55 protein-coding genes (2 of these 55 cut by a window edge) are annotated in these 55577 nt (G+C 67.2%); 29 read left to right on the forward strand and 26 right to left on the reverse strand.

Annotated features, from left to right (window positions below):
* Both aceE and nboR read left to right on the forward strand, forming a co-directional pair.
* Window positions 1–1611 carry the 3' portion of a pyruvate dehydrogenase (acetyl-transferring), homodimeric type gene (gene aceE, locus BLT71_RS17910; protein ID WP_091723016.1) on the forward strand. 1155 nt of this gene lie to the left of the window's left edge, so 1611 of the gene's 2766 nt are visible here — the last part of the coding sequence; its start codon lies beyond the left edge, outside the window; the stop codon is at window positions 1609–1611.
* Window positions 1612–1696: 85 nt separating this feature from the next.
* The gene (gene nboR / locus BLT71_RS17915) at window positions 1697–2332 is read left to right on the forward strand and encodes a nicotine blue oxidoreductase (RefSeq protein ID WP_091723018.1); all 636 of its coding nucleotides are present in this window, start codon (window positions 1697–1699) and stop codon (window positions 2330–2332) included.
* Here nboR and BLT71_RS17920 read toward each other — a convergent pair.
* From BLT71_RS17920 to BLT71_RS17950, 7 genes are all read right to left on the reverse strand, one after another.
* Window positions 2321–2962, reverse strand: a complete 642-nt coding sequence (locus BLT71_RS17920) for a uracil-DNA glycosylase (RefSeq protein ID WP_091723021.1) — start codon at window positions 2960–2962, stop codon at window positions 2321–2323. The genes nboR and BLT71_RS17920 overlap by 12 nt on opposite strands.
* A 26-nt stretch (window positions 2963–2988) precedes the next feature.
* Window positions 2989–3969: an aldo/keto reductase gene (locus tag BLT71_RS17925; protein ID WP_056078168.1), complete on the reverse strand. Its 981-nt coding sequence runs from the start codon at window positions 3967–3969 to the stop codon at window positions 2989–2991.
* Between the two features lie 54 nt (window positions 3970–4023).
* Window positions 4024–6864: a molybdopterin-dependent oxidoreductase gene (locus tag BLT71_RS17930; RefSeq protein ID WP_091723024.1), complete on the reverse strand. Its 2841-nt coding sequence runs from the start codon at window positions 6862–6864 to the stop codon at window positions 4024–4026.
* Between the two features lie 2 nt (window positions 6865–6866).
* Window positions 6867–7802 carry an FAD binding domain-containing protein gene (locus BLT71_RS17935; protein ID WP_091723026.1) on the reverse strand — a complete coding sequence of 312 codons (936 nt, stop codon included), beginning with the start codon at window positions 7800–7802 and terminating at the stop codon, window positions 6867–6869.
* A complete protein-coding gene (locus BLT71_RS17940) occupies window positions 7793–9061 on the reverse strand; it encodes an XdhC family protein (RefSeq protein WP_091723029.1) in 1269 nt (422 codons plus the stop codon). The genes BLT71_RS17935 and BLT71_RS17940 overlap by 10 nt, the downstream gene beginning before the upstream one ends.
* A 97-nt stretch (window positions 9062–9158) precedes the next feature.
* Window positions 9159–10733 (reverse strand): NCS2 family permease, encoded by a 1575-nt coding sequence (locus tag BLT71_RS17945; RefSeq protein ID WP_091723032.1) that lies wholly within the window; start codon window positions 10731–10733, stop codon window positions 9159–9161.
* Window positions 10734–10739: 6 nt separating this feature from the next.
* The gene (locus tag BLT71_RS17950; protein ID WP_045732180.1) at window positions 10740–11234 is read right to left on the reverse strand and encodes a nucleoside deaminase; all 495 of its coding nucleotides are present in this window, start codon (window positions 11232–11234) and stop codon (window positions 10740–10742) included.
* Window positions 11235–11653: 419 nt separating this feature from the next.
* On the opposite strand from BLT71_RS17950, the gene BLT71_RS17955 reads away from it, so the two are divergent.
* Entirely contained in the window at window positions 11654–13039 is a 1386-nt protein-coding gene (locus BLT71_RS17955) for an 8-oxoguanine deaminase (protein ID WP_091723034.1), read from the forward strand.
* 31 nt (window positions 13040–13070) lie between these two features.
* A complete protein-coding gene (gene ligD / locus BLT71_RS17960; RefSeq protein WP_091723037.1) occupies window positions 13071–14315 on the forward strand; it encodes a non-homologous end-joining DNA ligase in 1245 nt (414 codons plus the stop codon).
* On the opposite strand, the gene BLT71_RS17965 is transcribed toward ligD, so the two are convergent.
* The gene (locus BLT71_RS17965; protein ID WP_091723039.1) at window positions 14312–14497 is read right to left on the reverse strand and encodes a hypothetical protein; all 186 of its coding nucleotides are present in this window, start codon (window positions 14495–14497) and stop codon (window positions 14312–14314) included. The genes ligD and BLT71_RS17965 overlap by 4 nt on opposite strands.
* A gap of 356 nt (window positions 14498–14853) precedes the next feature.
* Between BLT71_RS17965 and pucL the strand changes: the two genes are divergently transcribed.
* Window positions 14854–15762 (forward strand): factor-independent urate hydroxylase, encoded by a 909-nt coding sequence (pucL, locus tag BLT71_RS17970; RefSeq protein WP_091723042.1) that lies wholly within the window; start codon window positions 14854–14856, stop codon window positions 15760–15762.
* A gap of 134 nt (window positions 15763–15896) precedes the next feature.
* Window positions 15897–17402, forward strand: a complete 1506-nt coding sequence (locus BLT71_RS17975; protein WP_091723045.1) for a nucleobase:cation symporter-2 family protein — start codon at window positions 15897–15899, stop codon at window positions 17400–17402.
* Between the two features lie 188 nt (window positions 17403–17590).
* Here the strand turns inward: BLT71_RS17975 and BLT71_RS17980 are convergent, their stop codons facing one another.
* A complete protein-coding gene (locus BLT71_RS17980) occupies window positions 17591–18346 on the reverse strand; it encodes an IclR family transcriptional regulator (protein ID WP_015938365.1) in 756 nt (251 codons plus the stop codon).
* A 243-nt stretch (window positions 18347–18589) separates the two neighbouring features.
* Between BLT71_RS17980 and BLT71_RS17985 the strand changes: the two genes are divergently transcribed.
* The 5 genes from BLT71_RS17985 to BLT71_RS18005 all read left to right on the forward strand — a co-directional run bounded on the left by BLT71_RS17985 (window position 18590) and on the right by BLT71_RS18005 (window position 25043).
* Window positions 18590–20035, forward strand: a complete 1446-nt coding sequence (locus BLT71_RS17985; RefSeq protein ID WP_091723048.1) for an NAD-dependent malic enzyme — start codon at window positions 18590–18592, stop codon at window positions 20033–20035.
* A 50-nt stretch (window positions 20036–20085) separates the two neighbouring features.
* Window positions 20086–21684 (forward strand): malate synthase A, encoded by a 1599-nt coding sequence (aceB, locus tag BLT71_RS17990; protein ID WP_091723051.1) that lies wholly within the window; start codon window positions 20086–20088, stop codon window positions 21682–21684.
* 3 nt (window positions 21685–21687) lie between these two features.
* The gene (locus tag BLT71_RS17995; protein WP_091723053.1) at window positions 21688–22986 is read left to right on the forward strand and encodes a DUF6986 family protein; all 1299 of its coding nucleotides are present in this window, start codon (window positions 21688–21690) and stop codon (window positions 22984–22986) included.
* Window positions 22979–23791 (forward strand): bifunctional allantoicase/(S)-ureidoglycine aminohydrolase, encoded by an 813-nt coding sequence (locus BLT71_RS18000; RefSeq protein WP_091723056.1) that lies wholly within the window; start codon window positions 22979–22981, stop codon window positions 23789–23791. Before BLT71_RS17995 ends, BLT71_RS18000 begins: the two co-directional genes overlap by 8 nt.
* Window positions 23792–23888: 97 nt before the next feature.
* A complete protein-coding gene (locus BLT71_RS18005; RefSeq protein ID WP_091724150.1) occupies window positions 23889–25043 on the forward strand; it encodes a serine hydrolase domain-containing protein in 1155 nt (384 codons plus the stop codon).
* A 19-nt stretch (window positions 25044–25062) separates the two neighbouring features.
* On the opposite strand, the gene BLT71_RS18010 is transcribed toward BLT71_RS18005, so the two are convergent.
* The 4 genes from BLT71_RS18010 to BLT71_RS18025 form a co-directional block, all read right to left on the reverse strand.
* A complete protein-coding gene (locus tag BLT71_RS18010; protein WP_091723059.1) occupies window positions 25063–26244 on the reverse strand; it encodes a zinc-dependent alcohol dehydrogenase in 1182 nt (393 codons plus the stop codon).
* A gap of 129 nt (window positions 26245–26373) precedes the next feature.
* A complete protein-coding gene (locus BLT71_RS18015) occupies window positions 26374–27081 on the reverse strand; it encodes an HAD family hydrolase (RefSeq protein ID WP_091723061.1) in 708 nt (235 codons plus the stop codon).
* The gene (locus BLT71_RS18020; RefSeq protein WP_056078112.1) at window positions 27081–27371 is read right to left on the reverse strand and encodes a hypothetical protein; all 291 of its coding nucleotides are present in this window, start codon (window positions 27369–27371) and stop codon (window positions 27081–27083) included. Before BLT71_RS18020 ends, BLT71_RS18015 begins: the two co-directional genes overlap by 1 nt.
* Before the next feature lie 118 nt (window positions 27372–27489).
* Window positions 27490–29298: a glycoside hydrolase family 15 protein gene (locus BLT71_RS18025; RefSeq protein WP_091723064.1), complete on the reverse strand. Its 1809-nt coding sequence runs from the start codon at window positions 29296–29298 to the stop codon at window positions 27490–27492.
* Between the two features lie 70 nt (window positions 29299–29368).
* On the opposite strand from BLT71_RS18025, the gene BLT71_RS18030 reads away from it, so the two are divergent.
* Together BLT71_RS18030 and BLT71_RS18035 are read left to right on the forward strand one after the other, a co-directional pair.
* A complete protein-coding gene (locus BLT71_RS18030; protein ID WP_091723067.1) occupies window positions 29369–30097 on the forward strand; it encodes a DUF72 domain-containing protein in 729 nt (242 codons plus the stop codon).
* Between the two features lie 67 nt (window positions 30098–30164).
* On the forward strand, window positions 30165–31283 hold the full coding sequence (locus tag BLT71_RS18035; RefSeq protein ID WP_091723069.1) for an App1 family protein: 1119 nt from the start codon (window positions 30165–30167) through the stop codon (window positions 31281–31283).
* A gap of 26 nt (window positions 31284–31309) precedes the next feature.
* Here the strand turns inward: BLT71_RS18035 and BLT71_RS18040 are convergent, their stop codons facing one another.
* From BLT71_RS18040 to BLT71_RS18050, 3 genes are all read right to left on the reverse strand, one after another.
* Window positions 31310–32812 carry a glycoside hydrolase family 1 protein gene (locus BLT71_RS18040; RefSeq protein WP_091723072.1) on the reverse strand — a complete coding sequence of 501 codons (1503 nt, stop codon included), beginning with the start codon at window positions 32810–32812 and terminating at the stop codon, window positions 31310–31312.
* A gap of 109 nt (window positions 32813–32921) precedes the next feature.
* Window positions 32922–33299 carry a hypothetical protein gene (locus BLT71_RS18045; protein ID WP_091723075.1) on the reverse strand — a complete coding sequence of 126 codons (378 nt, stop codon included), beginning with the start codon at window positions 33297–33299 and terminating at the stop codon, window positions 32922–32924.
* A gap of 68 nt (window positions 33300–33367) precedes the next feature.
* Window positions 33368–33742 carry a J domain-containing protein gene (locus BLT71_RS18050; protein ID WP_231994353.1) on the reverse strand — a complete coding sequence of 125 codons (375 nt, stop codon included), beginning with the start codon at window positions 33740–33742 and terminating at the stop codon, window positions 33368–33370.
* A gap of 143 nt (window positions 33743–33885) precedes the next feature.
* Here BLT71_RS18050 and BLT71_RS18055 point away from each other — a divergent pair, with 143 nt between their 5' ends.
* A complete protein-coding gene (locus BLT71_RS18055; protein ID WP_091723077.1) occupies window positions 33886–34203 on the forward strand; it encodes a MerR family transcriptional regulator in 318 nt (105 codons plus the stop codon).
* 6 nt (window positions 34204–34209) lie between these two features.
* Here the strand turns inward: BLT71_RS18055 and BLT71_RS18060 are convergent, their stop codons facing one another.
* The 4 genes from BLT71_RS18060 to BLT71_RS18075 all read right to left on the reverse strand — a co-directional run bounded on the left by BLT71_RS18060 (window position 34210) and on the right by BLT71_RS18075 (window position 38637).
* Window positions 34210–35070, reverse strand: a complete 861-nt coding sequence (locus BLT71_RS18060; protein WP_091723080.1) for a phosphatase PAP2 family protein — start codon at window positions 35068–35070, stop codon at window positions 34210–34212.
* 48 nt (window positions 35071–35118) lie between these two features.
* Window positions 35119–37038: a S8 family serine peptidase gene (locus BLT71_RS18065; RefSeq protein WP_231994355.1), complete on the reverse strand. Its 1920-nt coding sequence runs from the start codon at window positions 37036–37038 to the stop codon at window positions 35119–35121.
* A gap of 84 nt (window positions 37039–37122) precedes the next feature.
* Window positions 37123–38016, reverse strand: coding sequence for an NAD-dependent epimerase/dehydratase family protein (locus tag BLT71_RS18070; RefSeq protein ID WP_091723083.1), 894 nt, complete (start codon window positions 38014–38016; stop codon window positions 37123–37125).
* Window positions 38017–38043: 27 nt separating this feature from the next.
* Window positions 38044–38637, reverse strand: a complete 594-nt coding sequence (locus BLT71_RS18075; RefSeq protein ID WP_091723085.1) for an adenylate kinase — start codon at window positions 38635–38637, stop codon at window positions 38044–38046.
* A gap of 281 nt (window positions 38638–38918) precedes the next feature.
* Here BLT71_RS18075 and BLT71_RS18080 point away from each other — a divergent pair, with 281 nt between their 5' ends.
* The 7 genes from BLT71_RS18080 (at window position 38919) to BLT71_RS18110 (ending at window position 45564) form a co-directional block, all read left to right on the forward strand.
* Window positions 38919–39662, forward strand: coding sequence for a GAF and ANTAR domain-containing protein (locus BLT71_RS18080; protein ID WP_091723088.1), 744 nt, complete (start codon window positions 38919–38921; stop codon window positions 39660–39662).
* A gap of 46 nt (window positions 39663–39708) precedes the next feature.
* On the forward strand, window positions 39709–40152 hold the full coding sequence (locus BLT71_RS18085; RefSeq protein ID WP_091723090.1) for a response regulator transcription factor: 444 nt from the start codon (window positions 39709–39711) through the stop codon (window positions 40150–40152).
* Between the two features lie 22 nt (window positions 40153–40174).
* On the forward strand, window positions 40175–41173 hold the full coding sequence (locus BLT71_RS18090; RefSeq protein WP_091723092.1) for a phosphodiester glycosidase family protein: 999 nt from the start codon (window positions 40175–40177) through the stop codon (window positions 41171–41173).
* Between the two features lie 6 nt (window positions 41174–41179).
* Entirely contained in the window at window positions 41180–42304 is a 1125-nt protein-coding gene (locus tag BLT71_RS18095; protein WP_091723095.1) for a bifunctional glycosyltransferase family 2/GtrA family protein, read from the forward strand.
* A 76-nt stretch (window positions 42305–42380) separates the two neighbouring features.
* Window positions 42381–43064 carry a DUF4956 domain-containing protein gene (locus tag BLT71_RS18100; RefSeq protein WP_091723098.1) on the forward strand — a complete coding sequence of 228 codons (684 nt, stop codon included), beginning with the start codon at window positions 42381–42383 and terminating at the stop codon, window positions 43062–43064.
* Window positions 43061–43843, forward strand: coding sequence for a polyphosphate polymerase domain-containing protein (locus BLT71_RS18105; RefSeq protein ID WP_091723100.1), 783 nt, complete (start codon window positions 43061–43063; stop codon window positions 43841–43843). The genes BLT71_RS18100 and BLT71_RS18105 overlap by 4 nt, the downstream gene beginning before the upstream one ends.
* Window positions 43844–43962: 119 nt before the next feature.
* Window positions 43963–45564, forward strand: coding sequence for a carbohydrate-binding domain-containing protein (locus BLT71_RS18110; RefSeq protein ID WP_091723102.1), 1602 nt, complete (start codon window positions 43963–43965; stop codon window positions 45562–45564).
* Window positions 45565–45657: 93 nt separating this feature from the next.
* Here the strand turns inward: BLT71_RS18110 and BLT71_RS18115 are convergent, their stop codons facing one another.
* Together BLT71_RS18115 and BLT71_RS18120 are read right to left on the reverse strand one after the other, a co-directional pair.
* Entirely contained in the window at window positions 45658–46500 is an 843-nt protein-coding gene (locus BLT71_RS18115) for an alpha/beta fold hydrolase (protein ID WP_091723104.1), read from the reverse strand.
* A 119-nt stretch (window positions 46501–46619) separates the two neighbouring features.
* Complete coding sequence (locus BLT71_RS18120) at window positions 46620–46817, reverse strand: hypothetical protein (RefSeq protein WP_091723105.1); 198 nt, start codon at window positions 46815–46817, stop codon at window positions 46620–46622.
* A gap of 96 nt (window positions 46818–46913) precedes the next feature.
* Here BLT71_RS18120 and BLT71_RS18125 point away from each other — a divergent pair, with 96 nt between their 5' ends.
* Together BLT71_RS18125 and BLT71_RS18130 are read left to right on the forward strand one after the other, a co-directional pair.
* Window positions 46914–47291, forward strand: a complete 378-nt coding sequence (locus BLT71_RS18125; protein WP_091724155.1) for an ArsR/SmtB family transcription factor — start codon at window positions 46914–46916, stop codon at window positions 47289–47291.
* Window positions 47292–47455: 164 nt separating this feature from the next.
* Window positions 47456–48367, forward strand: coding sequence for a cation diffusion facilitator family transporter (locus BLT71_RS18130; RefSeq protein ID WP_172830069.1), 912 nt, complete (start codon window positions 47456–47458; stop codon window positions 48365–48367).
* A gap of 20 nt (window positions 48368–48387) precedes the next feature.
* Here BLT71_RS18130 and BLT71_RS18135 read toward each other — a convergent pair whose 3' ends face one another.
* From BLT71_RS18135 to BLT71_RS18145, 3 genes are all read right to left on the reverse strand, one after another.
* The gene (locus BLT71_RS18135; protein ID WP_091723108.1) at window positions 48388–49572 is read right to left on the reverse strand and encodes a fatty acid desaturase family protein; all 1185 of its coding nucleotides are present in this window, start codon (window positions 49570–49572) and stop codon (window positions 48388–48390) included.
* 11 nt (window positions 49573–49583) lie between these two features.
* Complete coding sequence (locus BLT71_RS18140) at window positions 49584–50681, reverse strand: ferredoxin reductase (RefSeq protein ID WP_091723109.1); 1098 nt, start codon at window positions 50679–50681, stop codon at window positions 49584–49586.
* Between the two features lie 143 nt (window positions 50682–50824).
* Window positions 50825–51850: an LLM class flavin-dependent oxidoreductase gene (locus BLT71_RS18145; RefSeq protein ID WP_091723111.1), complete on the reverse strand. Its 1026-nt coding sequence runs from the start codon at window positions 51848–51850 to the stop codon at window positions 50825–50827.
* A 70-nt stretch (window positions 51851–51920) separates the two neighbouring features.
* Between BLT71_RS18145 and BLT71_RS18150 the strand changes: the two genes are divergently transcribed.
* The 4 genes from BLT71_RS18150 (at window position 51921) to BLT71_RS18165 (ending at window position 54346) form a co-directional block, all read left to right on the forward strand.
* On the forward strand, window positions 51921–52280 hold the full coding sequence (locus BLT71_RS18150; RefSeq protein WP_091724157.1) for a YnfA family protein: 360 nt from the start codon (window positions 51921–51923) through the stop codon (window positions 52278–52280).
* Window positions 52281–52344: 64 nt separating this feature from the next.
* Complete coding sequence (gene lhgO, locus BLT71_RS18155) at window positions 52345–53547, forward strand: L-2-hydroxyglutarate oxidase (RefSeq protein WP_091723113.1); 1203 nt, start codon at window positions 52345–52347, stop codon at window positions 53545–53547.
* A gap of 50 nt (window positions 53548–53597) precedes the next feature.
* Window positions 53598–54002, forward strand: coding sequence for a YidH family protein (locus BLT71_RS18160; RefSeq protein ID WP_091723114.1), 405 nt, complete (start codon window positions 53598–53600; stop codon window positions 54000–54002).
* Window positions 54003–54007: 5 nt separating this feature from the next.
* Window positions 54008–54346, forward strand: coding sequence for a DUF202 domain-containing protein (locus BLT71_RS18165; RefSeq protein ID WP_091723116.1), 339 nt, complete (start codon window positions 54008–54010; stop codon window positions 54344–54346).
* Between the two features lie 18 nt (window positions 54347–54364).
* Here the strand turns inward: BLT71_RS18165 and BLT71_RS18170 are convergent, their stop codons facing one another.
* Window positions 54365–54763 (reverse strand): hypothetical protein, encoded by a 399-nt coding sequence (locus tag BLT71_RS18170; RefSeq protein WP_091723118.1) that lies wholly within the window; start codon window positions 54761–54763, stop codon window positions 54365–54367.
* 84 nt (window positions 54764–54847) lie between these two features.
* Here BLT71_RS18170 and BLT71_RS18175 point away from each other — a divergent pair, with 84 nt between their 5' ends.
* Both BLT71_RS18175 and BLT71_RS18180 read left to right on the forward strand, forming a co-directional pair.
* A complete protein-coding gene (locus BLT71_RS18175; protein ID WP_091724165.1) occupies window positions 54848–55084 on the forward strand; it encodes a DUF2630 family protein in 237 nt (78 codons plus the stop codon).
* Window positions 55085–55132: 48 nt separating this feature from the next.
* A protein-coding gene (locus tag BLT71_RS18180) for a carbon-nitrogen hydrolase family protein (RefSeq protein ID WP_091723119.1) crosses the window boundary here: on the forward strand, window positions 55133–55577 show its 5' portion. Its footprint extends 350 nt past the window's final position; only the first 445 of its 795 coding nucleotides appear in the window; its start codon is at window positions 55133–55135; its stop codon lies off the right edge, out of view.

The raw sequence follows: 55577 nt of genomic DNA on the forward strand, positions 1-55577 counted from the left end.
GCCTACAAAGCCGCCACCGAATTCAAAGGCAAACCCACCGTCATCCTCGCCAAAACCGTCAAAGGCTACGGACTCGGACCCAGGTTTGAAGGCCGGAATGCCACGCATCAGATGAAGAAGCTGACGGTGGAGGACCTCAAGGACTTCCGGGATTACCTCCGCATCCCTGTGTCGGATGAGCAACTGGATGCCGATCCTTACCGTCCTCCCTATTACCACCCGGGTGCCGATGCACCCGAAATCGCCTACCTCCATGAACGCCGGAGGGCCCTTGGCGGGTCGGTTCCGGAACGCCGTTCACAGCATGGGGCCGTCGAGCTGCCGGACGCCAAGTCCTACGATTCGGCCAAGCGAGGTTCCGGGAAACAGCAGGCCGCCACCACCATGGCCTTCGTGCGCCTGCTCAAGGACCTCCTCCGCGACAAGAAGTTCGGGGACCGGATTGTGCCCATCGTGCCGGACGAATCCCGTACGTTCGGCATGGATGCGTTCTTCCCGACGGCGAAGATCTACAACCCCAAGGGCCAGAACTACCTCTCCGTGGACCGCGACCTCGTCCTGGCCTACAAGGAATCCCCCGCCGGCCAGCTCATCCACCCCGGCATCAACGAAGCCGGCGCCGTGGCAGCCTTCACCGCCGCCGGCACCGCCTACGCCACCCACGGCGTACCGCTGATCCCGGTCTACGTGTTCTACTCCATGTTCGGCTTCCAGCGCACCGGCGACGCCTTCTGGGCAGCAGCGGACCAAATGACCCGGGGCTTCATCATCGGCGCCACCGCAGGACGGACCACCCTCACCGGCGAAGGCCTCCAGCACGCCGACGGACACTCCCCCCTGCTGGCATCGACGAACCCGGCAGTGGTCACCTACGACCCCGCCTACGGCTACGAAATGGGCCACATCATCCGCGACGGCCTCGAACGCATGTATGGGGAGGCCGCAAGCGGCGAAGGCACCGGAACGGCGTCGGATAAAAACCTCATGTACTACCTCACGGTCTACAACGAGCCCATCGTGCAGCCCGCCGAGCCGGAAAACCTGGATGTGCAGGGTGTGCTGGGCGGTATCCACCGGGTTTCGGCGTCGGGCGTTGAAGGACCCAAGGCGCAGATCCTTGCTTCCGGCGTGTCAGTGCCCTGGGCCATCGAGGCCCAGCGCATCCTGGCCGAAGACTGGTCCGTCTCCGCCGACGTCTGGTCTGTCACCTCCTGGAACGAGCTCCGACGCGACGGACTCGCCGCCGAAGAAGAAGCCTTCCTCAACCCCGAACAACCCGCCCGGGTCCCGTTCGTCACCCAACAACTCGAAGGCGCCACCGGCCCCGTCGTCGCCGTCTCCGACTACATGAAAGCCGTCCCCGACCAGATCCGCCAATTCGTCCCCAACGAATACGCCACCCTCGGCGCCGACGGCTTCGGCTTCTCCGACACCCGCGCAGCAGCCCGCCGCTACTTCAAAAACGACACCCACTCCATCGTGGTGAAGGCGCTGCAAATGCTCGCAGCCAGGGGTGACGTTGAGGCGGGTGCGCCTGCCTACGCCATGGACCGGTACAAGCTCCTGGACGTCACCGCCGGCACCACCGGCGGTGTGGGCGGCGACGCCTGACAATGCAGTGCCTGATGGACATCAAGGCGGCTGGGACAGTTTCCGAGGGAACTGCTCCGGCCGCCTTTATGGCTAGGGTGCAGGTATGACAACAGGGAGCGGGCAGACGCGGCGCACCACGGGCATCGTGCTGGCCGCGGGGGCCGGGACACGCCTGGGCCTTGGGCCGAAGGCGCTGCTGCCCTACCGCGGGCGGCCGCTGGTTGAGGCCATCGCCGGAACACTGTTCGACGGCGGCTGCCGGGACGTGGTGGTGGTCCTCGGCGCGGGTGCCGCGGAGGTTGCCGCGGCGGCCGATCTGGGCCGGTTCCGGACCGCCGTCAATCCGGACTGGCTGTCCGGCATGGGAAGTTCGTTCCTGCTCGGCGAAAAGAAAGCAGACCCTGCGGACCACCTGCTGGTGGCCCTCGTGGACCAGCCCGGGCTCACGCCGGAAACGGTGGCGCGGCTGCTCGCCGTCCACCGCCCGGGCCGGATCACCGCCGCCGCTTACCGCCGTCGGGATCTCCCTGACGGCGGTCCCGGCAGCCACCTCCAGCGCGGCCATCCACTGCTCATCGACTCATCTCTGCGGGCGGCTGTCGCCGCAACGGTGACCGGCGACGCCGGGGCCCGCGGTTTCCTGCGCGCCCACCCCGAACTGGTGGATGAGGTGGATTGCAGCGACCAGTCCACCGGCGAGGACGTCGATACACCGGACCAGCTGCGCCTACTGCAGTAGCAGCTGCTCCAGCCCGCCCTTGAAACCGGCCCGGCCGCCGTGGGCCGGGTGCCGGATCTTGGGCGCATCCACTCCGCTCCGGAGCAGGCTGCGATGGGCCACGTTACCCACGGCCACTATGGTGCGGACAGCGAAGAGCTGCGCCAGTGCCTGCCAGAACGGGGTGCCCAGGGCCGCTTCGGACGGCCGCGGCGTGCGGTTGGTCAGCGGCTGCCCCGGCTTGTGTGGATGCCACGGGAATGCACTCCACAGCAGCGGCAGGACGCCGAGTTCGGCCAGGACTTCCCACATCACCGTAGCCGTGGGTTCCGCCGCAACCCCCGCAGCCTCGGGCGGCAGGATGTATCCCTTGCCGGGCCCGAACAGCCCAAAGCTGTTGGCCGGCCCCTCGAAGATGGTCCGGTTGGTGAAGGGCACGCCGGTAATCCGCATGCCCCGGAAGCCCGGCGCCTCGCCCACCAGCAGGACCGTTGGGCGGCGTTCCAGCATCTCCTGCAGATAAAGCTTCAGGTTGTAACGGCGCAGCGCATTCTCCGGCACGGTGTGGTCGAAGAAGTTGGTCCAGTCGGCGCCCGGCTCCACGGCGGCGAGCGCGCCAATGAACGCGTCGACGCTGTCCGCGGGCCGCATGGAACTGTCCGGACCTGGAATCCCGGCTACCAGCGCGGGTGGATGGCCTCGCGGAAGTAGTGGTCGTAGATCCAGCGGACACCCTCGCCGAACTCATCGGTGACAGCCACGGACGCGGCGGCAGCGTTCGCCACGGCCTGGTCCACGTTGCGGGCACCGGGGATCACGGTGGTGACACCGTCCTGTGCGGCAATCCAGGCGATGGCGGCCTGGGCGGTGGTGGCGCCGGAGGGAACCAGTTGCTCGAACTCGGCCACAGCCTTCAGGCCAAGCTGGAAGTCCACCCCGGAGAAGGTCTCCCCCACATCGAAGGAGCCTCCGTCGCGGTTGTAGTTCCGGTGATCGTTGTCCGCGAACGTGGTGTCCTTGGTGTATTTCCCGGACAGCAGCCCGGACGCCAGTGGGACGCGGGCAATGATCCCCACGCCCGCTGCCTTCGCGGCGGGCAGGACCTCGTCCAGCGGCTTGAGCCGGAAGGCGTTCAGGATGATCTGGACCGAGGCCGTTCCCGGGCGCCGGATGGCTTCCAGTGCTTCGTCCGTCCGCTCCACGCTGACGCCGTAATTGCGGATGGCGCCTTCGGACACCAGGGTGTCCAGGGCGTCGTACACCTCGTTGCTGCTGAACACCGGTGTGGGCGGGCAGTGCAGCTGGACCAGGTCCAGGGTGTCGGTTCCCAGGTTCTTCCGTGAGCGGTCAACCCATTGGCGGAAGTTGGCCAGCGTGTAGTTTTCCGGGCGCTGGTCCATCCGGCGGCCCATCTTGGTGCCCACGGTGATGTCCAGCCCGGGGTTGTCGGCCAGGAACTTGCCGATTGCCTGTTCGCTCTTGCCGTCGCCATATACGTCAGCGGTGTCGAAGAAAGTGACACCGGCCTCAGCGGACGCCGCCAGGATGGCCTGGGCCTGGGCCGGGTCCACGTTGCCCCAGTCCGCGCCAAGCTGCCAGGTGCCCAGCCCCACGATGGAGACGTTCCGTCCGGTCCTGCCTAAAATCCGTTGTTCCATCCCCCGACTATAGGGGGCAGCCCGGCAGCCACCGGAATTTTACGGCCCGCCGGTTCACCGCACCGGCTGGGAATGGACGTGGTCCGCGGGCACCAACCCGGCCTCCTTCAGCCCCAGGTAGATCCGGTCCCGGGCAATGGGCAGGGACGCGAACCGCACTCCGGTGGCGTTCCGGATGGCGTTGGCCAGCGCGGGCGCTACCGGGTTGAACGGGCTTTCACTCATGGACTTGGCACCGAGCGGGCCAAGCTTGTCGTTGGTATCGGCAAAGTACACCTCGCTCCGCGGCACGTCCGCGAAGGTGGGGATGTGGTACTGCCGCAGGATGTCCGTGGTGACCTTACCAGCGTCGTCCACCACCACTTCCTCGTACAGCGCGGCACCTATGGCCTGGGCAATGCCGCCCTCGATCTGGCCGCGGCACTGCCGGGGATTGACCACCACACCGGCGTCGGCGGCCTGCACGCTTTGCAGGATCCTCAGTTCGCCGGTATTCCGGTTCACCGCCACGCGGAAGCCGTGCACGTTGAACGCCACCGATCGCGGGGTTCCACCCCAGCGGCCTTCGGCAGCGAGTTCGACGCCGGCTTCCGCAGCTGCCTGCGCCAGTTCCGACAGTGCCACGGCTGTCCCGTCCACCACCACGGCGTCTCCCTCGAGGACGCAGGCGGAGGCCTGGGTTTGCCGGATCCCTGCGGCAAAGGCCCGGATGCGGACAGCAAGCTCCTCTGCCGCAGCGAGCGTGGCTTTTCCGGCCACCACCGTGCCGGCCGAGCCGAACGCGCCGGTATCGTGCTCCACCAGGTCCGTGTCGGACTGCCGGACCGCCACCCGGGCAGCCTCGGTGGACAGGGCGGTGGCGGCAAGCTGGGCGTGGACGGTGGTGGTGCCGTTGCCGAACTCGGCCGTGCCGACGTCGGCCTGGTACGTTCCGTCGGGAAGGAGCCGCATCCGCGAGTGGGCGAAGTGTCCGCGCGGCGGCACGGTGTCGATCATGGACAGCGCGGCACCCTCGCCGGTCATCCATTCCGGTCCCAGCTGGTCCAGCCCAGCCGCCCGGTACCGTTCCAGGCCGCGGTCCAGGGCACCGCGCACCAGGTCCAGGCACTGGTCCAGCCCGTAGCTGCCGTAGTGCACGTCTTCCTCGGGGTCCGGGTGGGTGGACAGCATGTGGTCGCCTTCGCGCACCATGTTCCGGCGGCGGAACTCGTAGGGGTCCATGCCGATGCCGGCGGCGAGTTCGTCCATGGCGGACTCCACTGCGAAGATCATCTGGCTCAGCCCGTACCCGCGGAACGCCCCGGCCGGGACCGTATGGGTGTACATGGCGTGGGCGTCCACTTTTTTGTTGTCGCACTTGTACACGGCCAGGGATTCGCCGCAGCCATGGAACATGACGCCGGGGCCATGGTTTCCGTAGGCTCCGGTGTTGGTGAGGACGTCCAGTTCCAGGGCGGTGAGGTGGCCGTCCTTGCTGGCCCCGGCCTTGAGCTTGATGGTGAACGGATGCCGCGTGGTGGTGGCGGTGAACTGTTCGGTGCGGGTGAGTTCCAGCTGGACGGGCCGCTTCAGCTTCAGCGCAGCGAGCGCCACGAGGTCCTCGGTGAGGACTTCCTGCTTGCCACCGAAGCCGCCGCCAACCCGCCCGGCCACCACATGCACCCGGTCCTCTTCCAGCCCGAACACCCGGCACAGGGTGCGCCGGACCAGGAACGGAACCTGGCTGGAGGTACGGACCTGGAGCCGCCCTTCGGCATCAATGGAGGCAATAGCCGCGTGGGTTTCAAGGGCCACATGCTGGACGCGCTGGGTCCGGTAGGTCTGTTCGTGGATGAAGTCTGCGGCTGAAAACCCATCCGCCACGCTTCCCAGCTCGGAATGCAGCTCAGCCACCACGTTGCGGTCCGGACGGGAGATCCGCGCGGTGGCGCCGTCCTTGTCACCGTGCACCAGCGGGGCGCCCGGACGCAAGGCATCCTGCGGCGTGAAGACGGCGGGCAGTTCTTCGTAGCCAACCTTCAACGCCCGCACGCCTGCCTCGGCGGCAGCTACGGATTCGGCGGCTACGGCGGCCACGCGCTGCCCGATGAACCGGACCACGTCATCCAGCACCCGGGTATCGTCCGGATCGTCGGTGAACAGTTCGTGCTGGGCGGTGGAGAACAGCTGCTCCGGGGCGTCGTCGGAGGTGAAGACAGCCACCACGCCGGGGACCCGGAGGGCAGCGTCCTTGTCGATGGACACCACCCGTGCGTGGGCGTGCGGTGAGCGGAGGATCTTCAGGTGCAGCAGTGCCTGCTGCTGGTCCTGCGGGATGTCCAGGGTGTAGCGGGCCGCGCCGGTGACCACCGCACGGCTGGCGGGTGCGGGGACGTCGTCGCCGAGCTGGCCGTGTTCCGGGTCCGGCTGGCTTGCCCCGGCGATACCCGAGCCCTGCCCCTGCGGATCCGGGTGCCCCGCGTGGCCGCAGACGGCGTCAGCAATGGCGCGGTAGCCCGTGCAGCGGCAGAGGTTGCCCTTGAGGTTGCGGGGCAAGTTGTCCCTTTGTTCGTCGTCGAACGTGGCGGCAGTCATCACCATGCCGGCGGTGCAGAAGCCGCACTGGAAACCCTGCCGCTCCATGAACTGCTGCTGCACCGGGTGCAGGCCGGGACCGGCGCCGGATGCGGCGGCCAGTCCCTCGATGGTGGTGACCGAGTGCCCCTCGGCACGGACGGCGGGGTAGATGCAGCTGTGGACCGGCGTGCCGTCCACGTGGACCGTGCAGGCTCCGCAGTCGCCGCCGTCGCAGCCTTTCTTGACGCCGGGGTTTCCCTGTTCCCGGAGGAAGGTCCGGAGGCACTGGCCCGGGCGGGGATCCGTTTCGGCCGGTGCGCCGTTGATGTTGATGGCCATGGTCAGGCCCCTTTCGGAAGTGCTGTGGACCCGGAGGCCGGGGTGCTCCGGGGAGGCCAGAAGTCGCCGGACACGGTGGGGCCCGCCGCTCCTGTGCCCTCAGGCGCTGCCAGTTCGGTACGGATTTCCTCGGCCAGCCGGTAGGTCATATCCCGCCGCCAAGCCGGGAGCCCGTGGATGTCATCGTGGTACAGGGCGGCCGGTATGGCGTCCTCGAGCGCGGCCGCCAGGTGGTCGGCGTCCGGGATCGTGTCGAAGCGCAGCTGTACGGGCCGCTTGGTCGCAGCGGTGACGGTCAGGACCAACGCGGTGCCGCCGTCGAGCCTTCCAATCAGCAGCACCCCGGATCTGCCCAGGTTGCTCAGCGACAGGCGGCGGAAGGCGGTTCGGGATGACAGGGCCGACGCCGGGAGGTGGACGCTGCGGAGCAGCTCGCCCGGTGCCAGGCAGTTCGTCGCGTCCCCGGTCACGAAGTCGGTCACGGAGACGCTGCGGCTGGTACCGCCGGGGCCCAGGATGGTGGCCACGCCGTCCAATCCCGCGCACAGCGAGATGACAGGCCCTGCGGGCAGTGCGGTGCACAGGTTGCCGCCCACGGTGGACATGTTCCACACCTTGAAGGAAGCAACGAAGGAATCGCAGCACGGCCGGACCAGGTCCAGCGCCGGCCAGGGCAGGCCTGCGGCGTCCGGGGATTCCGGGAGGCGGTACAGCTCGGCGATGGTGCAGGTGGCGGCGAGGTCGATCCCGTCGTCGGTGACGGTGACAGCTGTCCAGCCTGCTGCGCCGAGGTCGAGGAGGCGCTTGACGGGCTGGGGTCCGAAGGCATAGCTGCCATAGGAGAACAGGACCGTGCCGCCGGCGAGCCAGGCGTCGCCGTCGCGCCACTGTGCGGGGTCCGTGGTGGGGACCACTGCCTCGATGGTGTTCATGTCCATGCGTTCTCCTGCTGGTAAAGGGTGGTGGGCGCCGACGGACCGGTAATCGCAGCCTGGCCAACGTAGTTCCCGTGGATGGGCCCGGAACGGTCCCGGAGCGGAATGCCGGTGGCGGCGCGGGTCCGGGCGGCGATGAGCTCGGCCGAGATGGACACGGCCACCTCCGCCGGGGTGACGGCGCCGAGGTCCAGGCCGATGGGTGAATGGAGCTGTGCGATCCGGCCGGGCGGGATGCCCGCACTGAGCAGGCTGTCGACGCGCTGCAGGTGGCTGCGCCGCGACCCCATGGCCCCCACGTAGGCGAGGTCGAGGCCGAGGGCCGTTTCGAGGAGCGGAAGATCGAACTTGGGGTCGTGGGTGAGGACGGCCGCCACGGTGCGGCTGTCCAGCCTGCCCGCCGCTGCCTCGGCCGCCAGGTACCGGTGCGGCCAGTCCGTGACCACGGCATCCGCGGCGGCGAACCGGGGCTGGCTGGCGAAAGCAGGGCGGGCGTCCACGAGGGTCACGTGGTAGCCGAGGAGCTTGGCCGCAGGCACCAGGGCGGCGCCGAAGTCATTGGCGCCAAACACCAGCATCCGCGGTGGAGCCAGCCGGGATTCCACCAGCAAGGCAGGTTCGCCGTGGCTGCCCGCCGCCCGGTCCGGAAGGCACCCGTCCGGACCGGGCAGCGGAACCAATCCGGTACCGCCGGTCCGCAGCAGCGCCTGGAGAAGAGCAGGAATTTCCGCCCCTTCCCGCCCGGATCCCACGGCACTCAACAGCGCCGCGAGTTCCGGTGCCGCCGCGTGGGCACTGGCCGGATCCGGCAGGACGACGGCGGCCCCTCCCCCGGCGGCGCCGTCCGGTGACAGGCGCCGCACCAGGGCAACGGGTTCGCCGGCGATGCCGCCCGCCAGGTGGATGAGGGCTGCGCGCAGCGGGTGCGGCGTGCCGCCGGGCACTGCGGCGGACACCGGTTCCACGTGGATGTCCAGCTCTCCGCCGCAGGTGAGCCCGGCGGCGAAGGCATCCGTGGAACTGAAGCCGAAGGTCCTGCGGCGGCTGCCGCCGTCGTCCATGGCGTCCTGCGCCAGCGCCACCACGGCGCCCTCCACGCATCCGCCGGAGAGGCTGCCCAGCACAGCCCCGGACTCAGCGACCAGCATGGAGGTGCCAACTGGCCTGGGCACCGAACCGCCGGCACCAACAATGGTGGCAACGGCAAACCGTCCGCCCAGGTGGGGCGTCCAGCTGCCGAGCAGGGGAATCAGGTCAAGCATTGCGGTGCTCCTTCTTCCGCGCGGCGGTGGTGTCCATATTGTCGTTCCTCGCAGGTGGTTGGGGAAGGTTGCCGCGGCCGAAGGGGCGCGCGGCGGGTCAGCCGCCCAGCAGGGCGTTGATGGGCCCGCGGGCGAAGTACACCAGGAACCCGGCGCTGACCACCCACATGAGCGGATGGATCTTCTTCGCCTTTCCGGACGCGGCGCCGATGATGGCCCAGCTGACGAAGCCCACACCGATGCCGTTGGCGATCGAGTAGCTCAGCGGCATGGTCACGATCGTGAGGAATGCCGGCAGCGCCACCGTGAACTTGGTGAACTTGATCTCGCGGATTTGGGCCATCATCATGGCGCCCACCACCACCAGGGCCGCGGCCGCGACCTCCAGCGGCACCACGCTGGTGAGCGGGGTGAGGAACATCGAGCCCAGGAACAGCACGCCGGTGACCACTGAGGCCAGGCCGGTGCGGGCCCCTTCGCCGATGCCGGCAGCGGAATCGATGTAGACCGTGTTGGAGGAACCGGAGGTGGCACCGCCGGCAACAGCGCCGAAGCCTTCCACGATGAAGGCGGACTTGAGCCGCGGGAACGTTCCGTCCTTGTGTGCGACGCCGGCGCTCTTGGCCAGGCCGGTCATGGTGCCCATGGCGTCGAAGAAGTTGGTGAACACGAGGGTGAAGACCAGCATGGTGGCTGCAAGTCCGCCGATCCTGGCGAACGAGCCGAAGAGGTCGAACTGGCCCACCAGGCCCAGGTCCGGAGCTGACACGAGCTGGCCGGACAGGACGGGGGTGTTCAGGTGCCAGCCGCCGGGGTTGGTGGCGCTGGCGGGGCCGATCTTCATGAAGGCTTCGACGACGGCGGCCAGCACGGTGGTGCCGACGATGCCGATGAGCAGGCCGCCCTGGACCTTGCGGGCCACCAGGATGCCCATGGCCAGGAGGCCAACGACGAACACGAGCGTGGGCACGGACGTGATGGAGCCGCCGTCGCCCAGCTGGACGGGAGGACCTCCCGCGGTGGGCCGGACGAAGCCGGAGTCCACGAAGCCGATGAAGGCAATGAACAGGCCGATGCCCACGGTGATGGCGGCCTTGAGTTCCTTGGGTACCGCCCGGAAGATGGCGGTCCGGGCGCCGGTGACGCCGAACAGCACAATCAGGATGCCGTTGATCACCACCAGGCCCATGGCTTCGGCCCACGTGACCTCCTGGATCACGGAAACGGCCAGGAACGAGTTGATGCCGAGGCCGGCCGCGAGGCCGAACGGAAGGTTGGCGATGAGGCCGAAGAGGATGGTCATGACACCCGCCGTGAGGCCGGTGACTGCCCCCACCTGGGCTGCGGAGAGCCAGCCGCCCGCCACGTCGGTGGGGGCGTTGTCCGCGCTGAAGCCGCCCAGGATCAGGGGGTTCAGGATGACGATGTACGCCATGGTGAAGAACGTGACCAGGCCGCCGCGGAATTCGCGGGCCACGGTGGAGCCGCGCCGGGTGATCTGGAAGAACCGGTCAAGGATGTTGTTTGGCGCCGGCGGGGTGCTTCCTTGCCGTCCCCGCCCGGTTGCCGTTTGCGTGTCGCGTGTCCCTGTGGGCTCTGCACTGTTGTCCCCATTCGGGAACAGCGCAGCCTGCTTTTCAGAGGAGTTGTCCAGGATTGTCATGTCAGCCACCGGGCCCTAGTAGTCAATCCTGGATTCGAGCGTGTTCCAGGTGTTGAACGGCTCCAGCGGGGCCGGTGCCTGGGGATCGGCCAGTTCCAGCTTGGAAACCGGCATCAGGGAGTCCCTGTCCTGGTTGTCGAAGTACTCGTAGAAGACGGCGTCGTCGAAGCCCACGGAGGCGGCGTCGTGGCGGTCCGCGGCGAAGACCACGCGCTCCACGCGGGCCCAGAGTGCCGATGCCAGGCACATGGGGCATGGCTCGCAGCTGGTGTAGAGGACGGCGCCGCTGAGGTCGAAAGTGCCGAGCTCGCGGCAGGCGGTGCGGATGGCTGTGACTTCGGCGTGGGCGGTGGGATCGTTGTCCGCGGTGACGCGGTTGACGCCATCGAACGTCTTGCCGTCCGCGGTGACGATCATGGCGCCGAAGGGCCCGCCACTGTTGAGGACGTTGGCTGTTGCCAGCCGGATGGATCGGGCCAGGAACTGCTCGGCCGTGACGGTGGTACTCATGATGCGACTTCCTTAGTGCCGGGAAGCCTGAAGCCGCGCAAAGGACCAGAGGAACCAGGTGCGAACGGTTACCAGGCTTCAGCATGTGCTGTGAAGGTTTAGTTGCGCCTGGTAGATAGCTTCCCGGGTTCGGGTGCCCGCCTTTGGCAGAATCGAGATTAGCACCGGTTTGTGATCCACGCCATAGGTTTCTGGAAATTTAATTTCGCAATGTGAAATCCACGTTACGTCGTGCTCACACTCCCGGCAGGCCACCGGTCACATTCCGCGGCCATTGACGCAGGTCACCGCATTCCCTACGCTGGTGCGGACCCGGACCGCCCCGCCGCAAGGCAGCTGGCAGCCGGCCACCTGGATCAGCAGACAGGGCCTCACTGAGCTGGAACGTGCAGAACTCCGCTCAGACAAGGATGCCTTCCATGACTCTTCCCACCCCCGCTTCCGCCACTCCTGATGCCGCTGCCCGGCTCTGGATCCGGAATCCCCTGGCTGCCTTCACCGCCAATTCCCTCGACGCCTCGGGCGGCCTGGTCATCAGCAACGGTGCCATCACGGAGGTCCTCGCCGCGGGCCAGCAGCCCTCCGCACCCTGCTCCCAGACTTTCGACGCCGGCAGCCACGTCCTGCTCCCCGGGCTGATCAACACCCACCACCACTTCTACCAAACCCTGACGCGCGCATGGGGGCCGGTAGCCAACGCCCCGCTGTTTCCCTGGCTGCAGAACCTGTATCCGGTGTGGGCGCGGCTCACGCCGAAGGACCTCGAACTCGCAGCCACGGTTGCCCTGGCCGAGCTGCTGCTGTCCGGCTGCACCACCGCGGCGGACCACCACTACCTGTTCCCGGCCGGCCTGGAAGACGCCATCGACATCGAGGTGGCCGCGGTGCGCCGGCTGGGCATGCGCGCCACGCTCACCCGCGGCTCCATGACCTTGGGGACGGACGACGGCGGCCTGCCGCCCCAGTCCACGGTGCAGGATCCGGAGGTGGTGCTGGCGGACAGCGAGCGCCTGGTCTCGGAGTATCACGAAACCGGCGACGACGCGGCGATCCAGATCGCCCTGGCCCCCTGCTCGCCGTTCTCGGTAACCAAGGAAATCATGGCCGAAAGCTCGGCCCTTGCCGAACGGCTGGATGTGCGGCTCCATACGCACCTGGCCGAAACACTGGACGAGGAGGACTTCTGCCGGGAACGGTTCGGGCTGCGGACCGTGGACTACCTGGACAGCGTCGGCTGGCTGACGGACCGCACCTGGCTGGGTCACGGCATCCACTTCAGCGACGCGGAGATCAGCCGCCTCGGCGCGGCCGGAACCGCCGTCGCGCACTGCCCCACCTCCAATATGCGCCTCGCCTCGGGAACGGCCCGGGTCCTGGAACTGGAGGACGCGGGCGTTCCAGTGGGGCTGGGAGTGGACGGCTCGGCGTCGAACGATGCCTCCAACATGATCCTCGAAGCCCGGCAGGCCCTCTACCTGCAGCGCCTCCGCTATGGTGCGGACGTTCCGGTGGAGCGCGCGCTCGGCTGGGCCACACGGGGCTCGGCGGCGGTGCTGGGCCGGAAGGGACTGGGCCAGCTGGCACCCGGGATGCAGGCCGACCTCGCCCTGTTCAAGCTGGACGACCTCCGCTTCTCCGGCGGCCACGACCCCATTGCGGCGCTGCTGCTGTGCGCGGCCGACAGGGCCGACCGGGTCATGGTGGGCGGTCAGTGGCGCGTGGTGGACGGCCGGATCCCCGGGCTGGACATCCCCGCACTCATTGCGGAGCACTCCACGGCAGCGCGCAGGCTGGTCAACGGCTGACAGGCACCAGCGCCGCTGCTAGCGTGGCGCCATGACTCCGTCAAAGACGCCGGCCGAAATCCTGGACATCGAGGGTGTTGAGGTCCGGATCTCGAGCCCGGACAAAGTGGTGTTCCCCGAGCCGGGGCTGACCAAGCTGGACCTGGTGCGGTACTACCTTGCGGTTGCGGACGGTGCGCTGCGGGGCGCCGGCGGCAGGCCCATGGTGCTGAAGCGGTTCCCGAAGGGCATCGACGCCGAGCCGTTCTTCCAGAAGCGCGTCCCGGAAAACCATCCTCCGTTCATCGACACCACCACGCTGCACTACGCCTCCGGGACGTCGGCGGAGGAAGCTGTCATCCGGGACTCGGCCGGCCTCGCGTGGGTGGTGAACCTCGGATGCCTGGACCTGAACCCGCACCCGGTCCGCGCCGAGGACCTGGAGCACCCCGACGAGCTGCGGGTGGACCTGGACCCGATGCCCGGCGTGGACTGGTCGCAGATCGTGGACGTGGCCTATGTGGCGCAGGAAGTCCTCGACGACGTGGGGCTGGTGGGCTGGCCGAAGACCAGCGGATCCCGCGGGCTGCATATCCTGGTGCGCATCGCGCCGGAGTGGTCCTACAAGGATGTCCGGCTGGCCGCCGAAACCCTGGCCCGCGAGGTGGAGAACCGGGCACCGGGCCTGGCCACGGCGCGCTGGTGGAAGGAGGAGCGCGGCGAGAGCGTGTTCGTTGACTTCAACCAGAATGCCAAGGACCGCACAGTGGCATCGGCCTACTCGGTGCGCGCCTTGCCCGATGCGCGGGTGTCCACGCCGCTCACCTGGGACGAGGTCCGCACTGTCCGGCCGGAACGGTTTACGGTCCCCACGGTCATGGGACGGTTCGCGGACATCGGGGATCCGCACGCGGGCATTGACGGCGCCGCCGGCTCGCTGGACGGGCTGCTGGCTTTGGCGAAGGAGCTGGGCCCGGCAGAAAAGGCGCCCCGCGGCGCGAACGGCACCGGGCGCCGGCAATCCCTGATGCCGCTGATCGAGGTGGCGCGCACCAAAACCAAGCCGGAGGCGCTCAAGGCGCTGGAGGACTGGAAGTCCGGGCACGCCGTCGTCGTCAAATCCCTGCAGCCCGCGGACATCCTGGTGGACGGGATGCGGGGTTCAAGCTCGCTCTGGTACCGGGTGCGGGTCAACCTGCAGCACGTCCCGGACGCGGAGCGGCCCGGCCAGGAAGACCTCATTGCGGACTACGATCCGTGGGCCGGAAAGGAATGGCCCGGCCGGCCGGGGGATTAGCGCTGCCGGCCGAAGCCCGGGAGGGCGGAAATCCAGCGCGAGAAGCGGCTGGGTTCGTGGACGCGGTCCTCCGGAACGTAGAAGTCCGGATCGGTGCCGCCGCCGAGGGGGAGGTAGAACTCCGGGACCGCACTGCCCGCCGTGTTCGCCGGTGCAACTGCCTGTGACTCCTGCTGGTACATCTGATCCTCCTCGTTTTGTGATTTCGTATTACGGAAACTTGATTTTGCTATGTGAAAAGACTAGAGGGATTCCCAACGCTGAGTCAATGGTCCTGCGTCCGTCGCTTCCGGCGTGCCGGTCACAATCGGATTTTTCAACTTGTGATGTACACCACCGGTTTGCGGGGGTACGCTGTTAGGCAACTCGTGGCGCAGGTCACGTAACCTGGGAGCAGCAGGCAGGGTCGTAATGAGCTGGCATCAATGGATGCCGGCTCTTTTTTGTTGGGTCGGCTCCACCGGAAACGCGCTTGAAATGCGCGCTTAATTTCAGTGATGGAACCTTGGTTCCACTTACCGGAGATTGGGAAAAGACCATGAGCAGCAAGATCATTCTCGGCGAAAACCAGTACGGCAAGGCCGAAGTCCGCGTCGTCAAGATCACCAGGGACACCAACCGCCACGAGATCGAAGACCTGAACGTCACCTCGCAGCTGCGCGGCGACTTCTCCGCGGCCCACCTGGAGGGCGACAACGCCCACGTGGTGGCCACGGACACCCAGAAGAACACCATCTACGCCTTCGCCCGCGACGGCATCGGCTCCCCGGAAGCATTCCTGCTGCGCCTCGGCGAGCACTTCACCTCCAGCTTCGACTGGGTCAGCGGCGGCCGCTGGGAAGCCGAGTCCTACTCCTGGAACCGCATCCAGGCCCACGGCAGCGAACACGACCATTCGTTCGTCCGCAACGGCCAGGAAGTCCGCACCGCGGTCCTGGTCCGCGACGGCGCCACCAGCCACCTGGTTTCGGGGCTCAAGGACCTGACCGTCCTGAAGTCCACTGAATCAGGCTTCGTCGGCTACCCCCGGGACCGATACACCACCCTCCCGGAAACCACTGACCGTATCCTCGCCACGGACGTTTCGGCCCGCTGGCGCTTCAAGACCGGTACCGATTTCAGCACCCTTGACTTCAACAAGAGCTACGACGACGTCAAGGGCCTCCTGCTTGAAGGCTTCACCGAGAAGTACTCCCACGCCCTGCAGCAGACCCTGTTCGACATGGGCACCAAGGTCCTGGAAGCCCACAGCGAGATCGACGAGATCAAGTTCTCCATGCCCAACAAGCACCACTTCCTGGTGGACCTGTCCCCCTTCGGGCTGGACAACCCCAACGAAGTGTTCTTCGCAGCCGACCGCCCGTACGGCCTGATCGAAGCCACCGTCCAGCGCGACGACGCCACCGCAGCACCGGCAGCCTGGTCCGGCATCGCCGGCTTCTGCTAAAGCCTGCCGCTTTTTGGCGTGGACGGGCCCAACCCACGGTGGTTGAGCCCGTCCACACCACCCCACAGCTTCACCTGTTAGCCAGACAACGTTAGCCAGACGATGACGTCTGCCATGAACCAAGAAAGTCTGCCATGAACACCAAGAAGAAACCGGCCGCCGCAGCCGCCGGACACAGCGCCCGGCCGGGCCGCCCGGAAGACCAGCGGCTCCCGCTGGGAAGCACATTCGCCTACGGCTTCCAGCACGTCCTCACCATGTACGGCGGCATCATCGCACCTCCCCTGATCATCGGCGCCGCGGCCGGCATGTCCTCGCAGGACATCGGCCTGCTCATCGCGGCCTGCCTCTTCGTCGGCGGCCTCGCCACCATCCTCCAGACCATCGGCGTCCCCTTCTTCGGATCCCAGCTCCCCCTGGTCCAGGGCGTATCGTTCGCCGGTGTCTCCACCATGGTGGCGATCGTCCACGGCGGCGGCGGTATCCAGGCCGTCTTCGGTTCGGTCATCGCGGCCTCGCTCATCGGCCTGCTGATCACCCCGCTGTTTTCGAAGATCATCCGCTTCTTCCCGCCCGTGGTGACCGGAACGGTGATCACCACCATCGGCCTGACCCTGATGCCCGTGGCCGCCAACTGGGCCATGGGCGGCAACAACAAAGCGGACAACTACGGCAGCATGGCCAACATCGGCCTCGCCGCCGCCACCATGGGCATCGTCCTGCTCCTGAGCAAGGTGGGCAGCGCGGCCATCTCCCGGCTATCAATCCTCCTGGCCATGGTGCTCGGCACCGGCATTGCCTTCGCGTTCGGGATGGCGGACTTCTCCAAGGTGGGCCAGGGCGAAATCGTCGCCTTCCCCACCCCGTTCGCCTTCGGCCCGCCCACCTTCGAGATCGCGGCCATCATCTCGATGCTGATCGTCATCCTGGTCACCCTGACCGAAACGTCAGCGGACATCATCGCGGTGGGTGAAATCGTGGGCACCAAGGTGGACTCCAAGCGGATCGGCAACGGCCTCCGCGCGGACATGCTCTCCAGCGCCATCTCCCCGCTGTTCAACTCCTTCACGCAGAGTGCGTTCGCCCAGAACGTGGGCCTGGTGGCCATCACGGGCGTGAAAAGCCGCTTCGTGGTCAGCGCCGGCGGCCTGATCCTGGTGGTCCTCGGCCTGCTTCCGGTCCTGGGCCGGGTTGTCGCAGCCGTCCCCACGCCCGTCCTGGGCGGCGCCGGCGTGGTCCTCTTCGGCACCGTGGCCGCCAGCGGCATCCGCACGCTGTCCAAGGTGGAGTACAAGAACAACATGAACCTGATTGTGGTGGCAGCCTCCATCGGGTTCGGCATGATCCCCATTGCCGCACCGTCGTTCTATGACCACTTCCCGTCCTGGTTCAGCACCATCTTCCACTCCGGCATCAGCTCGGCAGCGGTCATGGCCATCCTGCTGAACCTGCTGTTCAACCACCTCAAGGCCGGCAACTCGGACAACCAGTCCGTCTTTGTGGCCGGCACCGAACGCGTGGTGCAGGAACAGGACATCAAGTGCCTGGTGGACGGCGACCGCTTCGAAGACGGCAAACTCCTCGACTGCGACGGCAAGGAAGTCCGCGTCGAATCAGCCCAAAAGGCATCAGAGCATTAGCAAAGACTCAGCCAACGACGGCGGCCCGCACCTTTTCGCCAAAGGTGCGGGCCGCCGTCGTCCGTCCCCACCCGTCCCCTAACCTCGCAAGGCCACATGGGCTCCCCGCCCTCGCAAGCTCGGACCGGGCCCCTCGCCCGCGCGGCTCCACGGCCCGGGAACCCTGCGGGCGTGGGCCCATCAAAAGGTTAGGTGCGGTTCAGCTCGCGGGAGATGGTCTCGGCCGCCTGGCGGAGGACCGGCACGGCTTTGTCCGCGAAGTGCTCGTCCACCCGGGACACCGGCCCGGAGACGGAGATCGCCGTGGGCGTGGGGGCGTTGGGGACGGCCATGGCGAAGCAGCGGACGCCCAGTTCCTGTTCCTCTTCGTCGATGGAGTAGCCACGTTCCCGGATCAGCTTGAGGTCGGCCAGGAGTTCCTCGACGTCGCCGATGCTCTTCACGGTGGGCGTGGGCATTCCTGCGCGGGCCACGATGCCGCGGACGGTTTCGTCGTCCAGCTGGGCCAGGATGGCTTTGCCGACGCCGGTGGCATGGGTATGGGCGCGCCGGCCCACCTCGGTGAACATGCGCATCGAGTGCAGCGAGGGCACCTGGGCGACATAGATGACCATGTCCGAATCCAGCACGGCCATGTTGGAGGTCTCGCCCAGCTGGTCCACCAGGGCCTTCAGCTGGGGACGGGCCACCGCACCAAGCTGCTTGTTGGCGCCTTCGCCGAGCCGGATCAGCCGCGGGCCCAGGGCGTAGCGGCGGTTGGGCAGCTGCCGGATGTAGCCCAGCGACACCAGGGTCCGCAGCAGGCGGTGGATGGTGGGCAGCGGCAGGTCGGTGGAGGAGGACAGCTCGCTCAGCGTGACGTCACCGCCGGCATCCGTGATCAGCTCCAGCAGTTCAAAGACGCGCTCTACCGACTGCACGCCACCGGACGCTTTTTCTGCCATTCCGTTGTCTCCTACGGCTCGGAATCCGACAACTCTTATCCACATCGTGAAAAGAGTGCTTAGAACACCCAACATACAGCAAGCGCGGAGTTGCGGGCACGCGCCGGCACCCACGTCCTCCAGTCGCATTCGGAGGGGTTGTATTTCCGTCTTGTAGATAATAATATCCATAATACGAAAACATTCGTAGAGAACAGGCTTACCGGAACAGGCCGATGCACGGCCCCAACAGGAGGACATTCAATGGCGAACCCCAGCCCCGGAAACTCGATCACCCTGCGCGTCGAAGCGCCGTCCAGCTTCAGCGCCACGAGCGAGCTCGCGGCCGCAGTGGGTGCGGCAGGCGCCGCCATCACCGCCCTGGACGTCAGCGAGTCCCACCACGAGACCCTCGTTGTGGACGTCACCTGCAACACCACCGACGACGAACACGCCGCCCGCGTCAAGGACGCCCTGAACGCGCTCGACGGCGTCACGGTCCAGTACGTCTCGGACCGCACCTTCCTGATGCACCTCGGCGGCAAGCTCGAAGTGGTCCCCAAGGTAGCCCTGCGCAACCGCGACGATCTCTCGCGTGCCTACACCCCCGGCGTCGCCCGCGTCTGCCTGGCCATTGCCGAGGACCCCGCCGCTGCCCGCAACCTGACGGTCAAGCGCAACACCATCGCTGTGCTCACCGACGGTTCCGCCGTCCTGGGCCTGGGAAACATCGGCCCGGCCGCCGCCCTCCCCGTCATGGAAGGCAAGGCAGCCCTGTTCAAGCAGTTCGCCAACGTGGACGCCTGGCCGGTCTGCCTGGACACCCAGGACACCGAAGAAATCATCATGATCGCCAAGGCCATGGCCCCGGTCTACGGCGGCATCAACCTTGAGGACATCGCCGCACCGCGCTGCTTCGAGATCGAGAACCGCCTCCGCGAGGAACTGGGCATTCCGGTGTTCCACGACGACCAGCACGGCACCGCCATCGTCACACTCGCAGCCCTGGTCAACGCGCTGCGCGTGGTGGGCAAGAAGCTGTCCGAGGTCAGGATCGTCGTCTCCGGCGTCGGCGCCGCGGGCTCAGCCATCATCCAGCTGCTCAAGGCCCAGGGCGCGGAACATATCGTCGCCGCCGGCCGTTCGGGTGCCATCCACTCCGGCGAAACCTACAGCGACGAGCACCGCAGCTGGATTGCCGCGAACACCAATGAGGAAGGCTTCGCCGGCACCCTGCACGAGGCCCTCGTCGGCGCGGACGTGTTCATCGGCGTCAGCGCCCCGCACGTCATCGGTGAAGAACAGGTGGCTTCCATGGCCGCGGACGCGATCGTGTTCGCCATGGCCAACCCCACGCCGGAAATCGACCCCGTCATCGCCGCCAAGCACGCGGCAGTGGTGGCCACCGGGCGCAGCGACTTCCCCAACCAGATCAACAACGTGCTGGCCTTTCCCGGCTTCTTCCGGGGCCTGCTGGACGCCGGAGCCTCGGACATCACGCCCGAAATGCTGGTGGCCGCCGCGGAAGCCATCGCCAATCGGGTAGCTGACGATGAGCTCAATGCCAGCTACATTATCCCCAGCGTCTTCGATCCCCATGTGGCCGCCGATGTTGCCTCAGCCGTTGCCGCCGCAGCGCACGCCGCCAACGTGGCAACCGCCGCAGCGTCGGAGCAGGCGGAACCGGAAGCCGCCCTGGCCAACGCCTGATTCACCGCCTGACTTCAGCACAAGTCTTCAGCCTAAGGAAAGGACCAGAAATGGCCATCACTGTCACAGATCCCCTGCCGATCAACCGCGCGGAGGAGATCCTCACCCCCAAGGCGCTGGCGTTCGTGGAGGAACTGCACAACCGGTTCGCCGGCACCCGCAACGAGCTCCTGGCGGCCCGTTCCGCCAAGCGGCAGCGCGTGGCCGATACCGGCAAGCTGGACTTCCTGCCGGAGACGCGGGACGTGCGCGACGGCGATTGGAAGGTCGCGCCCGCGCCTGCGGCCCTGCAGGACCGCCGCGTGGAGATGACAGGACCTGCCTCCCCGGCAAAGATGGCCATCAATGCGCTGAACTCGGGCGCCAAGGTGTGGCTGGCGGACCTTGAGGACGCCAGCACACCCACCTGGGGCAACGTCATCGACGCCATCCTGAACCTCCGCGACGCCGCCCAGGGCACGCTCAGCTTCACCTCGGACGAGGGCAAGGAATACAAGCTCCGCACCGACGCGCCGCTCGCCGTCGTGGTAGCCCGCCCGCGTGGCTGGCACATGCAGGAAAAGCACCTGCTGATCAACGGCGAACCGGCCGTGGGCGCACTGGTGGACTTCGGCCTGCATTTCTTCCACGTCGCCAAGCAGCTGGTGCTGAACGGGCAGGGCCCGTACTACTACCTGCCGAAGATGGAAAGCCACCTCGAGGCCCGGCTGTGGAACGACGTGTTCGTGTTCGCCCAGGACTTCCTCGGACTGCACCAGGGCACCATCCGCGCCACGGTACTGATCGAGACCATCCCGGCCGCGTTCGAGATGGACGAGATCCTCTACGAGCTGCGGGACCACGCCTCGGGCCTGAACGCCGGCCGCTGGGATTACCTCTTCAGCATCATCAAGTACTTCCGTGACGCCGGTGAGGAATTCGTCCTGCCGGACCGTGCCTCCGTGGCCATGACCGCGCCCTTCATGCGTGCCTACACCGAGCTGCTGGTGAAGACCTGCCACCGCCGCGGTGCCTTCGCCATGGGCGGCATGGCCGCCGTCATCCCCAACCGCCGCCACCCGGAGGTCACAGCAGCGGCCTTCGAAAAGGTCCGGGCGGACAAGACCCGCGAAGCCAACGACGGGTTCGACGGCTCCTGGGTTGCGCACCCGGACCTGGTGTCCACCTGCCGTGAGGTATTCGATTCCGTGCTCGGCGACAAGCCGAACCAGGTGGACCGGCAGCGCCCGGAAGTTTCGGTCACTGCGGCCGAACTGCTGGACGTCTCCTCCGCCGAGGGCCAGGTCACTGAGGCCGGGCTGCGCCTGAACCTGTACGTCGCGGTGGCCTACACGGCCGTGTGGCTGTCCGGAAACGGTGCCGTTGCCATCCACAACCTCATGGAGGACGCCGCCACCGCGGAGATCTCCCGCTCGCAGGTCTGGCAGCAGATCCGCAACAAGTCCGTCCTGGCCGACACCGGCAACACCGTCACCAAGGACCTGGTGGAGCGGATCCTGGGCGAGGAAACCGAGCGGCTCCGCACGGAAGTGGGCGACGAAGCGTTCAGCCGGTACTACCAGCCGGCCAGCGACCTGATCGCTGACATCTGCCTCTCGGACGGCTACACGGACTTCCTCACCACCCCCGCCTACGAACTGGTGGGCTGAGGCATGGCCGCAACACCCAAACCCTCACTGTCCGCGGGAGACCTCGCGTCCATCGACGGGCAACTGGCCGCCACCGACCGGCTGCTCGAGCAGAACTACCCCGGCGACGACGGCTCCCGCCAGCCCGTACACACGGTGTACGTACCTGCGGACCGGTTCACGCCGTCGTTCGCTGCCCAGTGGGGCGCCGAGGCCAGGGCCACCGTGGACGCGCACGGCGGCTACGGCAAACTGGGCCGGCTCCTGGGGCAGGAACCCGGCCTGGCCGAGGCCGTCGCCGCGCGCGTCGAAGCCAAGCTCGCCAGCGAACCCATCGAGGACCTGCGCCTGGACTTCGAGGACGGCTTCGGGGACAGGGGCGACGACGCCGAGGACGCCGCCGCGGTTGCCGCGGCTTCCGCGGTGGCCCAGGCCGTCGCGGCCGGGTCCGCGCCCCCGTTCGTCGGCATCCGCTTCAAATGCTTCGAAGCCGCCACCCGGGCCCGCGGCCTGCGCACCCTGGACCTGTTCGTGTCCGGACTCGCCGCTGCCGGCGAGCTGCCCGAGGGGCTGGTCCTGACCCTGCCCAAGGTCACCACCGTGGCCCAGGTCCGGGCCATGGACTACGCAGTGTCCCGACTGGAGGAAGTCCACTCGCTGCCCGCCGGGCGGCTGCGCTTCGAGGTCCAGGTGGAAACACCCCAGCTGATCCTGGGCCCGGACGGCACCTCCCCGGTGGCGCAGCTGCCGCATGCCGTGCCGGGCCGCATCAGCGGGCTGCACTACGGCACCTACGACTACTCCGCCTCACTGCAGATCTCCGCCGAATACCAGTCCATGGAGCACCCCGTGGCCGATTTCGCCAAGGAAGTCATGCAGCTGGCCGTCGCCGGCACCGGCATCCGGCTCTCCGACGGGTCCACCAACATCATTCCGGTGGGCGACAACGTGGAGAACGCCTGGCGGCTGCACGGACGGCTGGTCCGCCGGTCCCTGGAACGCGGCTACTACCAGGGCTGGGACCTGCACCCGGCCCAGCTGCCCAGCCGATTCGCCGCCACTTATGCCTTCTACCGCGAAGGCCTCCCTGCTGCCGCAGCCCGCCTCCGCAACTATGTCGAACGTACCGAAGGCGGCGTCATGGACGAGCCCGCCACCGCCCGTGCCCTGGCCGCCTTCGTCCTCCGCGGCGTCCAGTGCGGCGCAGTCGGTGCCGAGGAAGTCCAGGCGCTGGCCGGCGTCGGGATTCCCCAGCTCACCGCACTGGCGCACCCGCGGCTCGCCACCTCCACCACCTCAGCAAAGGATCTCCTCCATGGGTAAGTACTACTCCCCCACCGGCGGCCTGCCCCCGCAGACGCACCTGACCACCGAACGGGCCATCGTCACCGAGGCCTACACCGTGATCCCCAAGGGCGTCATGACGGACATCGTCACGTCCAACCTGCCCGGCTTCGCGAACACCCGCTCGTGGATCATCGCCCGCCCCATCTCGGGCTTCGCCACCACGTTCTCCCAGCTGATCGTGGAGATCGGCCCCGGCGGCGGCGCACCCAAGGCCGAGTTCGAAGCCGGCGTCGAAGGCGTGGTCTTCGTGACCCGCGGACAGGTCAACCTCACCCTCGACGGCGAACTGCACCAGCTCGAGGAAGGCGGCTACGCGTACCTTGCCGCGGGCGCGGAATGGGGCCTCGAGAACGTGTCGGACGACGTCGTGTCCTTCCACTGGATCCGCAAGGCCTACGAACGGCTGGAAGGCTTCGAGGCCAAGTCCTTCGTCACCAACGAAAAGGACGTCCAGCCGACGTCCATGCCGGACACCAACGACGCCTGGAAGACCACGCGGTTTACCGACTCCAGCGACCTGGCGCACGACATGCAGGTGAACATCGTGACGTTCCAGCCCGGCGGCGTCATCCCGTTCCCCGAAACCCACGTCATGGAGCACGGCCTGTACGTCCTGGAGGGCAAGGCCATGTACCTGCTCAACAACGACTGGGTGGAGGTGGAGGCAGGCGACTTCATGTGGCTGCGCGCCTTCTGCCCGCAGGCCTGCTACGCCGGCGGCCCCGGCGAGTTCCGCTACCTGCTGTACAAGGACATGAACCGCCAGGTGAAGCTCACCTAGGCGCCTCGCCCCTTCCACCCCAGTAGCAGCATCTGCCCGTTTTGGATCCCCAAATGGACAGGTGCTGCTGCTGGGTTGGGGGGGGGAAAATGGGTCCATGGGTGCGCGCCGGGGCGGCGGATGGATACGGGCGGCTGCTGCCCTGTGCACGGCCCTGATCGCAGCTGCCGGCTGCACCGGCGAACCCCGCCCTCCGGATCCCACTCCGACGGACCCGGACACAGCTGCCGCTTTCGCCCTCCTGGAAGCTTTCAGCGACCGCATGATCGGCGAGGGCGCACCCGCTGTCCTGATTGACGTCCGGTACGGAGGCAAATCCTGGACTCACGCGGCCGGGGTGCGGAGCCTGGAAACGCGCGAACCTGCAACGGCGTCCGACCCCGTCCGGGTTGGCGGCATCACCGAATCATTCGTGGCGGTATCCGTGCTGAAGCTGGTGGCGGAAGGAAAACTCGGACTCGACGACCCCGTGAGCCGCTACCTGCCGGAGTTCGGGAGCGTCCTGCATCCGCCCGGCCCCGTCAGCGTGCGCCAGCTTTTAACCCATGAATCGGGGCTGCCCGACTTCACCGATCCACTGCTGGCATCCGGCTCCTGGGAACAGGTCACGGTCCGGAAGGTCAGCCTCGAACAGCAACTGACCCTGGCGGCCACCGTCCCGTGGGAGCCGCGGCTGGCACGGATCTTCAACTATTCGCGGACCAACTACGCGGCGCTGGCCCTGATCGTGGAACGGCTCCGCGGCCAGGACATTGCACAGGCCCTGGACACGGACATAGCGCGTCCGCTGGGACTGGCTGCAACCCGGCTTGGCGGGCCGGGCCTTCCAGGCATGGTCCATGGCTACGTCACGGTAGGCGGAGCGCGCCTGGATGCCACCATGCCCGAATGGCAGGCGGAGGCTCCCTCGTCCGGAGCAGTTTCCACCCTCCCGGAAGTGAACCGGTTCTACGCCGCGCTCCTGACGGGTGAACTGCTCCCGCCGGACAGTGTGACTGCCATGAAGGGCGGCTACCTGCAGTACTACGGCTTTGCGCTGCGCCGCTGGAACAACACCTGCAACAACCGCTTCTACTACGGCCTGCCCGGCGATACCGACGGCTACGGAACCATTGTCATGACCAGCGAGGACGGCAAGACCCAGCTGGCCATGGCGGTGGCTTATCCCCCCGAACCGCCTACCCTGGGGGTCAACCCGTTGATTTCCGAGCTCACGGACGTGTCCCAGGACGCGCTCAACCACCTGTGCTGAGCGGCGTTCGTGCTGCGGCTCAGGCGCCCGGGTTGAGGACAACCTTGATGCAGCCGTCTTCCTTCTTCTGGAACTTCTCGTAGAGTGCCGGTGCCCCGTCCAGGCCCGAGCGGTGGGTGACGAGGTCCATGACGCCCAGCGGATCGGCGTCGTCCTCCACCAGCGGGAGGATGTCATCCGTCCAGCGCCGCACGTTGCATTGGCCCATCCGCACCTGGATCTGCTTGTCGAACATGGTCAGCAGCGGCATGGGGCTGGCCTGGCCGCCGTAGACGCCGCTGAGGGACAGCGTTCCGCCGCGCCGGACGGCGTCGATAGCCGTGTGCAGTGCGGCGAGGCGGTCAACGCCGGCGGTCTCCATGGCCTTTTGCGCCAGCTTGTCCGGCAGCAGTCCCAGTGCCTGGTGCGCGAATCCGGCCACCGGGGAGCCATGGGCTTCCATCCCGACGGCGTCCACCACCGCGTCAGGACCCCTTCCGGCTGTCTTCTCCCGCAGTTCGTCACCGAGGGACTTGGTGTAGGCTAACGTGTCCACGCCGTGCCGGGCCGCCATGGCGCGGCGTTCCGGGACGGGGTCCACGCCCACCACGTTGAAGCCGCGCTGGACGCCGATGCGGGCGGCGAACTGTCCTACCGGCCCGAGCCCCAGCACCGCAAGGGTGCCGCCGGGCTGCACGTCCGCGTACTCCACCGCCTGCCATGCCGTGGGGAGGATGTCAGAGAGGAACAGGTACCGTTCGTCCGGCAGCTCGGTCCCCACCTTGACGGGTCCGTAATCGGCGTGCGGGACGCGGAGGTACTCGGCCTGGCCGCCCGGGACCGAGCCGTACAGTTCGGAGTAGCCGAAGAGGGCCGCTCCGGAGCCCTTTTCCTTGACCTGGGTGGTTTCGCACTGCGACTGCAGCCCCAGCTTGCACATGTAGCAGGAGCCGCAGGAGATGTTGAACGGGATCACCACGCGGTCACCCTTGCGCAGGTTGGTGACGGCGCTTCCCACTTCTTCCACGATGCCCATGGGTTCGTGGCCGATCACGTCGCCCTTGTGCATGTAGGGCCCCAGGACCTCGTACAAGTGCAGGTCGGACCCGCAGATCGCCGTGGAGGTGATGCGCACGATCGCATCGGTGGGCTCCTGGATCACGGGATCGGGTACTTCTTCGACGCTGACTGATCGTTTTCCTTGCCAGGTCAGTGCTTTCACGGTGTTCTCCTTTTCCTCGCAGTCCGGGCCGTGCGCCCATCATTCGACGCTATCGAATTTTCGGGCAAAAAGTAAGCATGCTGATGACCGAGGAGGACGCTGCAGGCGGCTCTTCCATGAAAACCCGGGCTAGCTGCCGCGGTTCAGCAGCTTCCCGATGGCGCTGCCGGCCAGGTTCCGCAACAGGTCGGCGGGGCTGTCGTAGACGTCCACGGCGCCGGCTTCCCGGAGCACATCGGCGCTGATTCCGCCGCAGGTGACACCCACCGCGGGGATGCCGAGAGCGGCCGCGGCCTTCATATCCCAGACCGCGTCTCCAACGAAGACAGCATCGGCAGGCTCTACGTTGATCGCTTCCAGGGCAGCAGCCAGGATGTCCGGGGCAGGCTTGCTTTCCTCGGCATCCTTGGAGCTGGTGGCGGCATCGATGAAGGCGTCGGCGTCAAGGATGCCCTTCATGACCTGCAGGTCTTTTTCCCGGGCCGATGAGGCCAGGGCGACGGCGAGGCCACCGGCATGGCACTGGGCCAGCAGGTCCTTCGAGCCGTCAAAAGCACGCAGCGAGGGCCAGTGGGCGCCATACAGTGCGCCATGGCTGTCCATGATGTCCGCATCGGCGCTGCGGTCCCGGTCCGCGGGCAGCAGGGTGTCAACCAGCCGGTCCCCGCCCATGCCCACGAGGTAGTGGATGGAGGCCATCGGAATGTCGTAGCCGAACTGGCGGAAGGCGCCCCACCAGGAAACGGTGTGAAGGTACGACGAATCGATCAGCGTTCCGTCGACGTCAAAGAGAACCCCCCGGCGGCGTCCACCGGGGGGCGTGTCCTGCTGGCCCATCAGCCCACCGCGGCCCGCCTGGCCTCCGGGGCCTTCTTGTGCCGGGCAGCTTCTTCCTTGGGCGTTGCCACCGGCCGGACCCGTTCCCTGATCACCGTTCCGGCACCGTCCAGGCTTTTATCCCGAATGAGGCCTGTCCCTGCAATTTCACGGGCCATGGCCACTCCGGCCACCGCCGCCCGCTTCGTTGGGAAGGTCACCGAGATCGCCATCAGGTGCCCCGCCCCGTCCATCATCCTGACCCTGTAGCCACCGTCAGGGGCATCAACGAGCTCAAAATACCCGGCCATGCGAATCACTCCTCCTCCGTCAGTCACGGCATTGTGCTTGTGGAGCACTCCATGAGGTGTTAGTAAGTCTACTTATCTATTCTGCGAAGGGAAAGTTCAGCCCCGTACCGGCACCGCCTCAGCGCCGCCCCGCCGACTCCGGCGGGATAGGGGTGTCACTCCGCCGAACGGTATCCTGATGCAGCTCCAAAGCGCTAGTCACAAGGGCAAAGTGGCTGAACGCCTGCGGGGTGTTGCCCAGCTGCCGGCCCGCGCGGACTGCCCATTCCTCGCTCAGGAGCCCCACGTCATTGCGCAGCTCCAGGAGCCGCTCGAACAGTTCGCGCGACTCCTCATGCCGGCCCGCGCCGAGCAGCGCCTCCACCAGCCAGAACGAGCACGCGAGGAAGACGCCCTCGCTCCCCGGCAGGCCGTCGTCGCTCTTTTCCGGACGGTAGCGCAGCACGAACCCGTCTTCGGTCAGCTCGCGCTGGATCGCCTCGATGGTCCCGATGACGCGGGGATCGTCCGGCGGCAGGAAGCCCACGCGCGGGATCAGCAGCAGGCTGGCATCAAGTTCCTGGCTGCCGTAGGACTGCACGAAGGTGTTGCGTTCGGCGTCGAATCCGTTGTCCATCACATCCCGGTGGATGGTGTCACGCAGCGCCTCCCACCGCTCCACCGGCCCCGGCAGCCCGGACTCCCTGACGCCCTTCACCATCCGGTCGGCGGCAACCCACGCCATGACCTTCGAGTGGGTGAAGTGACGGCGGGGGCCGCGCATTTCCCACAGCCCGTTGTCCGGCTGGTCCCAGATGGTTTCCAGGTGGGTCATCAGTGCGCACTGCAGGTCCCACGAATCGTCCGGATGCTTCAGCAGTGAATTGCGGGTCAGCGCCAGGCAGTCCAGCACCTCGCCCCACACGTCCAGCTGCAGCTGCTCGGCTGCCGCGTTGCCGATCCGCACGGGCGCCGAGTTTTCATATCCCCTGAGCCAGGGCAGCTCCAGCTCGGGCAGGCGCCGCTCGCCATGGATGCCGTACATGATCTGCAGGTCCGCGGGGTCCCCGGCCACCGCGCGCAGCAGCCATTCCCGCCAGGCCGCCGCTTCGGCGGTGTAGCCGGCGGCCAGGAGCGCCTGCAGCGTCATGGTGGCGTCCCGCAGCCAGCAGTACCGGTAATCCCAGTTGCGCGGACCCCCGGGCTGTTCGGGCAGGGAGGTGGTCACGGCAGCCACGATGCCGCCCGTTGGTGCGTAGGTGAGCGCCTTGAGGGTCACCAGCGAGCGCACCACCGCCTCCTGGTATTCGCCCTGAACCGTGCACTGCGTGGTCCAGCCGCGCCAGAAGGCGAAGGTGGTGTCCAGGACCTTTTCTGCGTCCACCGAGTGCGGACGGCCCACGTGGCTGGGAGCCCACGTGAGGACGAACGGGATGCGTTCTCCGGCGCTGACGGTGAAGTCGCCCACGGTGTGCATGTTCTCGCCGTGCACCTCCGCCGGCGTCACGAAGTAGGCAGCGTCCGGCCCGGCGATGGCGTGCAGGCCGTGCTTGTCCCGGCGTACCCACGGAACGATGTGGCCGTAGTCGAACCGCAGGACCAGCTCGCAGTGCATTTTCACGGTGCCGCTGACGCCCTCGACGATCCGCACGATGTCCGCCACGGAGTCACGCGGCGGCATGAAGTCGATGACCCGCACCGTTCCGTCGGGGGTGTCCCATTCGGTTTCCAGGATCAGGCTGCCGTCCCGGTATCCGCGCCGGGTGCACGGCCCGCCGCTTTCGGGTGCCAGCAGCCAGCGGCCGGCATCGGGCGTGTCCAGCAATGCGGTGAAGCAGGCCGGAGAGTCGAACCTGGGCAGGCACAGCCAGTCGATGGAACCTTCTTTGCTGATCAGCGCCCCGGTCTGAAGGTCGCCGACTACCGCATAATCTTCGATTCGCGCCATGACCTTACCCTGCCACAAACGTGCTCCCCGATCCGGGTAAACCGCAGGGGACCCGGTGTAGCCTGCAGGGGTGGCAGTCCATATCGGCACCTCAGGCTGGAGCTATGACCACTGGGAGAACGTCCTGTACCCGCCCGGCCTGCCGGCGAAGGACCGGCTGGCCCATTATGTCTCGCAGTTCAGCACCGTGGAGTTGAACGCCAGCTTCTACCGCTGGCCCCGGGACACGACCTTTGCCGGCTGGAACCGCCGGCTGCCCCCGGGCTTCAGCATGTCCGTCAAGGCTCCGCGCGGCCTGACGCACGCGCGGAAGCTGTACCAGCCCGAAGTCTGGGTGGACCGGATTGCCCGCTGCTGGCACGAACTCGGGGACAAGCGGGCGGTACTCCTGGTCCAGCTTCCGCCGCAGCTGGAGCGGGACGACGCCCGGCTGGATTACTTCCTGGCCGCCGTGCCCGAATGGATCCGGGTCACGGTGGAATTCCGCCACCCTACCTGGGACTGCCCGGAAGTCCTGGCCATCCTCGAGCGGCACGGCGCCGCCTACTGCATCATGAGCGGAGCCAATCTGCCGTGCCTGCTACAGACCACCGCCCCGTTCACCTACGTCCGGCTGCACGGGCCTGACCACCAGCACCTCTACGCCGGCTCCTATTCGGACGACGACCTCCACTGGTGGGCGGACAGGATCCGCGGCTGGGCAGCCAACGGACTGGACGTGTACGCCTATTTCAATAACGACGGCGGCGGTCACGCGGTGCACAACGCCCGGACCCTGCGCGCCATCCTGGGCGACTGACGTCATACATTGCCGCCGGCTCCCGCACACCGCCACATGGGCCGCCGCCCTGTGGCAGAGTGGAACCATGGACCCGGCGCCGCAGAACCCGACCCAGCCCGCAACCCAGCCCGCTTCCGGGCAGCCGGGACAGATTCCGGAGAGCCGGCCCGAGCTTGGCGGGAACCAGGCCTTCCGCCTGGCCCACCGCATCTCCGACGGGTTCAACAGCTTCCGGATCCGGCTCGCAAGGCGCTGGGACTTCGTGCCCCGGACCATTGCCTACCAGGGCTACGGATCCACCAGCCGCATCCGGGTCCTTGGCCGCGTGCTGATGACGCAGAAGCCGCTTCCCGGAAGCCAGGCCGAGCAGGAGGCAAAGAACGCTACCCAGAACGTCCGCGGCTGGCGCGCCTTTACCGGCGTGCCACTGCAGTTCACCGACGTCGAGATCACCATCGGCGATGTTGTCACCCACGTACAGGCGGACCGGGGCGGCCTGGTGGACACCGAGGTGGACGTCCAGTTGTCGCCGGGCTGGCACACAGCGACACTGCAGGCTGAGGGCACCGAGCCGGCTGAAGCCCTGATCCATGTCATTGCCCCTGACGTGAAGTTCGGCATCGTGTCCGATATTGATGACACCGTGATGGTGACGGCCCTGCCCCGTCCATTCCTGGCCCTGTGGAACACGTTCGTCCTCAGCGAGCGGGCCCGCATGGCAACGCCGGGGATGGCCGTGCTGCTGGACCGGCTGACCATCGAACATCCCGATGCCCCTGTCATTTACCTCTCCACCGGGCCGTGGAACGCTGCGCCCACCCTGGCCAGGTTCCTGGGCCGCAACATGTACCCATCCGGGCCGTTGCTGCTGACGGACTGGGGCCTGACGCAGGACCGCTGGTTCCGCAGCGGCCAGGACCACAAGCACCGCAACCTGGAACGGCTCAGCAAGGAGTTCCCGGACATGCGCTGGCTCCTCATCGGGGACAACGGCCAGCACGACGAAGCCATCTACTCCGGCTTCGCATCCGAGAACCCTGACAAGGTGGCGGCCATCGCCATCCGCCAACTGTCCGTCAGCGAGTCGGTTTTTGCCGGCGGCCACTCCGAGGACGGGGACCACACCGCGTCCAAGGTGCCGTGGATCTACTCCCCCGATGGGGCCGGCATGGCCAAGCAGCTGGGCATGCTGGACCTGCTCTAGGAAACCCGCTCCGCCTGAACGTGGAACTAGGCGGCGTCCTCCGGGATGACTGCCTGGGCGATTGCCGCACTTGCAGCCTGGAACAGGTCCCGCTCTTCAATGAGTTCCTGCAGCCAGAAGTAGGACGCCTTGGGGGTGCGCTCAAGGGTTTCGAAGTCCACGTGCAACAGCCCGAACGGCTGGTTGAAGCCTGCTGACCACTCAAAATTGTCCAGCAGTGACCAGACGTAGTAGCCGCGCAGGTCAACGGACTCCGCTTCGCCCCCGGGAGCGGTGGCGCGCAGGGCCGTCTCAAGGTGGTCCGAAAGGTACTTCAGGCGCCGCTCGTCCGGAATGAACCGGGTGTTGGTGGATTTGTCCCGGACGATGATGTCCTCGAAGCTTGCGCCGCCCTCGGTGAGGATGACGGGCGGGAGGTTGGGGTAGCGCTCAGCCATTTCCTTCAGCGCCACCCCGATGTACTCGGGCTTCACCGGCCAGCCGTAGGACGTGATGTCCGCTTCGGGCCAGGTTTCCACGTGGAAGGGCGTTCCGCCGCTGCCTGCCGCGCTCAGGTCGCTGCCCATGGCCTCGGCCATGCTGGCCGGGACTGCCCCGCCGCCGGGGCCCACGGCCACCTTGGTGGGCATGTAGTAGTTGAGCCCGTAGAAATCCAGCGGCTGGGAGATCAGCTGCATGTCCTCCTCGGGATGCTCAAAGGAGGAGAAGAACTTCGCGGCCCTGATGAGGTCCGGGTATTTTCCGGTGAGGACCGGATCAGCGTACAGCCGGTTCTGGGCGAGGTCCATGAGGCCGGCACTGATCCGGTCCAGCGGATTGATGGAGTTGGGGACCATGGGTGAGTAGACATTGGTCATCCCGATTTCGCCGGGGACCTTGGCGGCACGCAGCGCCTGCACGGCAAGTCCATGGCCCAGCAGCTGGTGGTGCACCGTGGGGAAGGCACCCAGCATCAGCTCCTTGCCCGGGGAGTGCAGGCCCAGCGTGTAGCCGTTGGTGGTAACGGTGGCCGGTTCGTTGATGGTGACCCAGCGGGCAACCCGGTCGCCGAACTTTTCCGCAAGGATGGCGGCATACTCCCCCAGCCGGTAGGCGGTGTCACGGTTCATCCAGCCGTCCGCCTCGTCCAGCGCGAGCGGCGTATCCCAGTGGTAGATGGTGGCCATTGGGGAGATTCCGTTGGCGAGGAGCTCGTCGAGGAGCCGGTCGTAGAACGCGAGGCCTGCACTGTTGGCGGGTCCGCGGCCGGTGGGCTGGATCCTCGGCCAGGCAAAGGAGAACCGGTACGAGTCCACTCCCAGCTGCTTCATGAGGGCAACGTCCTGCGGCATCCGGTGGTAGTGGTCCGTGGTCACCGCAGGGCTGTGGTCCTCCACGATCGCGCCTGGCTTGGCGGCGAAAACGTCCCAGCCTGCGGGACCGCGGCCGTCCTCGTCCAGGGCCCCCTCGATCTGGATGGCAGCGGTGGCGACGCCGAGCGTGAACCCCGGAGGAATGATTGCTGCGAGGTCCTTGGCGGAGATGTGCATCGGGCTGCCTTTGTGGTGATCGGCGGATAAGTACGTCTCAGGATGGCACAGCAAATGCCCTCTGACGAGGAACTGCTGCGGCGCCCGTCAGTGAGCCTGCTGCGGACGGCTACTGGGAGCCGAAGAGGAAATCCTTGGCGTGGGCCACGGCCTTCCGGAACGCATCATTGCGCAGGGTGACCAGGTGTTCGGGTTCGCCGTCGGCAGGTTCAAGGTAGGCGGTGTAACCCGGCCTCAGGACCCAGATGTCACCCCCAGGCGGCAGGTAGAAAACGCCGAAGGACCGCTGCTGCCTTTCATCCACGGTCCACACCGGCACCACAGCAAGGGCTGCGCCGGTTGACGGGTTGATCCACTGCGCCCGCGGCACCGGCTCCTCGTGGGCTTCAGGGTCCAGGAAGGGTGCCGTCCCTTTGCCCCACCGCTGTTCAAAGCGTTCATGGAACGCCGGGATCAGGTGTGAATCGTAACGCCGCCACTCGCTCATGCGGCTCTCTCCTTCCTCATTGTGTGTGAAGTTGTGTGTGCGTTGGATGCTTCCCCGGCTGCCGGGAGTCAGGCCCATGGCCCGCTCTCCCAGCGCACGGGCGTGACGCGGATGATGTCTCCGGGGGCTCCGCCGTTGCCGGGTACCTTCCGGACAGCGGCGGGCCGGGTTGTGGACAGGGGCTGGCCTGTCGATATGGTCTTGCCCGTCGACAAAGCCCGTTGCCGGTCATAGGCCGCCCGCCGGGCCGGGTCGTTCAGCACCCCGTAGGCGTCCATAATCCGCAGCAGCTCGTCGTGCGGCGTGCCCTGGGCGGGATCCGCCGGGCCGACGTCGGGATGGTGGGTGCGCATGAGGCCGCGGTAGGCCCGCGCAATGTCCAGACGGCCGGCGTCGGGCGGCACGTTCAGGATGGCGTAGTAGTCCGGAGGGCCGGCCATCATCGCCCACTCCTTGCAGCTTGTTGGTGCGGGGCAGGTGTTTCGAGTCTTCTTCTTACGGCGCAAGTTCTATGGTGGCTGATATAGATTTTTTATAGCACCCGTGAAAAACTGAAGCAAGACCGCACCGAATACCTGGAGGACGCATGGCCGAACCGCAGGTCCCCCCTTCCGCGCGGCCCGGTTCCACTGCGGTTTACGCCATTTCGGTAGCGGCCCGGCTCACCGGCACGGGCCAGCAGAACATCCGCCTTTACGAGACCAAGGGCCTGTTGACGCCGGCCCGGACCTCCGGCGGGACGCGACAGTACAGCGAGGATGACATCGCGGTGCTGCTGCGGATTGGCGAGCTGCTGGAACAGGGTCTGAACCTTGCCGGGGTAGCCATGGTGCTGGAACTCGAAGCCGCGAACCTGAAGCTGCACAGCGCCCTGAAGCGCGCCCGGCAGCGGCCGTCGGGCTGACCAGCCTCAGTCGCGCGGGGTTTCCGCCTTGGACAGCTCCCCCGTGACCCGTTCGCCCGGGACCCTCGCTGTCCGCCAGGTATCCAGCGCAATCACGCCGCCCAGGATCAGCAGCGAGAGCGAAAACGAGGCGAGGGTGTCGGTCAGCCAGTGGTAGCCCAGGTACAGCCTGCTCACCGACGCCAGCACGATGCCCACACCGGCACCGACGAACCCGAACACGGCAGCCCGGGTGTTCCTGCGGCGCGAAAAGATCAGGAAGGTGCCCACCAGCAGGAAGTCGCAGGCGCCCAGGACGTGGCCGGACGGGAAGGAAAAGGTGTGGTCGATTCCGAAGAGCATCGTGTCCTCCGGCGGGCGGGACCGCTGGACGATGTGCAGGATGATCTGCGAGATGATGACGCCGCTGAGCATTGCTGAAGCCAGCAGGATGGGGCGCCAGGCGTGCTTCGCCGCGAATCCCCACACCACGATGACCACCAGGACGATGATGGGCAGCGCGATGGGGCCAAAGACCACGGCCAGGAAGATCATGACGGCGGTGAGGGCGCCGGAGCGCTCCGTCAGCAGCCAGTCGCGGACCGGGCTGTCTGCCGCGGACAGGCCGTCCGCCTGCACCACGCTGACCAGGGTGGCGATGAACAGTGCCAGGCCAGCCACAGCCAGGATGACCGAGGCGCGGTAGAGGCCCCGCCGGTCCTCCGGTTCCACAAAGCGTTCCTCCACCACGAACTTGTCGTGGAAGGCCCGCCAGCGTCCGGGCTTCCTGCCGGCCGCCGAGCGGGACGTTCCGGAGCCTGCTGTTTCGTGCTGTGCCACCGTGGTGTCCGTCCTTGCCGCGTGGGTCAATGCCCAGTGAGTGTTCATCCAGCGCAGCTTCGATAAGAAGATTGCTTAGGGTGAAGATTATCGCTGCTAAAGGGATCCCGTGGTGAACTGCCAGCTCTTTCCGGCCAGCGGGTTCCCGGCAAGGTCGCGGATGGCCGTCCCGCCGGCAACGGTCACCGTGTATTTGGTCCGGGCGGCCAGCGGTTGCTGGGGGTCGAGGATCCACTGGTTGGTGGCGCCGTTCCGGGAAACCGTGGCGGCAACCAGGGCACCGGTGGCCGCGTTCCGCACTGTGAAGGAGGATCCGCCCACGCCCTGCACAGCCTCGCTGAAGGTGGCGGTGATGTTGTTCGCCCGCCGGACCAGCAGGGCGTTGCTGCCAGGGGTAAAGGCCGTGATTACAGGGGCGGGTCCGGTGGTGAACCGCCAGCTCGTGGTGCCCACGGGCGTCCCGGCGGCATCACGGATGGCCGTGGTGCCACCGGTCAGCGTGGCCGTGTAGGTACCGTCTGCCGGGAGGTTCACGGACGGGTCGAGTGTGGCTGTCCGGGTGGCGGCGTTGTAGGTGACGGTGGCGGGAATGGTGCCGCCGGCGGAGTTCTTCACTGTGAACGTTGCAGCGCCAACGCCCTGGACGGCGGCGCTGAAGGTTGCAGTCACGTTGGTTCCCGCGGCAACGGCCGTGGAGTTCGCGGCCGGGGACGCCGACGTCACGGCGGGCGCAGGAACCGGCGCGGGCGCAGGAACCGGCGCGGGCGCAGGAGCAGGAGCCGTACCTGCCGCGAAGAGCAGGCGGTTGGGTGTTCCGCCGGACGCTCCGCCGATCACCCCGGTTGTTGCGTTGGAAACCAGGGCCGCCGCCACCTGGGCCGGGGTGAGTGAACTGTTCTGGGACAGCAGCAGTGCCGCGGCTCCGGCAACGTGCGGGGAGGCCATGGACGTTCCGGACATTGATGCCGTGGCGCTGGTGGAGGTGTAGTACGCGGACGTGATGCCAACGCCCGGTGCGTAGAGGTCCACGCAGGGGCCGAAGTTGGAGAAGGCCGCCTGCCGGTCCGCGGAATCGCTGGCCGCTACGGTGATGGCCGCGGGCACCCGGGCCGGCGAACTGCCGCAAGCGTCCACGGCGGAATTGCCCGCGGCAACCACTGCCGCGACGCCGTCGTCCATCACTGCCTGGATGGCCGCGTCCACGGCCGTGCTGGCCGTGCCGCCCAGGCTGAGGTTGACCACTGCCGGGGCGCCGGCGGGGTGGTTGGCGGCCACCCAGTCGAGTCCCGCCACAACATCGGAGTTATGCCCGGAACCGCTGCAGTCCAGCACGCGCACGGGCACTACTGTGGCGGCTTTGGCCACACCGTAGGTGGAGCCGGCGACGGTACCGGCAACGTGCGTGCCGTGGCCGTTACAGTCCCCGGAGCCCAGGCCGTCATTCACAGCGGTCCATCCGGCCGCCACCCGCCCGCCGAACTCGGCATGCTGGGCCAGGACCCCGGTGTCCACCACGTACGCCGTCACGCCGGAACCGGTGGCCGTCCAGGTGTAGGAGCCGGACAGCGGCAACGGCCGCTGGTCCACGCGGTCAAGCCCCCAGGGCGCGGGCTGCTGCGACCCCGCGAGGCTGACCGGCGCGTCCGGTTCCACAGAGGCGACGCGTGCGGACCGCGCCAGCGCCGCGGCCTGGGCCGGATTGGCGGTAACGACGGCGGCCCGCACCGCGTGCGTGAAGGTGCGCCCGACGCCGATGCCCTGCTTCCGCAGGCCGGCCGCCTCTGCGTCGACGTCCGTGGCGGCCCGGTACTGGACGATGTAGCGTACGGCCGCGCCGGGATCCGTCGTGGGCGCGGCGCCCGCCGGCCCGGCCGTCACCAGGGCCGAGGCGGAAAGGACGGCAAGACCTGCGACGGCGGAGAACAGGACTGCAGCGGAGGGCAGCGCAAAGAATGGGGTACGGATGGCGGGGTCCTTGGAATTTGGCTGATCGGCGGGCCGGGGAAGCGCCGCCACTACCAAAAGGATAGGAGCCCGTTGCGACGCGCCGCGGCGTCCTTGCAGGATCCTGCGCGAACCCTTGGGGGTTCCTGCGGAGACTCAGTCCTCCTGGTCTCCGGCACCCCCATCGGCGCCCGCTGCGCCCGCGCCCTGGTGGTCGCGCCAGCTGTGCTCGGGCTCGAATCCGAGGAGCCGCCGGGCCTTGTCGATGGACAGCATGGTTTCGTGCTCGCCGAGATCCTTGGTGACCTTGACGACGGGGAAGACCTCTGCGGCGAGGCTGGCGCTGGACCGGCTCATGACGGTGTCCGCGTTGGCCACGATGAACGCTTCGAACCCCGGCTTTCCGTTCTCGAGTGCCTTCACTACCGCCAGCGCGCCGTCGCGTCCGTCGATGTAGCCCCAGAGGTTCCACTTGCGCAGCATCGCGTCGGAGTCGAAGGACGGGAACCGCTCATAGTCTTCGATGTCCATGACGTTTGAGAACCGCAGTCCCACGATGCTGAGGTCCGGGTCCCAGCGGGTCATTTCCACGGCCATCTGCTCTTCCAGCTTCTTGACCAGGGAGTACGTGCTTTCGGGCCGGGCCGGGTACTCCTCGTCCACGGGAATGTAGGGCGGGTCGACGTCGAACGGCAGCCCAAGCACCGTCTCGCTGGAGGCGTACACCACCTTCTTTATCCCGGCGCGGCGCGCGGCCTGGAAGACGTTGTAGGTGGAGAGCATGTTGTTCTCGAACGTGGCGGCGTCCGGAAGGATGCCCGGAGCCGGTATGGCACCAAGGTGCACCACGGCGTCGAACCCGTCGTGGCGGTCATCCACGCCCAGCAGGGCGTCCAGCACCTGGCCGTAGTTGCGCAGGTCCACCACCAGGAGCCCTGGGCTGCGTGTTCCCGCCCGGTCCAGGGTGAGGACCTGGTGGCCGTCATCCGTGAGGCGGCGGACCACATGCCGGCCGAGTTTTCCGTTTCCGCCGGTGACGGCAATCTTCATGGGGGTGTCCTTTTCTGGTGGGGCCGGTCAGGTGCGGGGAGGGAAAGAGGCCAGGAATTTTTCGACGGCGGCGATGGCCTGGGCGGTGATCTCCCCGGGGTCTCCGGTGCCGTCCACGGACACCAACAGTCCGCGGCCCGCATAGGCCGAGACTACTTCATGCGTTTCCGTGTGGTAGAGCTCCAGCCGGCGGCGGAACACCTCCTCGGTGTCATCCGAGCGGCCCTGCTCCTGTGCCCGCCGGTGCATGCGCTGCTCGAGTTCGGCGTCGGGTGCCAGCAGTTCAATGACGGCATCCAGTACCCGGCCCTGCTCGGCCAGCATGCTGTCCAGCTCCGCCACCTGCGGCGGGGTGCGGGGATAGCCGTCCAGCAGGAAACCGGAACGGACGTCCGTGTCCTGCAGCCGGTCCCTGACGAGCGCATTGGTGAGGTGGTCCGGAACGAAACTGCCGCCGTCGAGATATCCCGCGGCCTGGCGGCCAAGCTCCGTTTCCCTGCTCACGTTGCTGCGGAAAATGTCGCCCGTGGAGACGGCCGGAACGTTGAAGTGACGGGCAAGGTGTTCGGCCTGCGTCCCCTTGCCCGAACCCGGCGGACCGATGATGAGCAGTCTGGTCATGTTCGCGTCCCTCCGGCGAAGTGTCCGTTGGCGTCCGGTTGCCACCGCAGCCGCGGCGACCGCTTCATTCTGCCGGGAACACCCCGCGTCCGCCAGTGGTGGGGGCGCGGAAACATGACACTTTCGCCTGCAAAGCCATGTATATACTTCTGAATATCGGTTTAGCAGCAGGCCGTTGGAAAGTTCGTCGATCCAGCGACCTGAACCCCTTCCGGCTTTCCGCCGGCCGGTGTCCATGTTGCCTGGCTCGTTTTGACCTGAGCGAATGGCACCAGAGAATCGTGGCCAGCGAGTCAACAGCTAAAACCGATACATCCATCACTGAACACCTGCACGAGCTGGTCCTCAGCAGCTCCGACGTTGAGGACTTCCTTAATGAACTGGCGCAGGTGTCCGCACGCAATCTTTCCGAACCCGGCGACGAGATTTTGTGCGCCATCGCGCTGCTGCGGCAGCGCAAGCCCGCAACCGTGGCCAGCAGCAGCCCGGAAGCCGCATCGCTCGGCCTCCTCGAGCACCAGTACCCGGAGACGCCCAGCCTGACGGCGTCCTTGGAGAAGGTGACAGTGCATGTGCCGGACCTGGAAAAGGACGGCAGCTGGCCGGAGTATGCCGAGGCCGTCCTGGGCCAGGGGATCCGTTCTGTGCTTGCACTGCCGTTCCGGCTGGAGGGCGAAACCAAGGCCGCCCTGCTCCTGTATTCGCGGCGGCCGCACCGTTTCGAGGGGCGGGCGCTCAAGTTCGCCGAGGATTTCGTCGGCCAGACATCGCTGGCCCTCCGCCTGGCGGTGCGCTTTGCCCACTACAGCGAGACGGCGGCAAACCTGCGCGCCACGCTTGAATCCCGGACCGTGATCGATATGGCCGTGGGCATCATCATGGCGCAGAACCGGTGCAGCCAGCAGGACGCCTTCGATATCCTCAAGACCGCTTCCAGCACCCGCAACTCCAAACTGCACGAGGTGGCCAGCGCGGTGGTCAACTCCCTGGGCCAGGGGCCGGCGAAGACACACTACGACGGCTAGCCCCGCCACGCTAGACTGATGCCATCTTTTGGCCTGGGGGGCTTCGATGGAACAACAACGTGTCTGCCTTGTGGTGGAGGACAACGACGATATCCGCGGTCTCATCACCGTGGTCCTGACGCGCGCCGGATTCGAGGTGCGGGCAGTGGCGAGCGGTGCTGAGGGCATCGCCGCCGCAGCCGACCCGTCGGTTTCGCTGGTAACGCTGGACCTTGGGCTGCCGGACATGGACGGCCACGTGGTGGCGCGGGCCGTCCGGGCGCTGAGCAAGGCGCCGCTGCTGTTCCTGACCGCCCGCTCCGAAGAGGACGATGTCCTGGCCGGGATGGCCTCGGGCGCAGCCGCCTACCTCACCAAGCCCTTCCACCCGCAGGAACTCAAGGACCTGGCCAACCGGCTTTGCCCCGCTGCGCCTGCCCCGGCGGCCTCCAGCCCAGAGGCTCCCCACATTTCACAGGCCAATCACATCAACGGCAAATCCTTCTGCTAACTTGCCTCCGTAGAAATGGGGCATGACATCCCAGCAGACCACCAAACGTAAACCAGGCCGCGTCAGGCGAGCCGTCATCGCCGGGGCCGTAGCCCTTACTCTTTCCGCCGGCGGCGCCACCGCCTGGGCGCTGGACCGGTTCGTGGTCCAGCATGTGGAGATTTCGGACGTCTCCGCATACCAAGCCAGCCAGGCCAGGACCGCCCAAAGCGGCACTGCCGAGTCCGGCACCACCACCGCGTCCAGCGACGGATCCGGAACCGCAGCAGTCACCACTGATACGTCCTACACGTCGGATGCGTCCAACATCAGCATCTCCACGGTGACCACCGGCAGCGGCGACAGCGCCGTCACGTACTACGTTGCCGACGTCGTGCTCGATGACGCCACCACGCTGCAGTCCGCCTTCGCCAACGACAGTTTCGGCGAGAACATCACCGAAACCACCTCCGCCATCGCCGAGGCGAACAACGCCATCTTCGCCATCAACGGCGATTACTACGGGTTCCGGGACACCGGCATCGTGATCCGCAACGGCGTGGTGTTCCGCGACGAAGGCGCCCGGCAGGGCCTCGCCTTCTACCGCGACGGCACGGTCAAGGTCTACGACGAAACCAGCACCACCGCCGAACAATTACTGGCGGACGGCGTCTGGAACACCCTCTCCTTCGGCCCGTCACTCCTCGACAACGGTGAGGTGGCTTCCGGCATCGAAGACGTGGAGGTGGACACCAACTTCGGCAACCACTCCATCCAGGGCGAGCAGCCGCGCACCGCCGTGGGCATCATCGATGAAAACCACCTGGTGTTCGTGGTGGTGGATGGCCGCAGCCCCGGCTACAGCGCCGGCGTCACCATGACCGGCCTGGCCGAAATCATGCAGGGCCTGGGTGCCACCACCGCGTACAACATCGACGGCGGCGGATCGTCCACCATGTACTTCAACGGCGGGCTGGTCAACAACCCGCTGGGCGAGAACAAGGAACGCGGCACCTCCGACATTCTCTACATCGCCGGGTAGGCGGCCATGATCATCCTGATCCCGGCCTACGAACCGGACCACCACTTGCCCGCCCTGATCCGCCGGATCCGCGCCGCCGAGCCGTGGACCGCCGTCGTGGTGGTTGATGACGGCAGCGGCCCCGCCTACAAGGGCGTGTTCGACGACCTCAGGGCACTGGGGTGCCATGTCCTCGGCTACGCCCGCAACAGGGGAAAGGGCTTCGCCCTGAAGGCCGGCTTCGGCTTCATCGCGGACAGCCTGCCCGGCCATGACGTGGTGTGTGCGGACAGCGACGGCCAGCACACGGTGACGGACATCCTCAGGGTGGCCGGCAAGGTGCACGGGAACGGCAGTGACCAGCGCGGCGCGGCCACCATGGTGCTCGGCAGCAGGAGCTTCACAGGGGATGTGCCTGCCCGCAGCCGCCTCGGCAACACGGCCACCAGGGCGCTGTTCACCCTGGCCACCGGCGAGCGCATCCCGGACACCCAAACCGGGCTCCGCGGCTACCCGGCCGCCTTGCTCCCGTGGCTCCGGTCAGTCCGCGGCGACCGGTACGAGTACGAGCTGAACCTGTTGCTGGAAGCGAAGAACGCCGGCTACTCCATCCAGTCCCTGGACATCGCCACCGTGTACCTGGACCACAACTCCGGTTCCCATTTCCGCCCGCTGGCAGACTCCGTGCGCATCTACGCCCCGCTCCTGAAGTTCCTCGGTTCATCGTTCGCGGCGTTCCTGGTGGACACAACGGTGTTCCTGCTGCTCACTGTGCTGGTGGATTCGTTGCTCCTGGCCGTGCTGGGGGCCCGGGCAGTGAGTTCCGCGGTGAACTTCCTGGTGAACCGCCATGTGGTGTTCGAACACGGCAGGCAACGCCCGGCCCGGTCCGCGGGGCTCCGCTATTTCAGCCTGGTGGCGGTACTCCTCGTCGCCAACGTTGCGCTGATCTGGGCCCTCGAGGCGATTGCCGTGCCGGCCCTGGCGGCCAAGATCCTGGCCGAAATCATGCTGCTCGCCATCAGCTTCTCCATACAGCAGCGCTGGCTTTTCGCCCGGAAGCAGGATCGTCTTCCTGCCGCAGAACCCGCACGCGAAGAGGCTGGGAAGGCTGCCGGCAAATCCCCCTCCGAAGCTCATATATCCGGCTAGGTTCCGTCACAGCACCTGCACAGTATGGCCGGGCATCGTAAGAAACAGCCCACCGAAAAACATTCCGGAGAATCCCATGAACCTCATTTTCATCCTCGCCGACCTGGCAGCCATCAGCATCCTCACCTTCGCCCTCTACCTCCGCCGCCACCGCCGGCGCGACCTGGTGGTCTCCTACCTCGGCATGAACGTGGGGGTCCTGGCCGTCGCCACTGCACTGTCCGGCTCAGCGGCCGGACTGGGACTGGGACTGGGACTGTTCGGCGTCCTGTCCATCATCAGGCTCCGCTCCACCGAACTGGCCCAGCACGAGGTGGCCTACTACTTCTCGGCACTGGCCCTGGGCCTGATCGCCGGGCTCGGGATCGAGCCGCTCTGGCTGACCGTTTCGCTGATGGCCCTGATCCTGCTGGTGATGTTCGTGGGCGACCACCCCAAGGTCCTGCCGGCGCACCGCCACCAGACAGTCATCCTGGACCGGGCCATCGCCGAAGACGGCGAGCTGTACGCCCGGCTGGAGGAAGTGCTGCACGGAAAGGTCCACTCCGCCACCATCCAGCAGCTGGACCTGGTCAATGACAAGACCATCGTGGACGTCCGCTACGCCTACTCCCCCGCCGCCTACCCCGCCCCTTCCGTCACGGGAACCCTCACGGGATATACGACGACGGCGCCGGCCACAGCAGGCACCATCCCCGCCGCTGAGTACATCCCCAGCCCGGAGCAGCTTCCCGGCCACGTCCAGGCAGGCGTGCGATGAACCTCGCGGGCGCCGCCGTCGGGAATCTCCATCTCTTCCCCTCCGTGGGACTGGATGAACTGAACGCGGAGGCCGCACTCCAGACCCGCGTGGACCGCAAATACGTACTGGCCACCGGGACCGCGCGGCACCTGCTGGCCACCTTCGGGGCGGACATGCGGGTCCTGGAAATGGACGGAGCCCGCAGCTTCGCCTACGACTCCGTCTACTTCGACACCGCCGCCCTGGACAGCTACCTGCTGGCAGCCCGCGGCCGGCGCCGCCGCTACAAGATCCGCACGCGGACCTACGTGGACAGCGCCATCAGCTTCCTGGAAGTCAAAACCGAAGGCGCCCGGGAAGCCACCGTCAAGGAACGCATTCCATACCTGCCCGAGGACCGTTCACGGCTGACTGCCGAGGGGCTGGACTATGTTCGGGAAACCCTGGCCGCCGCGGTGGGGTCAGTCCCCGCCGGAACCCTGGAACCCGTCCTCGAAACCCGGTACCAGCGGACCACCTTCTACCTCCAGGAGTCCGGCAGCCGCGCCACCATCGATACCGGTGTGACGTGGCAGCGGCCAGGCCGGGAGCCGTGGCTCCTGCACGACGCCGTCATCCTCGAGACCAAGTCCGGTTCCACCGCCGGGCCGCTGGACCGGCACCTGTGGGCAGCCGGCGTCAGGCCGTCCCGGATCTCCAAGTTCGCCACCGGGATGGCCGCCCTCCGGCCAGAGCTTCCCGCCAACCGCTGGAACCGCACCTTGTCCCGCAGCCTCCCCCTCCGCCCAGCCGCCTGAGAGGCCCACCTCCGACCCGCCTGACTGGGCGCCTGGTTGACCGCCTGGCCAACAGCACGCTGCCCGGCACACCATCCTGCACGCCTTACCACCCGCTCTCCCCCACCCAAGGACACTCCATGAAAAGCCTCCGCACTTACCTTTCCGTTGCCGCCATGGCAGCCGCCATCGGCCTGGCCGGCTGCTCCGTGGCCGGCACGTCCCCCACCGGCATCACCGGCACCTCAAGCACCGGTTCCTCCAGTTCGGCCTCCTCCAGCTCCGCCGGCACCACCACGGCGGTGTCACTGGACACGCTTGCCCAGGACACCCACTTCGACGGCGACGACCTCATCTGGGATGCCGCCTCCGAAGTAGCCGTGACCTTGGCGGACGGCGCCAGTGCCGTGGCATCCGGGTCGTCATCCGGCGTCTCGGTGAACGGCGACACTGTCACCATCAGCGCCGCGGGCACCTACCGCCTCAGCGGGTCGCTCACCGACGGCAGGATCGTGGTGGCCGCGGGCGAGGAGGACACCGTCCGCATCATCCTGGACGGCGCCACCCTGGCAAACTCCACGGGGTCCCCCTTCGTGGTGGAAAGCGCAGACGAGGCGATCGTCTACCTGGCGGACGGCACCAATAACTCGATCAGCGACGCCGCCACCTACTCCGATCAGGGAACGGACGCCCCCAACGCCGCCCTCTATTCCAAGGCGGACCTCACTGTTGCCGGCCCGGGCACCCTGGCCGTGGACGGCAACTACAACGACGGCATCTCCAGCAAGGACGGGCTGGTCCTGGCCGGCGGCACCGTGACGGTGGACGCGGCAGACGACGGCATCGTGGGCAAGGACTACGCCGTGCTGCTGGACGGCGCCTACCAGGTGACCGCGGCCGACGACGGCTTCAAGTCCGACAATGACACCGACGAGGGCCGCGGCTGGGTCCTCATCAATGGCGGCACCCTCACCGTGTCGGCCGGCGATGACGGGGTCAAGGCCTTCAACACCCTCACCATCGCCGCCGGCGACACCACCGTCAAGGAATCCGAGGAGGGCCTGGAGGCCCAGCACATAGTAGTGTCCGGCGGCACCGCCAACATCACCTCCAACGACGACGGCGTGAACGCCTCGGGCGGCAGCAGCACGGCTTCTTCGGGTACAGGAGCAGGCGGCGGCATGGGCGGCGGCAGCATGGAAGCGGGCGATTACACCGTGGACATCAGCGGCGGCCTGCTGACCATCAATGCGCAGGGCGACGGCCTCGACTCCAACGGCAACGCCACTATTTCCGGCGGCACCGTGGTAGTCAACGGCCCCACGAACGACGGGAACGGTGCCCTGGACGTCAACGGCGAACTAGCCGTATCCGGCGGAACCGTGGCCGCTGCCGGCAGCGCCGGCATGGCGGTCACCCCCGGGGCGTCCTCCACCCAGTCCGGCGTGCAGGTGACGCTCGGCTCGTCCGTCCCGGCCGGCACCGTCATCCAGATCGCCGATCCGTCCGGGACCGTGGTGGCAGCGTTCGTCACCACCAAGGCCGCTGCGTCGCTGGTCTTCTCCTCAGCGGCAATCACCGCGGGCACGGAATACACCGTCTACACCGGGGGCACGGCAACGGTGAGCGCGGGCCTGGGCGAGGGCTCGCTCGACGGCGCCACGAAGGTTGATACCGTCACCGCCGGCGAATACACGGCGGAGCAGGGCCCCGGCGGCGGAGGCGGCGGCTTCCGGCGGTAGGCCCCGGCTCACTTCCCACGCATCCGGTCCTGCCAACGTCCGGCGACGGCGGTTACCCGCCGTCGCCGGATGTTTTTAACCCAGCCTGGCCAGTCAGCCCTGCTTGGCCAGGAAACCGAGCAGGGCTTCGTTGACCTCGGCGGCGTGGGTCAGGAGCAGGCCATGCGGCGCCCCCTCGATTTCCACGTACTCGGCTTCCGGCAGTGCCTTGGCGAACAGCCGCCCGGTGGAGTCGATGGGCAGGATGTTGTCCGCGGTGCCGTGCACGATCAGCGCAGGAACGTCGATCTTGGGGATGTCCTGGCGGAAGTCCGTGATCCAGGTGGCCTGCGCGGCCACGGATGCGGTGGCACCGGAGCCTGCTGCCACGTTCCAGCTGGCGGTGACGGCCTCCTGGCTGAGGCGGGGCGTGCCCAGGAACGAGTCCGAGTTGTAGAAGTTCTTGAAGAACTCGGTGAAGAATGCATACCGGTCAGCGGTGACGGCTTCCTTCAGCCCGTCGAAAACCTCCTGCGGAACGCCGCCGGGGTTGTCGTCGGTCTTGAGCAGGAACGGTTCCAGGGACCCGAGGAATGCGGCCTTGGCAACGCGCTCCGACCCGTAGGTCCCCAGGTAGCGTGCCACCTCGCCCGTGCCCATGGAGAACCCCACGAGGACGGTGTTGCTGAGGTCCAGCGTGGTCAGCAGGGTATTGAGGTCCGCCGCGAACGTGTCGTAGTCGTAGCCTTCGGTGGCCTTGCTGGACTTCCCGAAGCCGCGCCGGTCGTAAGTGATCACGCGGTAGCCGGCAGCCAGGAGGGCAGTGGCCTGCCGCTCCCAGGACGCACCGTCCAGCGGGTAGCCGTGGATCAGCACCACCGGCTGGCCGGAGCCGTGGTCCTCGTAGTAGAGCTCGATGTCGGTGCTGTTTTCAGTTCCAACGGTAATGAAAGCCATCGCGGCGAATTCCTTTCGAGACTGATCGGAGCAGGCAGGCGGCATGCCAATACCTGCGCAGTCCCTACTCTAGGACCGCTCCGGCCGTTCTCCTGCAGCCGAGGGGAGGCCCTGTCCGCCTACTGGGACGGCTGCGGCAGCTCACAGGTGATCTGCGGGTTGACGCCCATGTAGTTCAGCGGCCCCGCGACGATGGTAACGGCGATGGTGCCTGCTTCTGCGCAGGACCCGGGGGCTCCGCCGAAGTAGCCCCGCTGCCAGGCGGCCACGCCGCCGATGATCAGCCAGATGACGATGAGGGCTCCCACAAATTTCATCTTTCCTCCAAAGGCCGCGCTGTGCGATCCATTATGCGACGGCGGCGCCGCGGCACCATAGTGCGGGGCAGAGACTTCATATGACACTATATGCGCATGAATGCAGATACGAACGAATGCTCGCTGGGCGCGGACAGCCAATATGTGGAGCTGGCCGTGGAGGTCTTTTCCATGCTGGCCGACGGCACGCGGGTACGGATCATCCTGGCGCTGCGCGACGGCGAAATGGCCGTGGGTGCATTGGCAGACGTGGTGGGCAAGTCCCCTGCCGCCGTCTCGCAGCATCTGGCGAAAATGCGGCTGGCCCGTATGGTCTCCACCCGCCAGGACGGGACCCGGGTGCTGTACCGACTGGAGAACGAGCATGCCCGCCAGCTCGTGGCCGACGCCATCTTCCAGGCGGAGCACGCTTTGGGTGGCGAGCCGGCCCACCACCGACTACCCGGCAAAGGCGGAGAGGGGCACGCCTCGTGAACGGGCCCGGCCGGCAGGCGGCCCAGCACACCCACCACGGGCACGGGCACGACGGCGAGCACAGCCATGACCACGGGCACGGGCACGGCCACGACGGCGACCACAGTCACGGGCACAGCCATGACCACGGCCACCATCACCACAGCGGATTCAAGGGCTGGCTGATGGAGCTGTTCGTCCCCCACACGCACGACTCCGCGGATTCGATCGACGACGCGATGGAGGCCAGCATCGAGGGCATCCGCGCCCTGAAAATCAGCCTGTTCGTGCTGCTGGGCACCACCGTGCTGCAGTTCATGGTGGTGCTGTTCAGCAGTTCCGTGGCACTGCTCGCGGACACCATCCACAACTTTTCCGATGCCCTGACGGCGGTGCCGCTGTGGATCGCTTTCATCCTGGGCCGCAAGGCGGCTTCCCGCCGCTACACGTTCGGGTTCGGGCGGGCAGAGGACCTGGCCGGGCTCTTCATCGTGGGGGTGGTGGCCCTCTCGGCCGTGGTGGCCGGCTGGCAGTCCGTGGACCGGCTGATCCATCCGCAGCCGCTGCAGAACCTGGGCTGGGTGATGGCGGCCGGGCTGATCGGCTTCGCCGGAAACGAGGCCGTGGCCATGTACCGCATCCGGGTAGGCCGCAGAATCGGGTCCGCCGCGTTGGTGGCCGACGGCGTCCATGCCAGGACGGACGGCTTCACGTCCCTGGCTGTGGTGCTGGGTGCCCTTGGCGTCATGCTGGGCTTCCCGCTGGCGGACCCCATCGTGGGCCTGCTGATATCCGTGGCGATCATGGTGCTGCTGTGGGGAACCGTCCGCAGTATCGGCCACCGGCTCATGGACGGCATTGAACCCGATCTGGTGTCCCGTGCCGCCGAGGCGCTGGAAGGCACCCCGGGGGTTCTTGGGGTGCAGCGCCTGCAGCTGCGCTGGAGCGGCCACCGGCTGCATGGCACCGCCATCGTGCTGGTGGAGGACGGCAGCCTGTCCTCGGCCCAGGATGTGCTGGACCAGGCAGGCCACCGGCTCAGGCACGCCCTGCCGAAACTGGATGACTTGGTCCTGTCACCCGGCAGGCGCGCCTAGAGCCGGCGGCGGTGCTGTGGTCAGGCCTTGGCGGTCTTGCCCGGCAGCGCCAGCTTGAAGATCTTGCCCCAAGTGGAGCCGACCTGCTTCAGCAGCGGGCCGGTGGTGTACTTCAGGCCGTAGCGCTGGCAGATCTCACGGACCTTGGGCGCAACCTCGGCGTACCGGTTGGAGGGCAGGTCCGGGAAGAGGTGGTGCTCGATCTGGTGCGAGAGGTTACCGGTCATGATGTGCATGAACTTCGATCCGGAGATGTTGGCGGAGCCGATCATCTGGCGGATGTACCAGTCGCCGCGGGTTTCGCCTTCCGCCATCTCCTCCGTGAAGGTGTCCGTGCCTTCAGGGAAGTGGCCGCAGAAGATCACTGCGTGGGCCCAGACGTTGCGCACGGCATTGGCGGTCAGCGTTCCGTAGAGCGCCTGCTTTCCGGAACCGGTCAGCATCGCGACAGCCGGAGTCGCGGCGTAGTCCTTGGTGAACTGCGTGACCACCTTCTTGCCCAGGGCCTTGAGGTCCTTGAGCAGCGCTTCCTTGGACTTCTTGCCTTCCTTGAACTCGGTCAGTTCGAGGTCGTAGATGGCGATGCCCCACTCGAAGAGGGGTGCCAGGATGGCGTTGTACAGCGGGTTGCCAAGGTTCATCGGCTTCCACGGCTGCTGCTCGTCCATCCGCAGGAGGTTGTATCCGACGTCGTTGTCCTTGCCCACCACGTTGGTCCAGCGGTGGTGCAGGTCGTTGTGGGTGTGCTGCCACGAGCGCGAGGGGGTGACAAAGTCCCACTCCCAGGTGGTGGAGTGGATATCCGGGTCCCGCATCCAGTCCCACTGGCCGTGCAGCACGTTGTGCCCGATTTCCATGTTTTCCAGGATCTTGGCCAGGCTCAGCAGGGTGGTACCGGTGACCCAGGCAGCCTTGTTCTTGCCAACCAGCAGTGCGGCGCGGCCGGAGATTTCAAGGCCGCGCTGGACCTTGATCACCCGGCGGATGTAGGCGGCGTCTTCAGCGCCGCGCTTGGCGAGGACCTCGTCACGGATGGCGTCGAGCTCGCGGCCCAGCTCCGCCACCTGCTCGTCCGTCAGGTGGGCGGCAGCAGGCGGCCGTACTGTGGGGCTGCCGGAATCGGCAAGCTTGCCGGGGCGCGTCCTTGACGTGCCGGCGTTCGCTCCTTCGGTGGAGGCGGCCTTAGCGGGTGAAATGACAGACATTATTCTGCTCCTCAGAGTTCGAGGTTGACGGGCCCGGCAGCTGCCGAGACACACGTTTGGATCAGTTGGCCGGGATCGCCGTGAATTTCGCCCGTGCGGAGGTCGCGGACCTGGCCGGCCAGGAGCGGGGTGAGGCAGCTGTGGCAGATACCCATGCGGCAGCCGCTGGGCATCAGTACCCCGGCGTCCTCGCCGATGTCGAGGATGGGGGTGTCGCCATCGGCCTCCACTTCCCGGTCCGAGGCTTCAAAGGTGACCAGGCCGCCGTCGTGCCCCACCCCGGCGTTGAAGGTGGTGTTGAAGCGTTCGATCATCAGGTTGCCGGCATCGCCGGCCACCGCGACGTCGGTGCCGGGCGCGGCGGTGGTGAGGGCGGCGCGCTTCCACAGCGCCTCGGCGTCATCCAGGAAGCTGTCCGGGCCGCAGGCGTAGGCTGCCCGTTCCTTCCAGTCGGGGCAGATCTCGTCCAGCTCCTTGGTGCTGGAGAAGTCCATCCGGCCCTGCTCGCCGGTGTACCAATGCGCCAGCCGGAAGTTGGGGAACTGGTCCGCGAGCTCCGCCAGTTCCTCACGGAACAGGCTGTCCCCGGGGGTACGGGCCGAGTGGACCAGTACGACGTCGGCATCCGGACGCCGCGGCACCAGGGTACGGATCATGGACATCACCGGTGTGATGCCGCTGCCCGCGGTGACCATGAGAAGGGGGCGGGGATGCTCCGGCAGCACGAAATCACCCTGCGGCGGGGCCAGGAACAGGACATCGCCGGGCTTGGTGGAACGCACCAGGGTGCCGGATACGGCACCGACGTCCGTGACTGTGATGGCCGGGTCCTTGCCGGCGGGGGCGCTGAGTGAGTAGGAGCGCCAGTGGCGGACCCCGTCGAGTTCGACGCCGATGCGGGCCCACTGCCCGGCAAGGTGCGCCTTCCAGCCGCGGCCGGGACGGAAGAAGATGGTGGCCGACTGGGCGGTCTCCTGGACCACCTTGGTGACGACGCCCCTGAGCTGCCGGGCTGAGTAGACAGGGTTGAAAAGCGAGAGGACGTCCTCTGGCGTTAAAGGCGTTGTGAGTACCGAAGCCGCTTGGGCCAGCTGTCGTAGCCGGATCATGCGTTAAAGCCTAAGGCGGCGCGAGCCATATTTCTCTCTCTCCGTCATATGACCGTTCAGCAGTCACAGTGTAGTTGGGGCGCGAAGCCCCCACACCGCACTTTAAGAGTAACGGTTCGGTCTCGTCAAAGGTTCCCAGCCGCCTACCGGCTCCATCCCAAGGACGGGGCCACGAACTGCGCAATGTGGCCAAGGAGCTTGGCGTTGAAATCCACGCCTAGCTGGTTGGGGACGGTCAGCAGCAGGGTGTCAGCCGCTTGGACAGCGGTGTCCGCCGCCAGTTCCTCCGCGAGCCGGTCGGGCTCACCCACATAGCTTTTTCCGAACCGCGCCGTGAGCCCGTCAATGATGCCCACCTGGTCCCGGCCGTCGCGGAGGGCGCTGCCGGCAAAGTAGCGGCGGTCCTCGTCGTCCACGATGGGCAGCACGCTGCGGCTGACCGAGATCCTTGGCTGGTGGGAGTGGCCGGCTGCCTGCCAGGTATCCCGGAACAGCTGGATCTGTTCCGCCTGGAGTTCGTGGAAGGGCACGCCGGTGTCCTCGGTGAGCAGGGTGGAGCTCATCAGGTTCATGCCGAGCTCCGCCGCCCAGACGGCCGTTTTACGGGTGCCGGCTCCCCACCAGATCCGCTCCGCCAGTCCGGGCGACTGCGGCTGCACGGGCAGGAGGCCCGTGGCACCACCGGCATACCGGGGATCGGGGTCAGCCACTCCCGCCCCCGTGATCGCCTTGCGGAACAGCTCGGTGTGGCGGCGTGCCATGTCGGCGTCGGTTTCGCCGTCCCGGGGCACGTAGCCGAAAGCTGACGCACCCTGCCGGGCCGGCTCGGGTGAGCCGCGGCTGATGCCGAGCTGGAGCCTGCCGCCGCTGATCAGGTCAGTGGCTGCCGCTTCCTCCGCCATATAGAGCGGGTTCTCGTAACGCATGTCAATGACACCGGTACCGATTTCGATCCGGCGGGTGCGTGCTGCGATGGCCGCAAGTAGCGGAAACGGCGAGGCCTGCTGGCGGGCGAAGTGGTGGACCCGGAAGAAGGCACCGTCCACACCGAGTTCCTCGGCGGCTACGGCTAATTCGATGCCCTGCACCAGCGCCTCGCCCGCAGTCCTGGTGCGGGAACCCTGGCCGGGTCCCCAGTGGCCGAATGAAAGGAATCCTATGCGCTCCATACCTGCCCCAACCTCCGGCTGCCCGGTGGCATTCCCCGTTGCCTGCATTCCCGGCTGGCATGATGGCCGGGTGGTTATCCCGGAAGAAACTGTCAGCGTCCTCAAGACCATCGTGCTGTTCGTGCTGGCCGCTGTGGCAGAAATCGGCGGGGCCTGGCTGGTGTGGCAGGCAGTCCGGGAAGGCAAGGACTGGTGGTGGGCGGGACTTGGTGTGATTGCCCTGGGCGCCTACGGCTTTGTGGCCACCCTCCAGCCGGACGCCCACTTCGGCCGGATCCTGGCCGCCTACGGCGGGGTGTTCGTTGCCGGTTCCCTCGCCTGGGGAATGATTTTCGACGGTTTCCGGCCCGACCGGTGGGACGTGGCCGGCTCGGTCATCTGCCTGCTGGGGGTGGCAGTGATCATGTTTGCCCCGCGAAGCGCCGGCTGACCCGGCATAACCCGCCAGGCGCCGGTACCTGCGGCCACCGACGTCATGGGGCAGAATTTTCCCTGTGGAGCACGTGGACTACTGCATTATCGGCGGCGGCATCGTTGGCCTGGCCACCGCGTACCAGCTGCTGCGCAGGGAACCTGATGCGTCCCTGGTCCTGCTGGAAGCGGCGGATACCCTCGCTGCGCATCAGACCGGGCACAACAGCGGCGTCATCCATTCGGGAATCTACTACGCCCCCGGCAGCCTGAAGGCCAGGTTCAGCAAAGCCGGCGCGCAGCAGACCAAGGAGTTCTGCCAGGAGCACGGCATCCCGTACCGCGAGCCCGGAAAGCTGCTGGTGGCCACCACCCCGCTGGAGCTGGAGCGGCTGGCGCAGCTCGAGGACCGGGCGGCGGTCCACGAACTGGACTGTGAACGGCTGGACCGGCAGGAACTCCTCCGGCGCGAGCCGAATGTCACCGGGCTCGGCGCCCTGTTCATTCCCAGCACCGGCATCGTGGACTACCCCGCGGTGGCGCGGAAGCTCGCGCAACTGGTGGAAAAGGCGGGCGGGCAGGTGATCACCAAGGCCCGCGTCACCGCCATTTCCGAACACACGGACCGTGTGGACGTCCGCACTGAGGCCGGGGGCTACTCCTGCAGGCAGCTTGTGGCCTGCGCGGGGCTGCAGTCGGACCGGCTCGCAGAGGCCGCCGGGGTGGTTATCGACGTCCAGATCATCCCCTTCCGCGGAGAGTACTTCGAGCTTCCTGCCGAGAAGTCCGGCTACGTCAGCCATCTCATTTACCCCGTCCCGGATCCTGCGCTGCCGTTCCTCGGCGTCCACCTCACCCCCACGGTGCAGGGCACCATCACCGTTGGCCCCAACGCCGTGCTGGGAATGGCCCGGGAGGGATACCCCAAATTCTCGGTGGAGTTCCGTGATGTGGCCCGCTACGCGAAGTTCCCCGGGTTGTGGCACGTGGCCCGCGCCAACGCAGTGACTGCCGTCCGGGAGGTCCGCAATTCCCTGTTCAAAGGCAGCTACCTGCAGGAGTGCCGGAAGTACGCCCCCGGGCTGGCCAAGGCAGACCTGCTGCCGTACGAGGCAGGAATCAGGGCCCAGGCGGTACGCCGGGACGGCACCCTCATCCACGATTTCCTGCTCGCCGAGACCGACAGGATGATCCACGTCCTGAACGCCCCGTCCCCGGCAGCGACGGCGGCCCTGCCCATCGGCGAACACCTCGCCTCACGGGCGGCGCTGCGGAGATCCGCGTAGGCAACGGCCCGTGCCGGGGGCGCGGACTACCGCGCCGCTAAACTGGCACCGTGACCAACAGCCAGCACGCTCCGGGAGACGAGGCACCGCCGTCGCGCGGCAAGATTGCCGAACGGCTGCTGCCCGGCGGCGAGGAACCGGACCCCCGGTTCACCCTCGCCAACGAACGGACGTTCCTCGCCTGGATCCGGACTTCCTTGGCCCTGCTGGCTGGCGGCATCGCCATCGAGGCGTTCACCTCGGACCTGTTCCTGGAACCCGTCCGCAAGGGCTTGGCCATCGTGCTGCTCCTGCTGGGCATGCTGCTCAGTGCCGGGGCCGCGCTGAGGTGGCTCCGCGTGGAACGCAGCATGCGGCACAAGGCGCCCCTCCCCCTGCCGCTTATTGTGCCCCTGCTGGCCGGGGCAGGCGCGGTGGCGGCCGCCGTCGTCCTCGTTTTTGTGCTCTGGCGCTGACTCCTGTGGCGCCGTACCTTCCAACGGGAGATACCCACGGTGATCCGGGCCTGCAGCCGGAGCGCACCTCGCTGGCCTGGGGCCGGACCATGCTGGCACTGGTGACGGCGAGCGCACTATTCCTGCGTTGGCTGCCGCACCACGGGCTTCCCATCCTGCTGCTGTTCGGGGTCTCTGCCGGGGCTGCCCTGGCCATTTACCTCACGCAGCGCAGGCGGTACGGCGCCAAGTCGCACGGCGTCTCCCAGGAACACGTGGACGCTGACATCACCGCGGTGCTCTGGACGGCTTTCACCGGTATTGCCCTGGGAGTCCTGGGGATCGGTGTGGTGCTCGCCGGGTGACGCCCGGGAAGCCGCCGGCTAGAACATGGGCAGGACGAAGCCTGCCAGCAGCGCCACGGAGCCAATGGCCGTCAGGACACGACCCAGCACTGAGGCTGTTTTCGCGGCTTCCTCGGGCGGAGTGATCTGCCATTGCGTGGGGCGCTTGGGATGGTAGTAAATGGGCAGGGTATCGCCCACCGCCAGGTCCCTGATGTCATGGGGCGACATGGGGGCATTGTGCACCAGGTGTTTACGGTCCAGCCACCTGAAGCCCACGCCGGTTTGGTCCGAGTAAACCACGGCCTCGGCCACCTCCCAGGGGTGCACAAAGCGTCGCTGGAAGCCCACATAAAAGAGCAGCAGCAAGCCAACGGGCAGGCACATCCACGTCAGCATTTCCAGGATTGGTCCTGCCATATCGAGCACATCGGGCATGACCTTGATGGTACCGCCCGGGGGCTGGTGGCATCAGCACAGACTACGTACGCTGAGGAGACCGGTCCGGACGAAGGGGAAAGCATGAACGACGAAGACATCCTGACGCGTATCCAGGCCCTCGTGGACGAGGAGCATTCACTTCGGGAGGGGCCCGGGGACGGCCAGACGCCGGACCACGCCAGGCTCCGCCAGGTGGAGATCAGCCTGGACCAGTGCTGGGACCTGCTGCGGCAGCGCCGGGCGAAAAAAGACTCCGGCGAGAATCCCGATGAAGCCGAGACCCGTCCCGTCAGCGAGGTGGAGGGCTACAAGCAGTAGCCCCGGGTATGGGCGTGCATGATGGATACAACAGATCGGAGTTCATCCATGCGCCTCGCAGTCGCCCAAATCATCAGCAGCGCCGATACGACAGCCAACCTGGAGCTCATCCGGGAGTACGCCACGCAGGCCAAGGCTGCTGGCGCGGAGCTGGTGGTCTTCCCCGAAGCCGCCATGCGTGCCTTCGGCCATTCGCTGACCGAAATCGCAGAGCCGCTGGACGGCCCGTGGGCGGACAAGGTCCGCACCATCGCCAACGAACTGGACATTGCGATCGTCGCCGGGATGTTCACGCCGGGTAAGGACGGCCGCGTCCGCAACACCCTCCTGGTTACCGGGCCCGGCCTCGATACTTCATACGACAAGGTGCACCTGTTTGATGCCTTCGGTTTCACCGAGTCCAAGACGGTGGACGCCGGCCAGAGCCCGGTGACGTTTGAGCTCAACGGGACGGTCTTCGGCCTGGCCACTTGCTACGACGTCCGTTTCCCGG

The sequence above is a fragment of the Pseudarthrobacter equi genome, assembly GCF_900105535.1.
In the GTDB taxonomy this organism is placed as follows: Bacteria; Actinomycetota; Actinomycetes; order Actinomycetales; family Micrococcaceae; genus Arthrobacter; species Arthrobacter equi.

Excerpts from the sequence above, each read along its gene's own strand:
- nboR (WP_091723018.1), top strand. The coding sequence starts at position 1,697 with ATGACAACAGGGAGCGGGCAGACGCGGCGCACCACGGGCATCGTGCTG.
- BLT71_RS17920 (WP_091723021.1), bottom strand. The coding sequence starts at position 2,962 with ATGCGGCCCGCGGACAGCGTCGACGCGTTCATTGGCGCGCTCGCCGCC.
- BLT71_RS17925 (WP_056078168.1), bottom strand. The coding sequence starts at position 3,969 with ATGGAACAACGGATTTTAGGCAGGACCGGACGGAACGTCTCCATCGTG.
- BLT71_RS17930 (WP_091723024.1), bottom strand. The coding sequence starts at position 6,864 with ATGGCCATCAACATCAACGGCGCACCGGCCGAAACGGATCCCCGCCCG.
- BLT71_RS17935 (WP_091723026.1), bottom strand. The coding sequence starts at position 7,802 with ATGGACATGAACACCATCGAGGCAGTGGTCCCCACCACGGACCCCGCA.
- BLT71_RS17940 (WP_091723029.1), bottom strand. The coding sequence starts at position 9,061 with ATGCTTGACCTGATTCCCCTGCTCGGCAGCTGGACGCCCCACCTGGGC.
- BLT71_RS17950 (WP_045732180.1), bottom strand. The coding sequence starts at position 11,234 with ATGAGTACCACCGTCACGGCCGAGCAGTTCCTGGCCCGATCCATCCGG.
- BLT71_RS17955 (WP_091723034.1), top strand. The coding sequence starts at position 11,654 with ATGACTCTTCCCACCCCCGCTTCCGCCACTCCTGATGCCGCTGCCCGG.
- ligD (WP_091723037.1), top strand. The coding sequence starts at position 13,071 with ATGACTCCGTCAAAGACGCCGGCCGAAATCCTGGACATCGAGGGTGTT.
- BLT71_RS17965 (WP_091723039.1), bottom strand. The coding sequence starts at position 14,497 with ATGTACCAGCAGGAGTCACAGGCAGTTGCACCGGCGAACACGGCGGGC.
- pucL (WP_091723042.1), top strand. The coding sequence starts at position 14,854 with ATGAGCAGCAAGATCATTCTCGGCGAAAACCAGTACGGCAAGGCCGAA.
- BLT71_RS17975 (WP_091723045.1), top strand. The coding sequence starts at position 15,897 with ATGAACACCAAGAAGAAACCGGCCGCCGCAGCCGCCGGACACAGCGCC.
- BLT71_RS17980 (WP_015938365.1), bottom strand. The coding sequence starts at position 18,346 with ATGGCAGAAAAAGCGTCCGGTGGCGTGCAGTCGGTAGAGCGCGTCTTT.
- BLT71_RS17985 (WP_091723048.1), top strand. The coding sequence starts at position 18,590 with ATGGCGAACCCCAGCCCCGGAAACTCGATCACCCTGCGCGTCGAAGCG.
- aceB (WP_091723051.1), top strand. The coding sequence starts at position 20,086 with ATGGCCATCACTGTCACAGATCCCCTGCCGATCAACCGCGCGGAGGAG.
- BLT71_RS17995 (WP_091723053.1), top strand. The coding sequence starts at position 21,688 with ATGGCCGCAACACCCAAACCCTCACTGTCCGCGGGAGACCTCGCGTCC.
- BLT71_RS18000 (WP_091723056.1), top strand. The coding sequence starts at position 22,979 with ATGGGTAAGTACTACTCCCCCACCGGCGGCCTGCCCCCGCAGACGCAC.
- BLT71_RS18005 (WP_091724150.1), top strand. The coding sequence starts at position 23,889 with ATGGGTGCGCGCCGGGGCGGCGGATGGATACGGGCGGCTGCTGCCCTG.
- BLT71_RS18015 (WP_091723061.1), bottom strand. The coding sequence starts at position 27,081 with ATGGGCCAGCAGGACACGCCCCCCGGTGGACGCCGCCGGGGGGTTCTC.
- BLT71_RS18020 (WP_056078112.1), bottom strand. The coding sequence starts at position 27,371 with ATGGCCGGGTATTTTGAGCTCGTTGATGCCCCTGACGGTGGCTACAGG.
- BLT71_RS18025 (WP_091723064.1), bottom strand. The coding sequence starts at position 29,298 with ATGGCGCGAATCGAAGATTATGCGGTAGTCGGCGACCTTCAGACCGGG.
- BLT71_RS18035 (WP_091723069.1), top strand. The coding sequence starts at position 30,165 with ATGGACCCGGCGCCGCAGAACCCGACCCAGCCCGCAACCCAGCCCGCT.
- BLT71_RS18040 (WP_091723072.1), bottom strand. The coding sequence starts at position 32,812 with ATGCACATCTCCGCCAAGGACCTCGCAGCAATCATTCCTCCGGGGTTC.
- BLT71_RS18045 (WP_091723075.1), bottom strand. The coding sequence starts at position 33,299 with ATGAGCGAGTGGCGGCGTTACGATTCACACCTGATCCCGGCGTTCCAT.
- BLT71_RS18050 (WP_231994353.1), bottom strand. The coding sequence starts at position 33,742 with ATGATGGCCGGCCCTCCGGACTACTACGCCATCCTGAACGTGCCGCCC.
- BLT71_RS18055 (WP_091723077.1), top strand. The coding sequence starts at position 33,886 with ATGGCCGAACCGCAGGTCCCCCCTTCCGCGCGGCCCGGTTCCACTGCG.
- BLT71_RS18060 (WP_091723080.1), bottom strand. The coding sequence starts at position 35,070 with ATGAACACTCACTGGGCATTGACCCACGCGGCAAGGACGGACACCACG.
- BLT71_RS18070 (WP_091723083.1), bottom strand. The coding sequence starts at position 38,016 with ATGAAGATTGCCGTCACCGGCGGAAACGGAAAACTCGGCCGGCATGTG.
- BLT71_RS18075 (WP_091723085.1), bottom strand. The coding sequence starts at position 38,637 with ATGACCAGACTGCTCATCATCGGTCCGCCGGGTTCGGGCAAGGGGACG.
- BLT71_RS18085 (WP_091723090.1), top strand. The coding sequence starts at position 39,709 with ATGGAACAACAACGTGTCTGCCTTGTGGTGGAGGACAACGACGATATC.
- BLT71_RS18090 (WP_091723092.1), top strand. The coding sequence starts at position 40,175 with ATGACATCCCAGCAGACCACCAAACGTAAACCAGGCCGCGTCAGGCGA.
- BLT71_RS18095 (WP_091723095.1), top strand. The coding sequence starts at position 41,180 with ATGATCATCCTGATCCCGGCCTACGAACCGGACCACCACTTGCCCGCC.
- BLT71_RS18100 (WP_091723098.1), top strand. The coding sequence starts at position 42,381 with ATGAACCTCATTTTCATCCTCGCCGACCTGGCAGCCATCAGCATCCTC.
- BLT71_RS18105 (WP_091723100.1), top strand. The coding sequence starts at position 43,061 with ATGAACCTCGCGGGCGCCGCCGTCGGGAATCTCCATCTCTTCCCCTCC.
- BLT71_RS18110 (WP_091723102.1), top strand. The coding sequence starts at position 43,963 with ATGAAAAGCCTCCGCACTTACCTTTCCGTTGCCGCCATGGCAGCCGCC.
- BLT71_RS18115 (WP_091723104.1), bottom strand. The coding sequence starts at position 46,500 with ATGGCTTTCATTACCGTTGGAACTGAAAACAGCACCGACATCGAGCTC.
- BLT71_RS18120 (WP_091723105.1), bottom strand. The coding sequence starts at position 46,817 with ATGAAATTTGTGGGAGCCCTCATCGTCATCTGGCTGATCATCGGCGGC.
- BLT71_RS18125 (WP_091724155.1), top strand. The coding sequence starts at position 46,914 with ATGAATGCAGATACGAACGAATGCTCGCTGGGCGCGGACAGCCAATAT.
- BLT71_RS18130 (WP_172830069.1), top strand. The coding sequence starts at position 47,456 with ATGGAGCTGTTCGTCCCCCACACGCACGACTCCGCGGATTCGATCGAC.
- BLT71_RS18135 (WP_091723108.1), bottom strand. The coding sequence starts at position 49,572 with ATGTCTGTCATTTCACCCGCTAAGGCCGCCTCCACCGAAGGAGCGAAC.
- BLT71_RS18140 (WP_091723109.1), bottom strand. The coding sequence starts at position 50,681 with ATGATCCGGCTACGACAGCTGGCCCAAGCGGCTTCGGTACTCACAACG.
- BLT71_RS18145 (WP_091723111.1), bottom strand. The coding sequence starts at position 51,850 with ATGGAGCGCATAGGATTCCTTTCATTCGGCCACTGGGGACCCGGCCAG.
- BLT71_RS18170 (WP_091723118.1), bottom strand. The coding sequence starts at position 54,763 with ATGCCCGATGTGCTCGATATGGCAGGACCAATCCTGGAAATGCTGACG.
- BLT71_RS18175 (WP_091724165.1), top strand. The coding sequence starts at position 54,848 with ATGAACGACGAAGACATCCTGACGCGTATCCAGGCCCTCGTGGACGAG.